Annotated in this window: 43 protein-coding genes (2 of these 43 running past the window's edge); 22 read left to right on the forward strand and 21 right to left on the reverse strand. The window is 52.5% G+C overall.

Annotated features, from left to right (window positions below):
* From FXZ76_RS06385 to FXZ76_RS04010, 5 genes are all read right to left on the reverse strand, one after another.
* Positions 1–728, reverse strand: partial view of a hypothetical protein gene (locus FXZ76_RS06385; protein ID WP_079535877.1) — the 5' portion only. It extends 16 nt beyond the left edge of the window; the window shows 728 of its 744 coding nt (coding positions 1–728); the start codon lies at positions 726–728; the stop codon falls past the left edge of the window.
* Positions 729–937: 209 nt separating this feature from the next.
* A complete protein-coding gene (locus tag FXZ76_RS03995) occupies positions 938–1,726 on the reverse strand; it encodes an ATP-binding protein (protein ID WP_079535878.1) in 789 nt (262 codons plus the stop codon).
* A gap of 15 nt (positions 1,727–1,741) precedes the next feature.
* A complete protein-coding gene (locus FXZ76_RS04000; RefSeq protein ID WP_079535879.1) occupies positions 1,742–2,197 on the reverse strand; it encodes a helix-turn-helix domain-containing protein in 456 nt (151 codons plus the stop codon).
* Positions 2,198–2,206: 9 nt separating this feature from the next.
* Entirely contained in the window at positions 2,207–2,446 is a 240-nt protein-coding gene (locus FXZ76_RS04005; RefSeq protein ID WP_079535880.1) for a MerR family transcriptional regulator, read from the reverse strand.
* 41 nt (positions 2,447–2,487) lie between these two features.
* Entirely contained in the window at positions 2,488–2,739 is a 252-nt protein-coding gene (locus FXZ76_RS04010) for a helix-turn-helix domain-containing protein (protein WP_197682101.1), read from the reverse strand.
* Positions 2,740–3,263: 524 nt separating this feature from the next.
* On the opposite strand from FXZ76_RS04010, the gene FXZ76_RS04015 reads away from it, so the two are divergent.
* From FXZ76_RS04015 to FXZ76_RS06315, 8 genes are all read left to right on the forward strand, one after another.
* A complete protein-coding gene (locus tag FXZ76_RS04015; RefSeq protein WP_157887290.1) occupies positions 3,264–4,220 on the forward strand; it encodes a DUF4238 domain-containing protein in 957 nt (318 codons plus the stop codon).
* Between the two features lie 206 nt (positions 4,221–4,426).
* The gene (locus FXZ76_RS04020; RefSeq protein ID WP_079535884.1) at positions 4,427–5,701 is read left to right on the forward strand and encodes a Y-family DNA polymerase; all 1,275 of its coding nucleotides are present in this window, start codon (positions 4,427–4,429) and stop codon (positions 5,699–5,701) included.
* A 9-nt stretch (positions 5,702–5,710) separates the two neighbouring features.
* Positions 5,711–5,986 carry a hypothetical protein gene (locus FXZ76_RS04025; RefSeq protein WP_079535885.1) on the forward strand — a complete coding sequence of 92 codons (276 nt, stop codon included), beginning with the start codon at positions 5,711–5,713 and terminating at the stop codon, positions 5,984–5,986.
* 379 nt (positions 5,987–6,365) lie between these two features.
* The gene (locus tag FXZ76_RS04030) at positions 6,366–7,022 is read left to right on the forward strand and encodes a hypothetical protein (RefSeq protein WP_079536903.1); all 657 of its coding nucleotides are present in this window, start codon (positions 6,366–6,368) and stop codon (positions 7,020–7,022) included.
* A gap of 66 nt (positions 7,023–7,088) precedes the next feature.
* Complete coding sequence (locus FXZ76_RS04035) at positions 7,089–7,370, forward strand: hypothetical protein (protein ID WP_079535886.1); 282 nt, start codon at positions 7,089–7,091, stop codon at positions 7,368–7,370.
* A gap of 111 nt (positions 7,371–7,481) precedes the next feature.
* Positions 7,482–8,081, forward strand: a complete 600-nt coding sequence (locus FXZ76_RS04040; protein WP_079535887.1) for a type IV toxin-antitoxin system AbiEi family antitoxin domain-containing protein — start codon at positions 7,482–7,484, stop codon at positions 8,079–8,081.
* Positions 8,078–8,935 carry a nucleotidyl transferase AbiEii/AbiGii toxin family protein gene (locus FXZ76_RS04045; RefSeq protein WP_079535888.1) on the forward strand — a complete coding sequence of 286 codons (858 nt, stop codon included), beginning with the start codon at positions 8,078–8,080 and terminating at the stop codon, positions 8,933–8,935. The genes FXZ76_RS04040 and FXZ76_RS04045 overlap by 4 nt, the downstream gene beginning before the upstream one ends.
* A gap of 132 nt (positions 8,936–9,067) precedes the next feature.
* On the forward strand, positions 9,068–10,036 hold the full coding sequence (locus tag FXZ76_RS06315) for a GNAT family N-acetyltransferase (protein ID WP_157887291.1): 969 nt from the start codon (positions 9,068–9,070) through the stop codon (positions 10,034–10,036).
* 977 nt (positions 10,037–11,013) lie between these two features.
* Here FXZ76_RS06315 and FXZ76_RS04055 read toward each other — a convergent pair.
* Positions 11,014–11,427, reverse strand: coding sequence for a helix-turn-helix domain-containing protein (locus FXZ76_RS04055; protein ID WP_079535889.1), 414 nt, complete (start codon positions 11,425–11,427; stop codon positions 11,014–11,016).
* Positions 11,428–11,567: 140 nt separating this feature from the next.
* Between FXZ76_RS04055 and FXZ76_RS04060 the strand changes: the two genes are divergently transcribed.
* The 3 genes from FXZ76_RS04060 to FXZ76_RS04070 are packed head-to-tail and all read left to right on the forward strand — an operon-like array spanning position 11,568 to position 13,274.
* Positions 11,568–11,771 carry a hypothetical protein gene (locus FXZ76_RS04060; RefSeq protein ID WP_006681531.1) on the forward strand — a complete coding sequence of 68 codons (204 nt, stop codon included), beginning with the start codon at positions 11,568–11,570 and terminating at the stop codon, positions 11,769–11,771.
* A gap of 1 nt (position 11,772) precedes the next feature.
* Positions 11,773–12,843, forward strand: a complete 1,071-nt coding sequence (locus FXZ76_RS04065; RefSeq protein ID WP_079535890.1) for a site-specific integrase — start codon at positions 11,773–11,775, stop codon at positions 12,841–12,843.
* A gap of 5 nt (positions 12,844–12,848) precedes the next feature.
* Positions 12,849–13,274, forward strand: a complete 426-nt coding sequence (locus tag FXZ76_RS04070) for a plasmid mobilization protein (RefSeq protein ID WP_079535891.1) — start codon at positions 12,849–12,851, stop codon at positions 13,272–13,274.
* A 3-nt stretch (positions 13,275–13,277) separates the two neighbouring features.
* On the opposite strand, the gene FXZ76_RS04075 is transcribed toward FXZ76_RS04070, so the two are convergent.
* The 8 genes from FXZ76_RS04075 to FXZ76_RS04110 form a co-directional block, all read right to left on the reverse strand.
* A complete protein-coding gene (locus FXZ76_RS04075) occupies positions 13,278–14,981 on the reverse strand; it encodes a DUF262 domain-containing protein (protein WP_079535892.1) in 1,704 nt (567 codons plus the stop codon).
* Between the two features lie 70 nt (positions 14,982–15,051).
* A complete protein-coding gene (locus FXZ76_RS04080; RefSeq protein WP_157887292.1) occupies positions 15,052–15,597 on the reverse strand; it encodes a helicase-related protein in 546 nt (181 codons plus the stop codon).
* 66 nt (positions 15,598–15,663) lie between these two features.
* The gene (locus tag FXZ76_RS04085) at positions 15,664–16,947 is read right to left on the reverse strand and encodes an SNF2-related protein (protein ID WP_147571534.1); all 1,284 of its coding nucleotides are present in this window, start codon (positions 16,945–16,947) and stop codon (positions 15,664–15,666) included.
* A 34-nt stretch (positions 16,948–16,981) separates the two neighbouring features.
* Positions 16,982–18,193 (reverse strand): hypothetical protein, encoded by a 1,212-nt coding sequence (locus tag FXZ76_RS04090; RefSeq protein WP_079535895.1) that lies wholly within the window; start codon positions 18,191–18,193, stop codon positions 16,982–16,984.
* Entirely contained in the window at positions 18,180–19,493 is a 1,314-nt protein-coding gene (locus tag FXZ76_RS04095) for a hypothetical protein (protein WP_079535896.1), read from the reverse strand. Before FXZ76_RS04095 ends, FXZ76_RS04090 begins: the two co-directional genes overlap by 14 nt.
* Positions 19,494–19,496: 3 nt before the next feature.
* The gene (locus FXZ76_RS04100) at positions 19,497–22,880 is read right to left on the reverse strand and encodes a DEAD/DEAH box helicase (protein WP_079535897.1); all 3,384 of its coding nucleotides are present in this window, start codon (positions 22,878–22,880) and stop codon (positions 19,497–19,499) included.
* Positions 22,881–22,882: 2 nt separating this feature from the next.
* Positions 22,883–24,982, reverse strand: coding sequence for an Eco57I restriction-modification methylase domain-containing protein (locus FXZ76_RS04105; protein WP_197682102.1), 2,100 nt, complete (start codon positions 24,980–24,982; stop codon positions 22,883–22,885).
* 3 nt (positions 24,983–24,985) lie between these two features.
* The gene (locus tag FXZ76_RS04110; protein WP_172618932.1) at positions 24,986–25,198 is read right to left on the reverse strand and encodes a YlcI/YnfO family protein; all 213 of its coding nucleotides are present in this window, start codon (positions 25,196–25,198) and stop codon (positions 24,986–24,988) included.
* Between the two features lie 730 nt (positions 25,199–25,928).
* On the opposite strand from FXZ76_RS04110, the gene FXZ76_RS04115 reads away from it, so the two are divergent.
* Complete coding sequence (locus FXZ76_RS04115) at positions 25,929–34,991, forward strand: InlB B-repeat-containing protein (protein WP_079535898.1); 9,063 nt, start codon at positions 25,929–25,931, stop codon at positions 34,989–34,991.
* Between the two features lie 746 nt (positions 34,992–35,737).
* The gene (locus FXZ76_RS04120; RefSeq protein ID WP_079535899.1) at positions 35,738–38,911 is read left to right on the forward strand and encodes an InlB B-repeat-containing protein; all 3,174 of its coding nucleotides are present in this window, start codon (positions 35,738–35,740) and stop codon (positions 38,909–38,911) included.
* A gap of 846 nt (positions 38,912–39,757) precedes the next feature.
* Here the strand turns inward: FXZ76_RS04120 and FXZ76_RS04130 are convergent.
* The gene (locus FXZ76_RS04130) at positions 39,758–40,807 is read right to left on the reverse strand and encodes a helix-turn-helix domain-containing protein (RefSeq protein ID WP_079535900.1); all 1,050 of its coding nucleotides are present in this window, start codon (positions 40,805–40,807) and stop codon (positions 39,758–39,760) included.
* Positions 40,808–40,902: 95 nt separating this feature from the next.
* Here FXZ76_RS04130 and FXZ76_RS04135 point away from each other — a divergent pair, with 95 nt between their 5' ends.
* Genes FXZ76_RS04135 through FXZ76_RS04155 form a run of 5 tightly spaced genes read left to right on the forward strand, consistent with a single transcriptional unit; the run spans position 40,903 to position 47,804 of the window.
* A complete protein-coding gene (locus tag FXZ76_RS04135) occupies positions 40,903–41,676 on the forward strand; it encodes an energy-coupling factor transporter transmembrane component T family protein (RefSeq protein ID WP_079535901.1) in 774 nt (257 codons plus the stop codon).
* Positions 41,676–43,484 carry an ABC transporter ATP-binding protein gene (locus tag FXZ76_RS04140; RefSeq protein ID WP_079535902.1) on the forward strand — a complete coding sequence of 603 codons (1,809 nt, stop codon included), beginning with the start codon at positions 41,676–41,678 and terminating at the stop codon, positions 43,482–43,484. The genes FXZ76_RS04135 and FXZ76_RS04140 overlap by 1 nt, the downstream gene beginning before the upstream one ends.
* Positions 43,485–43,510: 26 nt before the next feature.
* Complete coding sequence (locus tag FXZ76_RS04145; protein WP_231961745.1) at positions 43,511–44,131, forward strand: MptD family putative ECF transporter S component; 621 nt, start codon at positions 43,511–43,513, stop codon at positions 44,129–44,131.
* Positions 44,132–44,169: 38 nt separating this feature from the next.
* Positions 44,170–46,056: an ABC transporter ATP-binding protein gene (locus tag FXZ76_RS04150; RefSeq protein WP_147571536.1), complete on the forward strand. Its 1,887-nt coding sequence runs from the start codon at positions 44,170–44,172 to the stop codon at positions 46,054–46,056.
* A 2-nt stretch (positions 46,057–46,058) separates the two neighbouring features.
* Entirely contained in the window at positions 46,059–47,804 is a 1,746-nt protein-coding gene (locus tag FXZ76_RS04155; RefSeq protein ID WP_079535903.1) for an ABC transporter ATP-binding protein, read from the forward strand.
* Between the two features lie 171 nt (positions 47,805–47,975).
* On the opposite strand, the gene FXZ76_RS04160 is transcribed toward FXZ76_RS04155, so the two are convergent.
* Positions 47,976–48,287: a hypothetical protein gene (locus FXZ76_RS04160; RefSeq protein WP_079535904.1), complete on the reverse strand. Its 312-nt coding sequence runs from the start codon at positions 48,285–48,287 to the stop codon at positions 47,976–47,978.
* Between the two features lie 181 nt (positions 48,288–48,468).
* The gene (locus FXZ76_RS04165) at positions 48,469–48,936 is read right to left on the reverse strand and encodes a hypothetical protein (RefSeq protein ID WP_079535905.1); all 468 of its coding nucleotides are present in this window, start codon (positions 48,934–48,936) and stop codon (positions 48,469–48,471) included.
* Positions 48,937–49,385: 449 nt separating this feature from the next.
* Between FXZ76_RS04165 and FXZ76_RS04170 the strand changes: the two genes are divergently transcribed.
* Positions 49,386–51,839 (forward strand): hypothetical protein, encoded by a 2,454-nt coding sequence (locus tag FXZ76_RS04170; protein ID WP_079535906.1) that lies wholly within the window; start codon positions 49,386–49,388, stop codon positions 51,837–51,839.
* Positions 51,840–51,903: 64 nt separating this feature from the next.
* Here the strand turns inward: FXZ76_RS04170 and FXZ76_RS04175 are convergent, their stop codons facing one another.
* The 4 genes from FXZ76_RS04175 to FXZ76_RS06445 all read right to left on the reverse strand — a co-directional run bounded on the left by FXZ76_RS04175 (position 51,904) and on the right by FXZ76_RS06445 (position 55,283).
* On the reverse strand, positions 51,904–53,022 hold the full coding sequence (locus tag FXZ76_RS04175) for a 5-methyltetrahydropteroyltriglutamate--homocysteine S-methyltransferase (RefSeq protein ID WP_079535907.1): 1,119 nt from the start codon (positions 53,020–53,022) through the stop codon (positions 51,904–51,906).
* 225 nt (positions 53,023–53,247) lie between these two features.
* Positions 53,248–53,436, reverse strand: a complete 189-nt coding sequence (locus tag FXZ76_RS04180; RefSeq protein WP_079535908.1) for a hypothetical protein — start codon at positions 53,434–53,436, stop codon at positions 53,248–53,250.
* A gap of 460 nt (positions 53,437–53,896) precedes the next feature.
* Positions 53,897–54,433: a rubrerythrin gene (rbr, locus tag FXZ76_RS04185; protein WP_079535909.1), complete on the reverse strand. Its 537-nt coding sequence runs from the start codon at positions 54,431–54,433 to the stop codon at positions 53,897–53,899.
* 559 nt (positions 54,434–54,992) lie between these two features.
* Positions 54,993–55,283: a hypothetical protein gene (locus FXZ76_RS06445; protein ID WP_079535910.1), complete on the reverse strand. Its 291-nt coding sequence runs from the start codon at positions 55,281–55,283 to the stop codon at positions 54,993–54,995.
* A gap of 642 nt (positions 55,284–55,925) precedes the next feature.
* Here FXZ76_RS06445 and FXZ76_RS04190 point away from each other — a divergent pair.
* The 3 genes from FXZ76_RS04190 to FXZ76_RS04200 all read left to right on the forward strand — a co-directional run.
* Positions 55,926–56,216 (forward strand): hypothetical protein, encoded by a 291-nt coding sequence (locus FXZ76_RS04190; protein ID WP_079535911.1) that lies wholly within the window; start codon positions 55,926–55,928, stop codon positions 56,214–56,216.
* Positions 56,217–56,229: 13 nt separating this feature from the next.
* The gene (locus FXZ76_RS04195) at positions 56,230–56,580 is read left to right on the forward strand and encodes a hypothetical protein (protein ID WP_079535912.1); all 351 of its coding nucleotides are present in this window, start codon (positions 56,230–56,232) and stop codon (positions 56,578–56,580) included.
* A 97-nt stretch (positions 56,581–56,677) separates the two neighbouring features.
* Positions 56,678–57,671: the 5' portion of an APC family permease gene (locus FXZ76_RS04200; RefSeq protein ID WP_079535913.1), read on the forward strand. 593 nt of this gene lie beyond the right edge of the window; only the first 994 of its 1,587 coding nucleotides appear in the window; its start codon is at positions 56,678–56,680; the stop codon falls past the right edge of the window.

The raw sequence follows: 57,671 nt of genomic DNA on the forward strand, positions 1-57,671 counted from the left end.
CGCGCCTCGCTTGCGCGGTCGGCGCGTTGCTGGTTCTCGGATGCGCGCAGCGCCGCCTGCGTGCGGTCAGCTAAGCTCTCCGTCGTCCTCTCGGCCTTGTACTGCTCTGCCCTCTCCACCTGGGACTTGATCACGTCTAGAAGGGACATTCCCTCCTGCGTCTGGTCGACCATGTAGTCCTGGGTCGGGGCGTTGACGGTTAGGAGCTTGCCCATGTGGCTGAGCGCCACGTGGATCCGGAAGTCGTCGTTTCTCGCGGCCACCCAGCCGTCGTCGAGATAGGGGAAGGCGTTGCCTGTCCACTGCATGTCGGATTTGGGGGGAAGGTAGTGCAGGTGCTTGCACTCATCGACCGTGGCGAGGCGCATCCCCGCGACGTAGCGGGTGAGCTCCGAGATGTCTCCCGCGATCCTCTTGAAGCTGAGGGACTCGAAGGGAACCCAGGTCTTCCCGTCCTGCTTGAGCGTCCACCACTCGTCGCCCCCGTCCACCTGCTGGATGAACGCGAGGTCGCCGTAGACGACTCCCTGCCTGATGGCCCAGTTCCCGGCCTTGAAGAAGTCGGAGAGGTCCTCAAGCGAGAAGCAGCGGTCGAACTCGTAGGGGTACTCCTCCAGATAGGGGTCGTCCTGCCAAGCGTATCCGCCGCGCTTGACCCAGCCGTTCTTCTGGCAGATCGCCTCAAGGCTTTCCTGTTCCTCTGCCGTGACCGGCACCATGTTGTACATTTCCGTCTCCTCCTCGGGAGCCGACGCATGTCGGCTCCCCTCGGTTCGGTGGTTCGGCGGCGAGGCGCCGTAAGTCGTCCTCGCCCGGTTGCGTTTGTGAGAGTGTTTCGGCTGACCCGCTTCTCCTCGCCGCCCTGCAACGGTTATAGCGTGGTCGATTCCCTGATGGGACGGGGATTTTTCGCACAGTCCCGCATGGTCACGGATAGTCACTTATCCATCAAACCCACATTTTTCCTCGGCGGGAGCACGACCAGTCGGCATGTCTCCTTGAGCCTCTCGACTATCGCCTCGGCGCTCTCGCGCTCCCCGCTGCGCCCCATGCGCGACTTGAGGGCGTCGGGCGCGTACTGCGACGTGACCACGGTCGGCTTCATGTTCTCGTAGCGGTCGTTGATGATCTGGAAGAGCGTGCCCATGACCCAGGAGTTCGCGTTCTCCTTGCCGAAGTCGTCGATGATGAGCACGTCGTATCCCGCATAGCGCTCGACGCCCTGCTTGGATGGGGCGTCGTAGCTCGCCTTGATCTCGTCGAGCATGGAGAGGGACGACGTCATGAGCACGCTGTACCCGCTTGCGAAGAACGCCTTGGCGAGCGCAGTGGCGCAGTGCGACTTGCCCGCGCGGGAGGGGCCTGTTATGTAGAGTCCCACGCCCGATCTCATATCGAAGGCGTCCAGGTACTCGGCGATCTCTCGCCTGTCGACCTTGGCATGGGCGAATCGGGGCTTCACGCCGCACCGCCTTAGCGCCTCGGCCTCGGCTTTGGCCCTTCGCTTCCTCTCGGCCTCCTCTGCGAGCGCTCGCTCCTCGCAAGCGCCGTCGCACTCGCACTCCTTGGCCCCGATCCAGATGACCTTGCCGTTGAAGCCGAGGAGTCCGATGGGGTCGAGGAGGTTCCCGCACCATTCGCATCTGCGCTCTGCGGGCTCCTCGTATTCCAGGCCGCGCTCCTCGGCCGATGCCAGGGTGATGATGCGGCTCTCCTCATCTGCCATCGCGCAGCTCCTTTCCTATCCTTCTTCTTTGTATTCTTCTTTGTTTTTAAGGTGCCAATTTGGCACCCCCTCAGGCGACATCCCGTCATCCCCTCCATGCTTGGAAGCGGACGATCTGTCAGGGGGTGACAACTTGTCAGGTGCGCAGGACGTTCTCATCGCGCGATGGCCGAGCACGTAGCTCCTCGTGGTCATCCCGTCCCTTGCCCATTCGCCTCCGGTCTCGGCGATAAGCCCTCTCTGCTCCAGCTCTGACACCGCCCTGATGACGGAGCGCTCGGACATGCCGAGATAGGTTGCGGTCCTCCTGCGGCTCTCGTAGAACGTCCCGCCGTCCTTGCAGAATCCGTAGATGCGCGCGAACACGAGCAGCGCCGCGCCCTTGAGCCTGAGCTCCTTCCACATGAAGGGATGCAGGACCAGGAAGGCGTCGCCGTCGCGCGGGCGCGCGGGATCTCTCTTCGCATGCATGGCCGCCGCCTACCCGACGCCGATTTTCGAGAAGTTGCGCATGGCCCAGTCGAGCAGCTCGGCCCTGAACGCGATCGATCCCTTTTTCTGGCCCTCCATGCGCCTGAGCGGCAGGGGGTCGTTGCCCCTCTTCGAGAGCTCCCATACCTTGTTCTTGCTTATGCCTAAAAGCCGGGCCACCTCGTAGGCGTTGTAGATGTCCTGCACGGGCACCGGCTGCTTCGATGAATCGTCAAAGATCTCGGGCATATACTCTCCTGTTCTTCGTTCGAACAGACAGCCCGAGGCTCTCAAGACCCTTGCTGGCCTGAACCCGATAGGCGTTCGAGCATTCGCTCGATCGCCGATGGCGTCACCCTGTAGAGGCGGCCGAGATTCACTGCCTCAAGCTCGCCCTTGCGGATCAGCTGGTAGACTTTCGCTGTCGAGACGCCGAGGCTCTCGGCGACTTCCCCCACGCTAAGGAGCCGTGGCGACTTCATGTCGTTGGTCTGGTTCAGCACCGGCTCTTCGCGCTTCATTTCCCTGATATCTTTCGGCATTTGCATTCCGCCTTCTTCTTGCTCGTTTCTTCAACTTCTGTCGAATGCTCTCGACTATTTTTGATGGCGGCGATGATTGCAGGTTTTCCGGGCTGGTGCTTCGTGATTTTTGCGCACAGTCCCGCATAGTCACGGACAGTCACAAATTCGCTAAACCCACACAGCTGCCTTGTTCGAGGTGGCCCATCTGTCTGTTCTTTCGGACAAAAAAGCCCCGGCGTTTGTCGGGGCTTATCGTGGCACCTTGAATCAGCGCGAGGTTCTTGGTGACATATCTGGCTTCCTCGCGTCCGACGGCGAACTGGCCATAATCGTGTATCTCTCGGTTCTCATGCCAGTCCTCCTTCCCGGTCTTGTCGGCGCTGTTGCGTCGGACACCTGGAACCAGTTTCGGGCAAACGCCCGTTTGAAACATTTCTTGCGTCGATAATAAACCCGATATCGAGAGACAGTTGTTCCAAAAAGGGACACCCATCTTGATTGAGATGATTTAATATGCGATGTTGACATGCTGTAACAATTCGATGTCATCATTCGAGCGGCTGGTTGACGTTTGCGGAAGCGAGATGAGTAGGTTGGCAGAGGAAAACGCCCCGAAGAAGCAGCACTACGTGCCCCAGTACTACCTGAGGCGCTTCTCGGATGATGGCGACAGCCTCTGGGTTTTCAACCGCAAAGCGGGTAGGACCTACAAGAGCAGAGCGGAAGATGTGTGCGAGCGGAACTACCATTACGAGATGGAGGCGAGATGTCAGAGGAGTTGGCATGGGCGTCACCTCCTCCCCGGGAAGATCGAGAAGAAGCTCTCCGAGATAGAGGGCGAGCAAGCGCTCCTCCTTCGCGAGATAGACGCCCAGCTCGATGCCGGGCGCATCCACGAAAAGGAGCGAAGGGCGCTCTTGTGGCTGGTCGGGCACCTTATCGCGAGGCACCCTGCGATGCTTGAGGGTTACGAGCCGGACTACGATGCGATGTACGGCGATCCTGAAGTGAGATGGGGCTGCGAGGTTTTGGCCCAAGCAGGAATGGCCGACGAGATCGAGGTGCTGGCGCAAGGCGCGAACCAGATGGTGCTCGCGCTTTGGCGATGCAAGGGGAGTCCCACGTATTTCGCTAAGAACGACCTCGAAAGACTGCGCTGCCACTTCATCAGGCCGCAGGGGGAGGCTCGCTTCATCACCTCTTCCCTCCCTCCGCATTTCAACACGACACTTCGGAAGGATGGGAAGTACCACATCGACGACCTTACGCTTCCGCTGTCCTCCACCCTCGCGGTAGTCTATTCCGGCGCGGGACCGATGAAGAGCGACGTCCTAGAGGTTCCAGACAGCGCTGTTGTCAGGCTGAACTCCGGCTACCTCGTCTCGGAACCCGCGTGCGAGCAGGTGGTCTCCGGAAGAAGAGAGGATCTCGACCAAGCCCGTGTTTTCGCCCAACGCTTTCGCATCAGTGCGGCTATGGCCCGAAGGGAAAATCGTTGATGACTTGATTGCTTGCGAATATTCGCAGGTCAGCGCCACTGTGACAATTTGTCACAGTGGGTTTGGGCGAAACCTCTTTTCGGGCCCCCGTCCTTTCCGCTTCGGAAAATCCACAATCTGTTCGATTGACTGAATAAGCGATCGGGTGCATCATAGGGATTCACGAGAATCGAACACTTGTTCCCATTTGATAGCGAGGAGGTGCCATGGGCGACAGGGTCATCATGCATGTCGACATGAACGCCTTCTACGCGAGCGTCGCCCAGCACCTCGACCCGGGGCTGAGGGGCAAGGCCGTGGCGGTGGCGGGCGACCCCGAGCGCAGGAACGGAATCATCCTCGCGAAGTCCCGGGAGGCGAAGGCCTGCGGCGTGAAGACGGCCGAGGCTATCTGGCAGGCCAAGCAGAAGTGCCCGGACCTCGTCGTCGTGCCGCCCGACTACGCCGCCTACAAGCGCTACTCTCGTCTGGCGCGCATGATCTACTACGGCTACACAGACCTCGTCGAGCCCTTCGGCCTCGACGAGTCGTGGATCGACGTCACGGGATCCCTGCCGCTGTTCGGGGGCGACGCCATGCTCGTGGCGAGGGAGATATCGGAGCGCGTGAAGTCCGAGCTCGGGCTCACCGTTTCCGTCGGCGTCTCGTGGAACAAGGTCTTCGCCAAGCTCGGGAGCGACACCGACCCGGGCGACGGCATCGTCGCCATAACGCGCGACAACTTCCGCGACGTCGCGTGGCCCATGCTCGCATCCGAGATGGTCTACGTGGGCCCGGCCACCATGCGCAGGCTCCACTCGGCCGGATACGAGACAATAGGGGACCTCGCACATGCCGGGGACCACTTTCTGAAGAGGCGCTTCGGCAAGATCGGCATCATGCTGCGCGCGTTCGCGAGGGGCGAGGACGCGAGCCCCGTGAAGGCCATGGATCCCTCGAAGGCCGATGTGGACTATGTTGTGAAGGGAATCGGCAACGGCCTCACCGCCCCGCACGATCTCGAATGCGACTCCGACGTGAAGGCCCTCGTCTGGCTCCTCTCCGAATCCGTGGCGCAGAGGCTTCGCGAGTCACGGATGCGCTGCCGGACGGTGTCGGTGGGGGCGCGGTTCGCGCGCGACCTTTCCGGCTACTCAAGGCAGAGGACGCTGAGGACCCCGACCTGCCTCACGAGGGACGTCGCGAACGTCGCCATGGGGCTTCTGCGCTCGAACCAGCCGATCGACAAGGAGCATGCGCTCAGGGCCGTGCACGTGCGCGTGACCAATCTCGTTCCCATGGACGTGCCCGTGCAGTGCGAGCTCTTCGGGGACGCCGAGGAGGCGGAGCGCCTTGAGAGGCTGGACCTCGCCATCGACGCGCTGAGGGGGCGCTTCGGCAACACCTGCGTCAAGCGGGCGGCCGAACTTACCGACGAGGTCATGTCCGGCCTCGACATCAAGCGCGACAACACCGTCCACCCCGTAGGGTTCCTCAGGTAGGCGGGCATCATGGTCGAAGGCATCTCGGGAAGGGTCAAGCGGTACGTCAGCGTCACGGCGCGCATGGACGAGGACGGTCGCGTGCGGCCTCTTTCCATTCAGTGGTACGACGGCAAGACCTATCCCATCGACGAGGTCAGGGACGTGCGCCGCGCCTCGTCGCGCAAGGTAGGCGGAGACGGCATCTGCTACACCGTCCGAATCGGCAACAACGTCACCTACCTGTTCTACGAGGATCCGCGCTGGTTCGTTGAAGAGGTCGTCAAGGACGGCATGTCCGCATAAAAGCTCGCATTTCTTGAGCAAAACGCCAGTTCGGAGCCGCTGTGACAATTTGTCACAGCGAATGCGGGCACCGTTCCCATCCGTTGGGCTGATGCGCTCTTTCCCGTGGCCTCCGTCGCCTCAGGTGCGCCCTGCCCCGCCTCTCATCCAGGCACGCTCGCACGGAACCCGCCATGTGCGCCGCAAGGCGCGCCCTTCCTGCGCAAAACCCGCACATGCACATCTCGCTCCTTTGACTGTCGCATGTGCAGGTTGCGGACGTGCGTCCTTTGCGAAGAAGCCCGCTTTCCTCCTTGCAGCGCAGGCGGAACCCGCGCACGACCCCGGATCACGAGGCGGTGGCACAGGGCGACCGCCGAAAGACAAGGAGGTCTTCAAAATGGGAAATCGAGCAGTCATCACCACGCCGGACAAGAACCTGGCACTCTACCTCCACTGGAACGGCGGCCGCGACACGGTCGAGCCGCTGCTCAAGTACTGCGAGCTTCAGGGCTACCGTCCTCCGAGCCAGGACTGCTACGGATGGGCGCGGATGGCCCAGGTGGTCGGGAACTTCTTCGGCGGGTCGCTCTCGGTGGGCATAGAGCGATACCGAAACCTTGGCGACCAGGGCGACAACGGCGTATACGTCATCGATGGTTGGAAGATAGTCGATCGCTACGCCACGGATTACGACGAGGACTGGAACGCGGTCGGCCTGAGGCACATCGACCCTTCCGCCGAGCAGAGCGGATACGACTTCGACGAGATGCTTCACGCCTTCGATGAGGCGATGCCCGAGAACCTGAGGCTCGGCGCCTTCCTGGACGCCGAAGAGGTGCCGGTGTCCGATGTCCGCCTGGGCGACAAGGTTTGGATGAGCGCGTACGAATCCAATCCCGAGCTCTTCGAGGTCGTGGGCTTCGGCGCGGACGATGCCCCCAGGGGCTTCAAGGGAATCCCCTTCGTCAACCGCTACGATCACGACGGCGACTACTCCTGGAACGGCAACAACTACATCGACGCCGACACCTGCCGCATCGCCCCGCGCGAGTAGAAGCCTCCAGCTCCGCAACGACCAGGGGCGCGGCTAAGCCGCGCCCCCTACAGAAAGGACAGGCACATGAATGGAAACGACATCTTCGCGACGCGCAGGGAGGATATAGTCGATCCCTCCAAGCTCACGCGCAGGGAGCTGCTCAGCGCCATCTACTGGCTCAACCAGGAGCTCACGGGCCGTGTGATATTCGGCGGGGCTGCGGCTTGCGATTACGTCGAGCGCGAGCTGAAGAGGACTTCCGCCAATTCGAAACCGGTGCTCATCGAGAGGTTCAACGATATGGTGGACGAGCTGATCGGGACCGACCCGTATTCCCGCGTGCTTCGGATCTACGGGGAGAAGTAGCGGCAATCGACGAGCAGGCTTCGGATCGCTGGCGGTCCAAGTCTGCTCGTTCTTTCGGCATGATACAAACACTTGCACTGAATCTATGCTAATATATCAGTGTGATTGTTTATGGCAAATAGAAGCGAACAGAGGATCGAGCGACTGCTCGACGAGAACAACGGCGTCCTCATCGTCTCTGAGGCGATAGGTTCGGGGATCCCGAGGAACGCGGTCTACGACTTCGCGAGGGAGCGGGGGCTGGAGAAGGCGTCCCCGGGCATCTTCGTGGATGCCGACATGTTCCCCGACGAGCTTTATCTGCTCCAGGCGCGCTACCCCAAGGTCGTGTTCTCGCACGAGACGGCCCTCTACCTCCACGACATGGCGGAGCGCGAGCCAGTCCCCATCGTCCTCACGGTGGAGTCGGGCTACCACTCGGGGTCCCTCAAGGACCAGGGCGTGAGGATCTTCTACGTGAAGCCGGAGTGGTACGGCCTCGGGATCTCCGAGGCCGAGTCTCCGGGCGGCCATGTCGTGAGGGCATACGACAGGGAGCGCACCGTCTGCGACGTCGTGCGCAGGAAGGCGGCCATGGATCCCGCCGCCTACGGCTACGCCCTCCGCAGGTACGCAGCGAGCAGGGAGAAGGACCTCGCCAGACTCGGGCGCTATGCCAGGGAGATGGGGGTCGAGAGGCAGGTGCAGCAGGCGATGGAGGTGCTTCTGTGATAAAGGGCGCGCGCAGGGTGAAGGACCTGATCCGCAACAAAGCGAAGGGAGACAGCAGCAGGTCCCAGGCGCTCTTGCGCCACTACGCCATGGAGCGGTTCCTGGAAAGGCTCGCGAACTCCCCATACCGAGACAACTTCGTGCTCAAGGGCGGCATGCTGATGTCCTCGCTCGTGGGCGTGGACCAGCGCAGCACGATGGACATCGACGCGACCGTCAAGGGATTGACGCTCGATACGGGCAACGCCCTCAAGGTCGTGGAGGAGATCGCCTCCGTCGAGCTCGACGACGGCATGGAGTTCCAGGTCGGCGGCGCGGGAGAGATCATGGAGGACTCCGAGTACGGCGGCGTGAGGATTGCGCTCACGGCCCGCATGGAGAAGACCCGCATTCCCCTGAAGATCGACATATCGACGGGGGACGCGATCACCCCGGCCGAGGTCATGCACAGATACCGCCTCATGTTCGAGGACCGCGACATCGGCATATGGGCGTACCCGGTGGAGACCGTGCTCGCGGAGAAGGTGGAGACCGCACTCGCAAGAGGAATCCTCAACACGAGGATGAGGGACTTCTACGACGTCTACATGCTCCGCGAGCTGGACGAGGGCCTGGAGCCGCCGAGCCTGAGGGCGGCGCTTGAGGCCACTATCGATAAGAGGGGCAGCAGCGTCAGTGCATCCAGCTACGCTCAAACACTGTCCGAGATAGAGGACAGCACGGCCATGGCGGAGAGATGGCGGTCCTACGGCCTGTCGAACCCATACGCTGCCTCAATCGCGTGGCCAGATGCCGTAGGGTCGCTTCGACTCCTGTGCGACGCGTGCTGGCAGGGTTCGCGAGAGTCCGATTAGCCGATCGCGGATTCGGGGCCTATATGGCAAATTTCGCTCGGAAACGGCGAGCATAACCGCCATGCGCCCAGGAAGAACCGCACCCGGATTACTCCAAAGAAGAACCCGTTTAAGACTTAGGACGGTACAAAGATGGTTATCCTCATAGGCGGAGCGAGCCATACGGGCAAGACCCTCCTGGCACAGAGGCTCATGGAGCGGTACCGCTATCCCGTGCTCTCGATCGACCTTCTGAAGATGGGACTCATCCGCAGCGGCCAGACCGAGCTTACGCCCGAGGACGACGACCTGCTCACCCCGTACCTGTGGGGAATCGTCCAAGAGATCGTGAAGACGGCCATCGAGAACGGGCAGAACCTCATCGTCGAGGGATGCTACATTCCGTTCGACTGGGAAGACGGCTTCGATCCCGGTTACCTCGAACAGATAGAGTACGTCTGCCTCATCATGTCGAAACAGTACCTGGAGAATCACGGTGACAATGTCGCGCGCTTCGAGAACGCGATCGAGCGGCGGGTCTCCGGCGAAGTAGACGTTAACGAGCTCATCGAAGAGAACGAGCGAAACCTCGCGTCGTGCCGACAGCGTGGGTTGCGGTACCATCTCATCGACGATAGCTACGACGTTGGAGAACCGGAGGTCTGCTTCTTGCCCGGCAAAGACCTCGATGCAGCAGCCAAGCTGTTCAGCGACACAGTCCATGCGGTCAACTCCAGGGACTACACCCCCGAGCAACTCGATGCCTGGGCACCCCGAGATGAACGGTGCTTGGCGCAAATTGCCGAAAAGCTTTCGGAACAGCAGACGGTCGGTCTCAAGGAGTGCGGCATCCTCCTTGGCTTCGGCAGTCTGGACGACGAGGGCGACATCGACATGCTCTTCGTGCGCAAGGATCGACAGGGGCAGGGCGTCGCGAAGGTCATCCTCCGCGAGCTTGAGCGCTTGGCTCTGAAGAGCGGCAAGCAGGCCGTCTCCACCTTCGCCTCGGTGACCGCGCGGCCCTTCTTCGAGCGCATGGGCTACGGGGTGAAGCGCGAGAACGTCGTCGATAGAGACGGCGTGTCGCTCGTCAACTACCTTATGAGCAAGCAGCTTCCATAGGGTAGAGAGTTGAACTCATCGCGAACTCACTTTGAACTCATGGTTTCACGTTTGCGCAGGTAGAGGATTTACACCCATACCCTAATTTTACTCCAGCGTTATTCCTGGGTGTAAAAATGCGTCCTATGCAATAGGCGGTTGAACTCAACTATAATATGTGCGGAGAGTTTTGGCTGGTCAGGCAGCGGGTTTTCTGGTTTTCCGATTTACTCCCTCACGCTAAGACCAGAGATCGCGAAACGACTGAGTTCAAAATGGTACTGGAAATGTTCGGCACTGGCTGGACATCCTGTAACGAGGTGATACGACATGATGCTGTTCGAACAACTATCCCCCACTCCCACCATCGAGTGGGAGTAAGCCGATAGGGCTTTGACCTGCACTTTTGAGTGCCGCACTGTGCCGCTGAGTTTCGTTTCGTACGAGAGTCACGGCAAAGCCGCCAGCGACATTGGTGAGTAAATACGGTAATCGAGCCTCCGTTCCCTCGTTGGAACGGAGGCTTTTTCTTTGCCTTTTTACTCCCTTTTACCTGCGATTTCGCCATTTACTCCCCATATTTCAAGATTGCAAAGTACGGGGCGGTATTCGGGGGAATGGGAGTAAGGATTTATCCCAAGTGAGTAGGCGCTCGGTTTTTGTCCCCGAGGGCGAAACGGGGTTGTTTCGGGGCCCGTGAAACTCAAATCGAACTCAACGGGCATTTTTACGGTCTCCGTACGGCGTTTCCCCAGGTGGTTAATGGGGAGTAAAGAATCTCGCCGTCTCAAGGAAAGCGGGAGTAATCAGGGGAAATGCCGCGGTGTACTGCCGTGTGCTGCCGTGTAAGCCACCGCGTCGTTTACTCCCCGGACATGCCGGAAATGACTTGGCACGCAATGGGGAGTAAAAACTCAGCATACTCAGGTGCGAGCGGAGCTCACCGCCTTGCCTGGCGCCCTGATTCGGTTGCGCTGGTTGCGAAATGCGGGGAGCAGCTACAGCGAGGCTTTCCAGTCCTCGTACTCGGCGGCGTCGATCTCGCCGTTCTCGAGCTGCACGCGCTTCTCAGCCCACAGTTCAATCGCCATCGCGGCTTTGGGGGCGCGTGGAGCCTTGGGGTTCAGGGAGAGGCCCGAGCCGTCGGCTGCGGGAACGATGCCGAAGGAGTTCTCGAGCCGCACGAGCAGCGACATGAGGTCGCCCGCGGTCTCGACGCCGTAATCCTTGAGGGCGTTGACGGAAACGCTTAGTGCTGCGGCTATGGATTTGAGCAGCTCGGGCTTCACGGCGCGGATGCCGCTCTCGTAGTGGCGCACGGCCCCCTCGGTCAGACCGACCGCCTCGGCGAGCTGAGCCTGCGTCATGCCGCGCGACTTGCGGTACCGCCTTATGTTTTCGCCTACGGACATGCGCCCTCCTCCTGGAATTATGTACTCGCACATCTTATCAGCGTACGCAAATGTACGCAATTCTATTGACAGTACGGATTCGTACGTTTACTCTCAATCTGTAAACCGTACGTATCCGTACGCTATTGATGGGAGGAGCCATGGACGAGAAGGTGGCGAAGACGCCGAGGCCGCACATGCTGGACGCCGACGAGGTCGCGGAGCTGCTGAGGATCAAGAAAGGCAGCGCCTACGAGGTGATCAGGAAGATAAATGCCGAGCAGGAGGCGCGCGGGCGCGTGGTTATCCGCGGACGCGTTCGGAGCGACGTCTTCGACGCCCTGTACTTCCCGGAGGTGGACTGACATGCCCGTGTACAAGGATGGCAACAACGGCACGTTCTACGTGCAGTGCTACTACCGCGACGCCCGCGGCTCGAAGCGCCACAAGACGAAGCGCGGCTTCTCCTCCGAGGTGGAGGCCGCAGTGTGGGAGAGCCAGTTCAAGAGCCTTAACGGCGGGGCCATGGACATGACGTTCTCCGAGTTCGTCGAGGTGTACGCCTCAGAGGTGAAGCCGCGCATACGCGAGCACACGTGGATCACCAAGGAGTACATCATCAACGACAAGCTCGTGCCGTTCTTCGGGGACATGCGCATGTGCGACGTGAGGCCGATCGACGTCATCAGGTGGCAAAACGAGCTCACCGAGCACCGGGACGCCGACGGGAAGCCCTGGGCGCCGACGTACCTGCGCACGGTGAACAACCAGCTCAACGCCATCTTCAACCACGCCGAGCGCTACTACGGCCTTGTCGACAACCCGGTGCGCAGGGTCGACAAGATAGGCTCGAAGAAGGGCGGCGAGATGCAGTTCTGGACCAAGGACGAGTACCTGAGGTTCAGCGAGGCAGTCATGGACAAGCCGCTGTCGTTCCACGCCTTCGAGCTGCTGTACTGGACGGGCATACGCTGCGGCGAGCTCCTGGCGCTCACGCCGTCCGACTTCATGCTGGATAGCTCGCGGCTGCGCATCAACAAGTCGTACCAGAGCCTCCACGGCGTGGACACCGTGACCGACCCCAAGACGCCCAAGTCCGTGCGCACGATCGTCATGCCCGCCTTCCTTCGCGACGAGATGGCGGACTTCATCGAGATGCGCGACGACGTCGCCCCCGACGAGCGCCTGTTCGCCGTGACCAAGCACTTCCTGGCCCACGAGATGGAGCGCGGGTGCAAGGCGTCGGGCGTGAAGCGCATCCGCATACACGACATACGCCACAGCCACGTGAGCCTGCTGATCGAGATGGGCTTCTCCGCGCTTGCCATCGCCGAGCGCATGGGCCACGAGGCGGTTGACATCACCTACCGATACGCGCACCTGTTCCCCACGAAGCAGGACGAGATGGCCGCCGCGCTCGACGGAGCGAAGGGGTAAGAAGGATGCCGTGCGAGAACAGCGCCCGCAAGCGCAGCAAGACGATGGCGTTCCGCTGCACGCCCGAGGAGCACAAGCTCATATGCGAGATGGCCGCCTGGAGCGGCATGAACAGGCAGGACTACATCGTCGCCAAGCTCACCGATACCCAGGTCGAGGTGAGGCCCTCTGTAAGCGTGCAGAAGGCGCTGAAGGACTCAATGGCGGAATTGGCCAAGGAGGTCCGGCTGGCGACCTCCTACGGCGAGCTGAGCGAGTCCCTGCAGCAGAGGATCGAACTCGTGATGAGGTTCTTCCTGGCGCTCGGAGAGGGGGTTGAGGCACCAGTGACGGAAGCGCCACCGCAAACCTCGCATTTGGAAGAGCCGACAACATCCGTCATGGATGCGGGCTCCGACAACGCAAGCATCTTCGAGATGGGGCGCATGTAAGGTTTAACGCCAGACCTCCAACGCCTTGTCCGCAAGCCATTCGGCGCGATCGGCGATATCGCCCTCGTCCCAAGACTCCTTCTCCAGGGCGCCGGCCATGGTCGCAAGGCCGGCGGCGCAGAGGGCAAGACCGTCCTTGTATCCCTTTCCCTGCTTCTTGGTGGGCCAATCGGCATCGCGGATGGAGGCGTTGAGCGAATGCGTGATTATGGCGAGGTTGCCGAGCGTGAGGAGCTTCCTGTCCCTTCGCGTGGCAGCCTCATCGTCGAGGGCTCCCCATTTGTTGCGCCACTTCTTGGGCATCATGTGCTCGAGGGTGTACTGGTTGAACCCGAGCAGGGCCGTGCTGCTCATGCCCGGACGAATGGCGCTTTCCAGCAGATAGAGGACGCCCTTGGACTGGAGGTTGTACAGACACGATTCCTCGAATGCCGTCCGAACCTCGGCGTCGCCGGGCATGTACGTCGTCGCCTCTTCGTTGGCTTCGAGAGCCTTCCTCAGGGCCTCCGCGTCCTTCACCTCGTTCAGGATCAGCGAGGTGAACAGCCTGTTGTAGTTCTTCGTGGTCGCCTGAACCAGCGTTCGGCGGACGATGTAGCTCTCAAGCAGGGCGAAGACCTCGGATTCCTCGCCCGAAGACTCCGCGTTCTTGCGAACGTAGAGCACGTACGGGATAAGCGTCGAGTTCTTGAGGCCGAATATCAGCACGTTCAGGCGCTCGACGCCGGGAGCGGAGGGGATGTCCGCGTCGCAGTAGCCTGGGTCAAACGTGGACTCGAACACCTCGGCATACGCCTTCATGCTGCCGAGGATCTCGTCCTTGTCTCCGTTGCAGTACCTGCCGATGAAGTCCTTGTAGGACTGGAAGAGGTTGGACGTGCGCGAATAGAAGAGCTTGTCCTCGGTCGTGACGCCGCGCTTCTTGTCCTGAACCAGGATCTGGAGGAACGCGTCGAAGAACAGGTCGACGAGCGTGCGCTTGATGCGCCCGGTAACGACCTCCTGCTCCCAATACTCCCTCTTCTCCGCCGTGGGTTCGAAGACGTCCTCCCAGCACTCCTTGAACGCCTGCTCGTTCTCGCGGTTGAAGAAGTAGTTCTTGAGGAGCTCCGCCGTCGTCAGGCGCACCCCGAGCGAGTTGATGGTGTCGAATATCTGCTGCTCGTCCTCGCCCTCGGTGAGGTCGATGCAGACGAACTGGACGTTCGACTTGATCGTGTTCCTGTCGACCTTCTCTGGGTCGATGTTCTTGAGGAAGTAGTTGTAGGCAAGGGCGATGGACGAGGAGCCCTCGACAGGCTCGCAGCCCGTGGCGCTGACGACCTTCTCGAAATCCTGCCGGTCGTACTTGCCATGTCTCAAGGCGACTTCGCCGGTCTCCAGGACGAAATCTCGCTCGAACAGCCTATCGGCGTCGATTCTCGCGCAGAGTGCCTTGAAGAAGATGACCATGGTCGTGAGGCGCTGCTGGCCGTCGATGACTGTGCGAACCTCGGACACCTCGGACCAAGTGTTGCCGGAGGAGGCTTGCTTCAGGATGATCGAGCCCAGGAAATAGGGCCGCTTCGAGGCCGTGACGAACTCCATGTCGCCGAGGAAGCGCTCCCATTGCTCTTCTCCCCAGACGTACGCCCTTTGGTAGAAAGGTATTTCGAGCAGGCGCGATCCGTTGAACACGCCGCTTATCGTAGATTTTCCTGCATCCATCCTTAAAGCCCTATCTTTCCTTCGCAGTTGTTACTTATGAGCCAATATCGTCAGTGCGCCGTTCGGCCTCTTAGTATTCCAGGCTCTTGGCATCTTCTCCCAGCAGGCGCTCGAAGACGATACGCAGGTCCTCGTCATCGAGGTAGCCGCCCTCAAGGCAGCCGCGGTCGATGGCGTCGAGCATCGTCTGCTCCTTCTCCTTCAAGCGGTCGTAGATCACGGCGTCGAGGGATAGCTCCCTGCCGTCGCGCATGAACTTCTCGCGCATGAAGTAGTAGCGCGTCTTCTGGTCGTCGGGCAGGCCCAGACGGTGTATGCGGTCCTTTGACTGCAGCAGGTGCACCAAGTTGTAGCTGTACTCGAAATACACCGCGTCGTGGCAGACGCTGTGCAGAGAGACCGACTCGGCAAGCGTCTGCGGGTTGGTCACGAGCACCCTGAAGCGCCCCGCGCGGAAGTCGTCCAGAATCTCGCGTCTCTCTTCCTGTGGCGTGGCGCCGTAGATCGCCTCTGCCGGAATCCCCATGGCGGCGAGGTCGCGGCGGAGGTTGCTGATGCTGCGTACGAAGATGCACCATACTATGACGGGGCGGCCTTCGGCGACGATGCGCTCCACGAGCCGCTCGCACGCCACGAGCTTCGAGCTCGGGCGGCTTCGCTCGATGGCCTCGTAGAACGTCTGCTAGAAGTCGACGTAGTCGATATCCGAGTAGTCATCGCCGACCTGGTCGAGCACGTACTCGAGGTCGCCTGGGTCCACTGCAGAGCAGAGCATCTCGGGGTCGCTCTCGAGCTGCAGGGTGCGTATGATCCTCGCGAGCGCGTTGGGGCAAGACGCGTACAGGACTCGCAGCAATGTGTCCTCATCGGGCGTCGCCTCGACCTCCACGATCTCGTCGGGCTCTGGGCGCGGCACGCCGAGCTCGTCCTTGTTCGTTCGGCAGAAGAAGGGCGCCAGGCTGTCGTTGAGGCTTGCCTGGAGGTCCGCATCGGGCGCGCGGAGCTCGCCCGGCTCGTAGCCGAAGAACGTGTCGTAGTCCTCGGGGTACAGGATGTGCAGCAGGTTGTAGATGTCCTGGTAGGTGTTCGGGATGGGCGTTCCCGTAAGGGCGATCACGAACTTCGCGCCGTCGGCCGCCTCGAGCGCGGCTTCCGCGCGCCTGCCGCCGATGGCCTTCACCCGGTGCACCTCGTCGAAGACGAGCAGGGTCTGGTCGGGGATGATGGCATGCAGCTCCCGCACGTAGCCCGAGAGCGACTCGTAGTTGAACGTGAACAGGTTGCACGCGCCGCTGTCGAGCGACAGCGCGTTGCGCCTGCGCTCGGTCGACATCGCCGCTATGGCGGGGTCTCCCAGCGAGAAGCAGCTCAAAGGCAGCTTATCCCCGAAGGTGGCGACCCACTCCTTCTCCCACGACTCGAAGCCGTTCTTGGGGCAAACCACCACGATGCGGCGCGCGAGCCCCAAATGGCGAAGGTAGGCGAACACGCCGAGCACCGTCGCGGTCTTGCCGGCGCCGGGCACCGAGAAGTCGGCCGCGCGCCCAACCGTCGCCATGAAGAAGGCGTCGAGCATCTGCCGGTCGCGCAGGGGACGCACCATCGACGCGTTCACCACGTCGCGGAACTCCCGGAAGCGCGGCCCCAGCTGGGTGTCGTCGGCGATGCCCTCGGCGGTCTGCGCCTTGATGGCCAACCCCACCTCGGAGCGCTCGCGGATGTAGGTCTCGCCGGCGTTCACGAAGGCGCCGAAGCTCGGGTCAACCGCGATCTCGACGCCGTGGCCGTCGGCCTCCATGATCGCCTCGAGCATGTCTTGGCACTCGCGAAGGCCCATGCCGCCGTCGAGTAGGATGCGGTCGCGATCGGTGCCGTCGACGGCGCTCGCCGGGTAGTACAGCCAGGCGCGCCATGCGGCCGAGGCCATGAACGAGGCGATGTCTTGCCCCTCGATGCGCAGGTACATGCCGGGGCGCGCCTCGTCGTAGCAGACGACGGCCCTAGGCGCGCTCATCGATCTCACCGATCAGCTCTTCCACCTTGTCGGCGACGGCAACGAGGTTGCGGCGCACCTTCTCGAGCTCGTCGGGTCCCAGCACGTCGAGCATCTCGGGAAGGATCTTCTCGAGCTCGGAGAGGCAGTCGGCGGATTTCTTGGCGGGCGTGTCCATGAGCTTGACGCGGCGCACGGTCTCCCTTGCGCGGTCGCCTGCGCGCTTGAAGCCGTCGACGAGGTTGCCGTCCGAGCGCAGCTCGCTCACCTTCTCGCGCGTGAGGGCGTCGGGACCCATCTTCTCGAGGAGCTCGGACATGGCCTGCAGCTCGGCGGCCTTGAAGTCGGCCTCCGCATCCGTGCCTGCCACGCTGCCGAAGTCTCTCACGTATCGGGTGATGTCGCCCTCGGGCTGCACCACCATGTTGGCGAACATGAGCCGTTTGACAAGCTGTTTGTCGCGCCTGTTGTCGTACTTCTTCAGCACGCGGCTGAACTCGCCCAAGGGGCCATCAACCTTGAGGGCGCGGGCGAGGTGGTACTGCTCGGGGGCCTGGCAGAATTCGAGGAACTCCTCCATGTACTGGGCGCGGTCGACGAGTTTTTTCACCTCCGCCTCGGTCATGCCCGTCGCGTTGCCGTACTCCGCAGGGGTTATGAGGTGGTTCTTAACCACGTCGCGGTATACGCCGACGAGGCGGTCGACGGGATCGTACGCCACCTTCTCCTCTTCGCCGATTTGGATGGCGAGCTCGAGCAGTTTGATGCGCTTGGGGTCGCTGCCTGTGGCGTCGTCGAGGATGGCGGCCTCGAACCAGCCCGCCTCGTTGTTCGCCCGCGCGAGGCGGCGGACGCAGGTCAGGCGTCGGTTGCCGTCGATGACGCGTCCGTCGTTGAGCACGATGCCCGGCCTAAGCTGGCCGCGAAGGGCGATGCTCTTCTCGGTCTTCCTGAGCGCGCCGGGGTTGCTCTCGACGATGAAGTCCTCGATGACGCCGTTGTACTCGTCGCGGCCAAGGGCGAGCAGATCCGCGCCCTGCGCGGAGTTGTACTCGCTTACCCAAGTGGCGATGCGGTCGTTCTGGTCGTTGTAGAACAGAAGGTCGCACTTGATGCGGTAGATGTCGAAGTCGCGCGTCACGTTGTCGATGGAGTGCTTCTCCTTGCGACCCGTCGGCAGGACGTTGCCAGTCGCGATCCCTTCCTCAAGCAAGCTCATTTCGTGCCTCCTTCTTCCATGCCTCCATGGATGAGTAATATGCGTCCCCGATGTCGTCGTAGTAGACGTCGGAGTTGTAAATGGTCGTCGTCAGAAGCGGTGCCGGGCACGTGATGCCCAGATCGTTTGCGAGCAGTCTCGGCAGGTCATCGCGCTCGATTCCCTCATGGTGGGCGACGATCCACTCGATGAGGTCGGCTGCGGAAAGCCGCCCCTCGCCTCCGGCGACGAACACCTTGGTTCCGGCGAGCGTGCAGCTGCGCAGGAGCCCTCCCGCGTCGAGCAGTCCCTCGTAGAAGTCGTCGGGCATGTCCAGCCCGTACAGCGGATGCGGAGTGGCGCCGCCCGCGCGCAGGCTCGCCACGGTGAAGGGCTCGCCTTCGGGCGCATCCACGCTCACCGCGGGCGCGTACGACTCGATGTCCGCCATGCGCGCGCCTAGCACGTCGTGCAGCCGCGAGAACGAGATGTAGCTGTCGCCCTCGTAGAGAAGTAAGCGGTGGTCCGAAAGCGCTTGGCGCAGCACCTGGCGGAAGGCGGGGTGCTGCCACACGGCGTTCTCGAAGCCGGCGTCGCCCTTCGCGAAAGACGGATGCTCGGCCAGCAGCCGCGTGAAGTGGTCGTTCGGGGTGCTCCCTTCTCGGAAGAGCAAGCCGCGGTCCTCGTAGTAGCCCGCATCCTCGATGCCGCGGTCGAGCGCTTCGGGCGGATCGTCGGGAAACTCGAAGGCGAAGCGCCGACGCACGAGGCCTTCGTCGCAGATGCGGCCGGCAAGCTCCCGGGCAAGGAAGCCCTCGAGGGTGGGTGCCTCGCGCTCGGTGTCGTGCGCTACGGGCACATCCGCACGGGAGGCCGGGGCGCCCGTCGGGCATTCAGCGACCTCGACGCCAAGCCACTCCGAGAAGCTCACGTCCGCGGGCTCGGCGAACAGGTCGAGCCATATCGCGGCGATGCCTGCGCTGAAGCCGTATTCGCGCTCGTAGGCTTTCGCGGCGACGTTTCTGGGCTCGTCCGCATGGCGCTCGGCGAAGGCGCGCACCTGACGGCGGCGGTCGACCTTGCCGAACCCGACAGAGAGGTGGTCGCCCAGGGTGACGCCCTCGTCTGCGTTCCAGAAGACCTGCTTCAGCTCATCGTAGAGAGCGATGGGCGTGGTGATCCCCGCGCGCCTCAGTTCGTTGCGCGAGGCGCGGAAGACCAGGCGGGCGCACAGCTCGGCGCCGTCCCGCCGCACGGCATCAGCTGCCGCGCGCGCCGCCTCCGCACGTCCGCCCTGCCGGCTGTCGACTACTTCCGCCACGCGCTACGCCTCGCCCAGCTTGGGCCCGAAAACGCGCTCCACAAACGTAGCGAGCTCACCTTCCTTGGCAAGTTCGGCGGAATCCGCCAGCTCGAAGTTCGAGTCGCACCCCTGGCCGACCTCGTTATGGAAGCCCAGGATGAAGTGCGTGGCAATCTCGTAAATGATCTTGGTGGGCGCGATGCCGAACACCTGGCGCTCCAGGATGTGGTCCAGCCGCTCGCGGTCGTTCGGGAAGGCGGCCTTCATGCCCTCGCTTCGGTATAGGCGCTTGATGATTTCGGTGATGTAGAGACCTGACTTCATGTACAGGTCGGCAAAAGTGTGGCTGGGATCGTCGAAACAGCCCGGGTTATCCTTCTCGAACAAGTCGACCATCTCTATCACGACGTTGCGTGGCGTGAAAATCTGGTTCGTCTTCTGGGGCGGCACGTAGTCGAAGATGTCCTCCGTCTGGGACTCGTCGAAGTAGTTGGCCAGGCGCTCGCGCAGTTTGATGAACTCGCTCACGGAGTCGTTGAACACGACCTCGTCGAAGAGGTGCCCGACGAAGCGCTTTACCTCGCCGGTTTCGCCATCGGTGTAATCGCCGCCGTCGCGCAAAAAGCGGAACTCGTCAACGGTGATGCTCGTGACGTCCCGGAAGACGTCGGCGGGGATCACCGTGTCGAAGTTCGCGAGCGTCGTGCCCTGCTCGCCGTAGGCCATGAGGAACGACGGGATGGTACGCGAGAAGCCGCGCAGATGAGCGCGCACCTTGTCCTCGATGCCCTGCTTCTCGTCCTCTTTCTTCGCCGTCTCCACCTCGCGCACTACGGTCTCGCCGGCGCTTTGTACGAGCTCCTCGCGGGAGTCCTCGAGCTTCTGGGCGAGCGTCTGGAACGCCTCTGCTTTCTGCTCGTCATGGCGCTGGTTCACCTCGGCGCGCTCGGCTGCGCTGGTTGCCGCCTTGAGCTCGTCTTTGCGCGACTGCTCGATGCGGCGCGCCTGGATCTGGTAGTCGCCGACCTGGCGGTTGAGCTGGGTGTCGGCGTCTGTCTGGACCTTGCGCTCGATCTGCTGTTGCTGGCGCGGTTTGAGCTCGCTGCCATAGCTCTCCTTGGCGGCCTGAACCAGAGGCGCGGTCACGCTCTGTTTGAAGGCCTCCTTGAGGTTGTCGAGCATCGCCCTGTCGTCGTCATCGGCTGCGTGTGCCTTCGCGATATCTTGGACCTGGCCCGAGAACTCAACGACGACATCGCCGTAGACCTTCGGCCCGAAGATGTCCGCCGCCTTGCCTACGACCTGCTCGTCGGGAATCTCCACCTCGCCCTCGTCGTTGATGGAGAGATCGCGTGCCGTGCCCTTGTCGATCTCGACCTTGTTCTTCTCGGCGTTCTGTGCCTTGCCCTGCTCATAGGGGTCGAAACGCTGGATGATCTCCACGACCTCTGCCGGCGCGCGGAAGACGCTCGCGATGTTCTGGAACAGGAAGTTGCTCATGAAGCCGCGCTTGACCACTTCGCGGGCGTGAATGCGCCTCGGCACGCTGAGCACCTGCTCGGCATCGAGCTCGACCATCTGGCCATCGTCGTCCTCGCCATAGACGGGGAAGAAGTTCAGCAGCTGGCGGATATGGCGCTCGCGCGTCTCCACGTCGCCGCCGCCGCGCGCGGTCTCGCCGTACAGGTCGTTGGCGAACTGCTCGAAGATGGTGAGCGTGCGCGCCGGGTCGAAGTCGAAGACGTAGGCATTCTCCTTGCGCGCGTAGTTACCGCCGCCCAGGTCGAATAGGCACGGGTTCTGGCTGCGGAAGGCCGCCTGCATGTACAGTGCGGGGCTCGCCATGTTCGAGAGCATGAGCACGGCGGTCCACTCCGGCACGGTCACGCCCGTGGTGAGCTGGCCGACCGAAAGGGTGATGGTTCTGTCGTGGTCCTTGATCGCGCGGCGCACCTTGTCGAGCGACTTCTCGTTCTCGTCGTCGGCGTCGATCTTGCCGTCGCCTGCGGCGAGAACAACCTCGTAGTCCCCGAAGACGGGGTGCGCCCGAAGCTTGTTGGCGAGGGCGCGGGCGGAGTCGACGCGGTTGAGCATCCAGAACGTGTGGCGCAGCTCGTCGCGCAGCTCGGGCGTCGAGAACGGGAACTTCTCCTGCGTGGTTAGCGCGTCGAGGAACTTGTCCACGTCGGCGTCGTGCACGAAGCCGCCGTTCTGCTTAGTCGAGAAGAACTCGTTGAGGTCGAAGGCGAACTCGGTCTGCTCGCCGTCGATCTCCATGCCGCCGCGGGCCTCCTGCTCGACGATGTCGCTCATCTGGTAGGTGAGCAGGTTGAGCTTGGGAAGGTTGGCGTAGGGGTTCGGCTGCTCGGAGTCGGCCGGCCAGTCGCGCTTGGCCTGCTGCTCGTCGGCATAGGTCCAGTTGTAGATAGCGTCGTCGGCGAACTTCTCGTTGGCGATTGCCTTGAAGGGCGTGCCGGAGAGGTGCAGCGTGAAGCGCCGCTTGATGTGGTCGAACGCCACGTCGGTCTTGAAGGTATCCACGCCCTCGTGCGCCTCGTCGATGATGAGCACGTCCCAGGTGAGGTCGGCAACCTCGTCGAGCTTCTGGTACACGCCGCCGAAGCGGATGGAGCCCTTGAGGTCCTGAAGGCTCACGAACTCGATGAACCCCTTGGGGCCCTCCGGGTCGTTGCGGATGGCGCGCAGGTACTCCTCGCGACTGAGGCAGTAGGGCTTGCCGGCCAGGGCGTCCGCGCCGCTGATGAAGCGGTAGCCGCCCTCCACTCCGACGAACTTCACGTAGTCGTCGTACCAGGAGTTGGCGATGGCGGGGCGGTTGGTGACGATGAGAACCTTCTGCGCGCCGATGCTGCGGCACAGGTCGTATGCGGTGAGCGTCTTGCCGAAGCGAGGCTTTGCGTTCCACAGGAACTCGCCGCCGTGCGCGCCGCCCTCGTCCCAATGGGCGCGGGCGAAGGCGGCCGTCTGTTCCACTGCGCGCTGCTGCTCCTCGCGCAGGGTGTAGGAGGCGGCACCGGGTGCGTCCAGCACGCCGTCGGTATCGCGGAACCGGTAGAACTGCTGGTGCGATTCCTCTCCGCTGATCCTGAACCATTCCTTCTTGGATTCGCGCTCGACGCCCTGCTTCTCGAGGTATACGTGGAAGTCGGTGTCGCGGAACGTGCCCGCGCGGTGCTCCCACGTGGCGTTGCCGCTCCACTCCAGATGCCACTGCACGTCGGCGGTGTGCGTCTGCTGCTTGATGCGCTCGCGCACGTCCTGCTCGGTGTAGCCGATCTTGGTCCAACCGTTATGGCGGGCGATCTCGGGCGTAGTGTAGGCATAGATCTGCGGAACCGCGAGAGCGGTGGTCTCGATGATCTGGGAGATGTCGATGCTCGCCATGGCTAGTTCATCTCCTTCACATGGGATTCGATGAACTGAATCTCCTCGTCGTCGAGACCGTACTTCGCATAGAGCTGACGGTCGATGTCGGCCACAGACTGAGACCAATCGATGTCGGAGTCAGAAGTAAAGTCCTGAAGAGGGACGTATTTCCAAACCCCCCTATCGTTATCCTGGGTTATTTTTAGAATCCCCAACAATGTTCGCGCAAACTTGCTTTTAATATACTTCAAGCAGGCTTCGGCTTCTAATTCAGTATCGAAAGACCCAATTGCAATGAACGACTGAGTATAGCCTATTAGAGGCGAGCCTATTAGAGGCGTCGACAAGACCTCGCCCAAAGCACCCGATCCATTTGCGCGCGGTACCAACACTTTCCAACGCGAAAGGCATTGATGATCAAAATCAACGTAACGAGAATCAATATACTTATAGGTTCTCTTGTTCTTCTGAATTCCTAGTACTTTGATTGAGTCGCTAGATTGGTGATTTTGGAACAATGACACTTTGTCGAAAATATTATTCCTGAACCGTCGATCTTTTCCGCCGCTTCCTATTATGTTTTTCATGTCAGGATGGTCTGCATAAAGCGCCGATAGGTCAAATCGAATCTGGGTGTAAATAATACTTGCAAGACTATTCGCCTCTGCCTTGCAGCCGGCTTTCTTGTTCAAAGATGTTAGTTCGGGAAACGCCGTAAATATCCCAATTGCCCCATAGCTACTTTCAGTATCGCGATAAGTAATAGCAACCCCCCCCTTAATATCAGTATTAGGAAAGACCTTGGAAGCATCCGCCTCGTAACTCATCACCTTGACATGGGGGTCATTGAGCATCTTTCTATTCCATGACTTAGGGGTTGAGCCAGCATCAAATAGGAATCTAGCGGGAGTAATAAGCTCAACTTTATTGGAAACCTTGAACGCCGAGTCCATGAACTCATGGTAGATAGGCGGTGCATAGGTCTTGTTACCGGAATCTGACTCCGTCACCGAAAGCTGGTAGGGAGGATTACCGATTACTGCATAGAACTTCATTCCCATAGCTGCTGCCTTACCTTTCAATGTGGCGAACTCGAAGGGCTCGCCGTTCTGCCAGTCGTATATCACGCAGAGGGGAACTGTTTCCTTCGGTTCCTCTTCCTTAGTCTCTTCGGTTGCCTCGCCGCTGAACATATCGTCGAACAGGTCGAACAGCGACGGCTGCATCGGCTCGGGCTCAGGTTCCTCGAACGTCCCCAGGGTCGACTCCACCTCTGCGCCCATCTTGTTGGTGGGCACGGCGTCGGTGAAGCCGTTCATCTGCCAGAAGTTCCAGGAGACGATCCTCGCCGCCTGCTCTAGCTCGTCCTGCTCAGGGGCCGACTCCCAGCGGTCGCGAAGATGCTCGGCGAACGTCTCGAGCACGTTGATGCGCGCGATGAGCAGGTTGTCGCCCTGGAACTCGAAGCCGTATGTCGCGCGCAGGGCGTCGAGCGCGCGGCGCACCCATTCCTTGCGAGTCTTGGTTTTCTCGGTGACAACGCGCAACTTGCGGTCTAGGAAGCCCACGCGCTCGCGCACGGGCAGCTCATCGCCAGTCACGGTGTCATAGCGCGAGCACACGAACGGCGCTTCGCCGCACGTGATCTCGAGCCGCGGCGCCTCCACGTAGGCATGCCAACCATGACCTTTTCTTTTGGGGAATTCTACCGCTTCCGTCGTGGCCGACCAGGCATTGCGGCCGTCTTCCGAGACGATCTCGGTGTTAAAGGCGTCTCTCCGCCCGAACCAGGCCTCATCGATGTCGTTGTTCATCTGGTTGCAGAGCCACGACGGGGTGAATACTTCCGCGCGGCTTTTCGTGCGTTGGGACCGCTTCTCCTGCTCCTTGGCAATGCGTGGCTTGATTACGCCAGAGTTCATGCCCGTGATCTTCTCAACGGTAATTTCTTCGTCACCCATATAGCCTTCGCCCAGGGCCTCGTATTCGTTATCGGCCCATATGATGTTGTGTCCCGTTGTGCGGTCGCACAGCAATGTCTTGAGAATGGAAGTTGGGTATCGACGGTCAAAAGACTCTATGAAGCCTTCAAGCGAAATTTCATGCATCGGTTCGACCACAGACTAGTGCCCCTTCTTCGCGAGCTCTTCGATCATGCACGTGCGCACGAAGGCAGAGAAGCTCATGCCCCGCAGGGCCGCCTCCTCCTTCGCGGCGTCGCGCAGCGTATCGGGGATGCGCAGGGTCACGGATACCTGATTGCCGTTTACCAGGAAGCTCCTGGTCTCTGTCTCGTCGGGGTTGCCCTTGATGAACTTTTTGTAACTGTCTGGCATCTGCGCTCCAATCGCTCGAAATACAATGCAAATGCGATTAAACAATTATTCTATCGCAGCGGTTTTAACGGCATTTGGAACAAGAGTATAGTTATTATCAAATAACTGCTCGAGCCTCTGAATTAACGGTACTCAACACTGTCAAATCTTTTTTTCTTTTGCGGCATTGTGACGTCGCTTGCACTCCTTAACCATCTTCACTAACACCTGTACCATGGCGGCATTTGCATTTTCTCCAGACATTGTAATGTACACCGAATTGTTCACTAACCACTGCATCATCGCAAACTCTGCATGGCTAGAGAGTTTTTAGGTTTTGGTGGCGTGCTCAGCAATCCACTTAATAGCTACTACTGAAAGTTAAAAGTTGCGCATTGAGATTTTTATCCATGAGGACATAAGGTTCCATCTATAGACTGTTCATCAAGCCGCACTGTGAGTTTTACCAAGAGCATCAACATGTCCTCTGGTGTTTAATGCTTTACTCAAGCGGAAAAGATTGACGACAACGAGGCGATTGTGAAGCATCTTTGCTTTGTCTATGACGTTTTCAAACTGATGATGCAATGAGCCGATTATTTTGTCATGATGAAGGCTTGGAATTCCGTTTTACTGGCTCGAGTGAATCATGCGTTCCTTCAATAAAGAATAAAGGTTGTTCCTGTATACTTAACCTTGCTGTTTTTGTGCTATTTAAAGCAGCATTTTCCTGCGCTTGGAGGTTGTCCCCATGAAGAAAAGAACTCGCATTTTTGATGTTGCTTTACGAATTCTCTTAAGTTTTGCGCTTGTAGTTTCATTTGCTCCAATTGTTCCCTCATCGTCGTTTGCTGATGAGGCAGGTGACGCTGTTAATGAGACTTCCGATGCGGACACGCTCCCTTCCACTTCTAGTTTTGATAATGCTGCAGGGGAAAACAACCCCAAATGCATCGCTATCTTTTCCACATCAGGCAAAACGGCAGAAGGTAGTGCTTCGAGCGAAGGGAGCGATGGCACAGAAGGTGAGTCGGGAACAGCTCTTGAGCCTGCGAGTTGCGAAAGCCTTGATGCAGGTGATTCTTCTGCAAGCGATTCAGCTGCAGCGTCCAGCGACCAAGCTAACAAATCGCCAGACAATTCGCCTTCGAATGATTACGTGCGTCAATACGGCAAGCTTATGGCAGACGGCAACATCTACGAATGCGACGAGTCGGGTGTGCTCAAGCGGTCAACGGAAGAAGCTGAAGCTATCGAGCCATATAATGTTGCTAATCTCATTGTAGATTCTAAAGTTACTACTATTCGTTATCACCAATTTGCCAGTTGTCATAGCCTGAAATCGGTGCGATTCGAGGGCAAAACGCTTGACTCGATTGACGATACCGCCTTCTATGACTGCCGTAATCTTGCTTCGGTTGACCTTTCGGGAATGAGCATCAGGTGTCTTGGAGAACTGGCGTTCGGTACCTGTGTTAGCCTAACCGGCCTTACCCTTAACGAACCCGTTACTATTCAGGCAATGGGGTACGGTTGTTTTTCGTACACCGGTCTTACCACCACCAGCTTAGACAAAATAAAGGGTCTCACCTCACTTCCCGATGACGTTTTTAAGCAGTGCTATGACCTTGTTGAAACGGGTCTGGACAAAAACACGACTATTCAGTCGATAGGGTCTGAGGCCTTTGCTTATTGCTATGACCTCACCGACACAGGGTTAGGCGCCAATACGTCGGTAACCACCATTAATGAATACGCTTTTGTTGGGTGCGATCATTTGACCGATACGGGCCTAGGGACGAATGAACGAATCTCCGCTATCGGAAATTATGCGTTCAAGGACTGCAAAAGCCTGCGCCTTACGGGTCTTGAAACGAACACGACCGTTTCAAGCATAGGTAAAAGCTGCTTTGAAAATACCGATATGAGCGGTGGTCTTGTTCTGCCGAAAGGGTCGTTAATAACCCAGATCCCACAGAGAGCGTTCTACAAAACAAAGCTCGATTTCGTGTACTTCCAATGCGACCATGCGGTGCTTGTCGATTCTCAGACGTTTCCTAATGGTTTTATAAAAGTTCTCGTTCCCGCACGTTCGCTTGATTTGTATCAAAATAGCGAAGTCAAACGTGATTGGGAAGCATGCAATTACGACTTGCCCTACGATGCTTCGAACTATCTGTCTATCAGCGTCGTAAGTGATCCAAACAGGCTTGTGTACCAAAAAGGGGACGCTGTTTCCCTTAGCGGCATGCAAGTGAACTTCAACTATGATGGTACGCAGCACACTTTCGACTACGCCGACCTCGCGAGCAATTATGCGTTCAGCCAATTCTTCTCTTTCAGCCCCGATAACGGGTCGACCTTCCGGGCTTCCGACAACGGCACTCCTGTGCGCGTAACCTACAACGACGGCGACCATCTTCTTAGTGCCTATTCATCAGGTCTTTTGAAAGAAGAGGGGAGCACGGCGTTTTCCGTGTATGTGGAGAGTCCGACCGCCCAGCTGGGCGAAACGACGACGGGCGGCGGCCAGTTTGCTTTGGGCGACACGTGCACGGTGAGCGCCGAAACAACGCTCGACGGCAGGCTCTTCGCTTATTGGGCTGATGAGAAGGGCAACGTTCTTTCCGAGAAGAAAACGTACGAGTTTTCCGTTAAGCGCTCCATCGTGCTCACTGCCGTGTTCGCCGACGAGATCGTGGTTTCCCCGAAGGCGCGGCTCAATCTCGCGAATGGGAGCGAAGTCGAAAACGTGACGTTCTCTATCGTTGCCGACAACTGCAATTACGGAGAGACGTTCGTCACATATCCCGACAAGATGGTGACGATCACGTGCAACTACGATTCCTCGAAATGGTCAATCGATCATTGGGTCTATTCGGATGGCGCTTACTGGATTGCTGGGAGCGAGAACTCTTCGACCGTTTCGTATACCGTGGAGGGAAAGGGCGATCCCGTTGCCATCCTCAGGGAAAAGGAGCAGCCTGACCCCGACCCCGGCAAACCTATCGATCCGGTAGTTGCGGTGCATGTCGATTACTCGCAGACAATCGACTTAGGCGGGAGAGCGCTTATGGAGGGCGTTGAGGTTCCGAACGTTTCGGGCTCGAGGTTCCTCTTCGCTGGTCAATTCGTCGCGCTCGACGCCGAACGACTCGGCATGCTCGATGACGACATCGAGTTCGTGGGCTGGTATGACAAGGAAACAGGCGCGTGCTTGAGCGAGCGGCGCGTGTGCCTTTTCAAGCCGGAGACAAATATGAGCGTCGAGGCGCGCTTCGCCTTGAAGGATGTGGCCGTGCACATAAACTCAGCGAAATCGACCGATTCTTCGGAAGACTACGCTCATGTAACGCCTACCACCGGCAATTGCTATCGAAATGCAGGGGAGGTAGTTACACTTTCTGCAACCGCTGAAAACGCGCAGTTCCGAGGATGGTATGAAGGGGAAAGCGGCAATGAGAGCCTAATCAGCGATAACCTATCTTGTGATTATGCGGTTTGTGACAACAATCAGGCACAGGTTGAGATAACCCCTTGGTACTGTGCGCAGCAGGCAAGCGTTGTGCTTGACGTTGACGGAACCACCGAGGATGGAAGCCCACAGGGTTCTTTCATCACCACGGGCCTCTACGGCATCGGGTCGAGCGTCACCGTCGTCGCGATTCCCGCACCCTATTATGTGCTCGACTACGTTACCGATGCAGCGGGTAACCGAGTGAATGTTTCAGAAAACGGCTCCTACACCTTCACGCTTGAAGGGGACACCCAGCTCACAGCGCATTTCCGTGAAACGTCTGATGGCGATGAGGCGTTTATCGCTTTGCAAGCCGCCCTCATTGCGGCACTTGGTGTGGCAATCGTTGCCTCAACGGCTGGCGGCTTTGGCGAGTTCGTCGACCCAATCGCGATTCCTGCCATCATCGAAGTCGGCGAAGCGGAAACTATCGAAGACCTCGTAGAGGTAGGGGGTAAGGCCCTCAAGGAGATAGAGGAGATTTTCGAGAAGCACAAGCATGACCGCGACCCTGATAAGCCCAAGGGCGACCACACCGCCGAAATCATAGCTACTGCGCAGCCAGAGGCTGGCGGCATTGTGAAAGGTGGCGGTGTTCATTTTGAAGGCACTATTGCTGAGTTTGATGCTATTGCCAACCCTGGATATCACTTTGTTTGTTGGAAAGAAGATGGCATCGAGCGCTCCACGCTGCCGCATATGCAGATGGCAATCACCGATGCTACGCCCGATGTGGTGAAGCTGACAGCCGAGTTCGAGAAGGACGTGACCATCACAACCTCTGTCGATGTTGAGGGCACGGCAGCCGATGACGTTACAGGCTGCAGTACTGCGCCCGACAGGCAGATTGTACGGCACGGTGAGCAGGCTACCGTTGTCGCCACCCCTGGGGAAGGGTATGAATTCGTTGGGTGGTTTGAAGGTGCGCTCGAGATTTCAAAAACTCCTACATATTCCTTCGTTGCCGAAACGGATAGACATTTGGTGGCCAAGTTCAATCGCACCTGTACGGTTAGCGTGAAGGTTGAACCCGCGAGCGCCTTGGCGGGCAAGTGCACTATTGTTGGCGAGGGGAAATGCGTTGTGGGCAAACCTGTGGTGCTTTCCGCAAGCTTGGATGAAAGCATGCGCGATGCCTACACCTTCAAGGGTTGGTATCGCGGCGAATCGGACGTGCTAATGGGCACCGATGAAGCGCATCTTGAGTTTGTTCCCGACGGCGACACCTTTGTTCGTGCGGTGTACGTAGCAAAGAAATATGAGGTCGGTGTTAAAATTGATGGCCTGCTCCCTGGCATCAACCCTCACGGTGAAGTTGAAATCGTGGGCTATCCCGGCATGGGGTCGGTCGAACTGCCCTACGGCCGCCACGTCACAATAAAGGCAACGCCCAACGACAAGTACTGGTTTGCCTATTGGGAAGATACTTCTGGGAAGCGCTATCCCGACTCTGAGCTGCGCGTGAGTGTGACGAAAGATGAAACGTACACGGCTGTGTTCAAAAAGGGCCCCGACGTTATTATCACAGCTGATGCATACTGGGGCGGCAAGGTGATCTGTAACGGCGACGAAGTGAAGCCTGATACTGATAAGTATGCTTTGGATGAGACGCTTCATCTTGCCGCCGAGCCAAATCCTGGTTTCCTTTTCTGGGGCTGGTACAGAAACGGACTGCTCGTGAGCACGGAAAGTGAATGCACGCTTTCTGCTGAGGAATCACCCATTTCAGGAAAGTGTACGATTGTTGCCGCCTTTAAGCCTCTTGATGTGGTGTGTTTGCCTGTGGCAAGCCCGGCAGAGGGCGGCACGGTTACGGCAAGCCGACTCTTTGCCGATCGTGGTTCTGATGTGCGACTAAAGGCAACCGCTGCGCCTGGCTATGTGTTTGAGGGCTGGTATGTGGGTGATGAATTGGTGTCAGGAGACGCCGAGTTCACCTGCAAGGAAGGACGCAGCCATGTTCATGTTGCACGCTTCAAGCAGCAGGATTTTACCGTTGAAGCGAGTGCTGTTGTTGCCGATGAAACGGGCACCTTGGTTGAAGACGCGGCCGCTGGAAGGGTTGAAGGAGCTGGGGCTATTGGTGCGGGACGATCTGCTCGTCTTGTTGCCCACGCCAACGAAGGCTATGTGTTCAAGCGATGGGTAGACGAAACAGGCGCAACGGTAAGCACCGATGTGGAATATCGGTTCGTTCCCTGGGCGTACACAAAAATTCGTGCAGTTTTCGAGGCGAAGCAGTTTACGGTTGCTGTTAACGCGGCAGAGGGTTTTGGTACGGTTGAAGGTGCAGGCACCTATGCTGCAGGTCAACAAGCAACGGTTACAGCAACTCCGAGTGAAGGCGCTTCCTTTGTTGGATGGTATTCCGAAGGCTTATGTGTAAGCACGGATACTGTTTATACCTTTACGGTTCGCGACGACGCTGCTCTGACTGCTGTATTTGGCTCAGCCCCGTACGTGGTGAGCGCCATTGCGTCCCCTGCAGATGCGGGCTACACGAGCGGTTTTGGTACCTTCAATAATGGCGACCGTACTACGCTTTCGGCAGTTGCCAAGCCTGGTTATACGTTCGATTGCTGGAAGGATTCGCAGGGCAATACGGTGAGCGAACTGCCTGAATGTACTGTTGATGTTTCGGAAAGTGCTGCTTACGTTGCCTTTTTTACGCCCGATTCCTATTTGGTGAGTTTGCACGCAAACCCTGATGCTTCAGGCGCGCTGCAGGGTGCGGGTACCTACAAATTCGGCGATACAGTTGAGCTGAACGCTCAGCCCACAATCGGCAAGCGCTTCGTGGGTTGGTATTTGGTGGAGCCCGAAGACGACGAAGCTGCAGCTGGCGGCGATTCGGGTGCTGGCAGCAATGGTGTTGGCATCGATTCGGGCACTGGTAGCTATGGCGCTGGTGGCAATGGTTTCAGTGGTAATGCGCCCGCTACGCTTTTCAGTAAGGACGCGCATTGCTGGTTTACCATCGATGAGGATCTGATTCGCGATATTACCAACGGCGAACTCAGGCTTGAGGCGCGCTTTGCCGACCCTTATGAGGTGTCAGTTTCTGCTAAGGCTGTTGTTTCTGGCAAGGTGGGATCGCGTGGTTGCCGGGTGATTGGCACGGGCACATATTCTTCGGGTGATAGAGTTACGCTGCAAGCCGTTGCTGGCGATGGCTACCGTTTTATGGGGTGGAGCCTCGATGAAGCAGGCGACGTAATTGAAAGCAACGACGCCATCTTTGAATTCGAAGCTGGTGCCGACGTGTCATACTATGCTCAGTTCGTTCCAGAAGATCCGGTTGAAATTGCCGTAACGCAAAGCTCAATGTTCAGGGGCCTTGCCTTTATGGTTGGCACGTTTGGGGCAGCTACTTCGGTTGAAGTTGACAAAGGAGACCCTTTTGTGGCCATGGCTGTTCCGTACCCTGGCATGCACTTTTCGCATTGGGTGAACGATGCGGGAGCCATTGTGAGCTACAGCGCCATACATGTTGGCGTTGCGCGTGAGAACATGCGTCTTACCGCCGTTTTCTATGAGACTGGCTTCGATGCTCAGGTTGCCACATATCCTGCAGGCGCGGGATTCAGCATGGTGGTTCCTGGAACAGGCACCTCCTATAAGTCGGCATCGGTGCTGGTCACTATTCCTTACCCTGGCTGGAAGTTCAAGTATTGGGCAGATGAAGCCGGTGTTCCAGTGGGATTTAGTCCTGTTATGGCGCGACCTGCCTATGCCAACAGGACATTCACGGCTTACTACGTAAAGGAACAAGTTGAGGTTGTTGCCGTTGATCCGCGCGAGGGCGGTTATGTTGAAGGTTCGGATGCCTATAGCGAAGGAGGTTATGCCCTGGTTCGCTCGGTTGATTCTGGCAACACCGTCACACTTTCCGCTGTTCCCTATGATGGATACGAATTCGTCGGATGGTATGACTATGCCGACAGGGATGCCGAAAACGCACAGCCTTTGAGCACCGATGTTCACTGGACGTTCTATCCCGAAGCCGACATGAAGGTGGTTCCTCGCTTTAAGGAAGTTCAGAAATACGCGGTTTCAGCCACTGCCGAAAACGGCACGGTTAACCCCGAATCAGCAAGCGTTATGCCTGGCGGGAGTCTTACCTTTACTGCATCGCCCAATGAAAACTGCTATCTTGACCACGTGAGCACCACACTCGTCACGATGAGTGAAGGTGCTGGCGCGGGTGCTTCGCAGGGAAACTTTGATATTTCTGACTACGAAGGTGGTGCCCATCAGTTTGAATTGAGAAACGTCACTTCTTCGCAGGCGTTGACGTTTGCTTTCGCAGAAGCTGGAGCACCTGTGATTGATGCGCAGCCACAAGACATCTCCGTGCGCGAAGGGGAAAGTGCGACCTTGTCGATTGCGGCCGATGCGGCACAAAGTGTGTGTGATCACGAGGCGATATCGAGCGGTGCGGCAGCTAGCCACGGACTTACCTATCAGTGGTACCGCGTTGGCGAAGACGGGCAGAGCACACCCGTTGAAGGTGCGCATCTAGCAACGCTTGAAGTGCAAGCTAGCGATGCGGGGGAGTATTACTGTCGGGTTACTCAGTCATATCTTGGCACCGAAACAACAACCGATTCAAATCACGCAACTGTTTCACGTGTTGAGCCTGAAGCGCTTGTGTTCAACACTACCTCACTGTCCAAAGCAACTGCGCATGTTGAATACGATGCTTCTATCAACCCTGCAACGGGTGGGACGAGCCCCTACACCTATTCGCTTGCTCAAGGTTCCACACTTCCTGCAGGAGTCACTTTTACAGCGAATGAAAATGGGTTGAGCCTTTCAGGAACGCCAGATTCCACGGGAGTTTTTGCCTTTGATATTGATTGTGTCGACCATTCGGGGCAATCTGCAACGGCTCACTTTACGCTGGTGGTAATGCCGAAGATACTCGATCTGGCATTTTTGGGCAGTCTATTCATCTATAACGGCCAACCGCAAGGCCCATCGCTTTCGGGCGTTCCCGAGAATCTTTATGATGCCATTGTCTATACGTATATAGGAATAGGGGAAACCCATTACTCAAGCAGCCAGCCGCCTACTGATGCGGGCAGCTACCGCGTTGTGACGACGTTGAACAGCGGTGGATACAGAGGTGCTGCAACCATCAAGTACACCATTGCGAAGAAGCCTGTGCACCTTGAGCTTACCGCCGAAGATGCAACCTACGACGGCAGTTCTCATGGGGCAACCGTTAACGCTCAGGATGTTGCGCCTGGAGATTACGAGATAACCTATCGCGGTGCGAATGGCACTGAATATGGCCCGACCAGCAAAGCTCCAACTGATGCTGGAAGCTATGTAGCAGAAGCAAACCTAGTGAACCCGAATATGGTGGGTTCTCAGACGGCTACCTACACCATTTCTCCTGCTGAGCAGGTGATCGAAGGAAAGACCGACTATGAGGCTGTTTATGGCAATGCGGGCATTGTGTTTGAGAACACGGCCAAGACGCCTGTCAGCTATGAGGTTATTCCAAATGAGGATGGCTCACCGAGCCCCATTTCGATTCAGGGTAGCTATGCAAGCATCGTTTCTGCAGGTAAGGTGCGTGTGGTGGCGCATGCGGCAGCGAACAGGAATTACGCAGCGGCAAAAGATGTCGAGCTGACTGTTGACGTTTCTCCTGCTCCATTGCTCGTTATTGTTGACGATGCCGAACGTTTCGAAGGGGAGGAAAACCCGGCGTTTACGTCGAACCTGATTAGCCCCGCTTCGACGACGGGTGTTGCTGTGAGTTATTCGTGTTTGGCAGACGCTACATCACCTGCGGGAGAATATGAGATTGGCGCTAGCACATCCAATTCGAATTTTGCGGTAACGGTTGAGCCAGGAACTCTCACAGTGAAGGCCAAGGACCCTGTGGACCCTGTTGACCCTGATAACCCTGATGGACCGAATAATCCTGGAAAACCAGATAATCCTGATGACTCCACAAATCCAAGCGACTCCAACTTTTCTGGCGAGTCTGGTGGCCCGGGGGCTTCAAACGGTGGCCAGAATGTAAGTTCCGATTTGTTGAAGAATGAAAAATCTTGCAGCACATTAGGCAAATCATCTGGGCAGGAAGGCTTGGGTGAGTTGAGTGAGAATGGCGATTTGTCTTTGTTTGATTCGAGCGAAAAGGACGAAACTAAAAATGCACAAGAACGAAGTTCACTGCCTGATGACAAGAAGAGTCAGTTCCTGATTGCTGTTTTGCTGGCCCTTGGTTGTGGTGCTCTGATTGCTTTTTTGGTTGTAATTCGTCGCCGTCGAAGCTAGGAGTGAATTTGAGGTGCGCAAGGGGAGGGTTGGATTGTTGGACGAACCTCCCCTTGCGGGTGGCGGTCTGCTGGCACTTAAACAAGGAAAGAAGGTTGTCGGGCTTTGTCGATTTCTTCAAATTAACCATGGTAACTTGTTTAAAAGGTCGTGCGGGTGATTGTTGACTTGTAAGGTAATCTCATGTCGCTTCTTGGTATCGAAATGGACGCGCTTGTCACTCGTTCGCTTGTTGCGTTGCACGGCGAAGACGAATTGTATTTGATTTAAAGATTTAAACCTAAACCATCGATTTATCTGCTATTATGGAGTCGATTTATTTCGTTTGAGTGTTGGTGAACCGGTGGTGATAGTGTGGCTGAATTGAAAAAGGGAGAGTCTGATGTTTTGAAGTACAGTGAAGCTATCTATATCGCCAGTAGCGTATTACGCCTTGATTTGGACCATGTTAACAGTAGGGTACCGTCAAAACAGTGAGGGTACCCTTTTTTCTTTTAGGATGTGAATCGGGTAAGTGAATCGGGTTGCGTTGAGCGAAGAAGCTGTGTGCCATTTGTGAAATGAGCGATATGGCTTGGCTTCTGCTGTCGATGTATTTCGATATTGGTGTTTCTTCAACGCGGTGCGGCTGCTTGTAAATATTTTTTGTTTAGTAAACCATTTCTCGACAATAGCTATAACGACGGGAATGAACGTACAAAGCAATTATTGGAAACAAAGAAAACAGAAAGAAAGATGCGGAAGAAATGAAGATAAGTACTAAAAACAAATTCATTTCGGTCCTGATGGGTGTTGCGATGTGTCCTATGATGTTTCCAACCGTAGCATTCGCGGCTGATGACGATGCAGCACCGGGGGTTTTGTCATCCCCGACTGAATTGATTCAGCCTTCTGAGTCGGAAGGCGCCGATAGGGGTGCAAGCTCAGGCGATACGCTTGCCACGCAGTCTGAATCGACGGGTGAAGCGGTCAATGCGACGACCGGCAAAGCAGCTAATGAAGTAGCAGCCCTTGCAGCCGAAACTGGCGGGGAAGGCACTACGGCATCAGTTGCGGAAGTGAATGGTAAGAGCTATTCCAGCCTGCAGGAGGCCATCAATGCAGCCCAGGACGGCGAGACGGTCACGCTGCTGACGGATGCGACCGAAGATGCAACCATTGCTGCTGGTAAGAACATCACGCTTGACCTTGGCAACAAAAAGCTGACGAACACGAACACCGGCAAGGCGACGCTGACCATCGCGAAGGGTGCCACGGCTACCTTGAAGAACGGCAGCATCGTGGGCGGCACGAGCTTCTACACCATTCAGAACAATGGCACGGCAACGTTTGAAGATGTGACCGCTACGGCGGGCAACACCGACTCCTCCATGATCGACAACTGGGGCACGCTGACCATTGAAAGCGGTTCGTATTCGGGTGGTCTGAACGTTGTGAAGAGCGAGGAAGACTCAACTCTTAACATTAGCGGCGGCAGGTTTGAGCTGAGCTATGCAACGAATGGTTATACGGGCGTTGTTTTCGCCTACGGCAACACGACGATCACTGGCGGCGAGTTTATCCAGAGTCTGACCACCACAGGACGGTGGAACCACCCGCAGGTTGTCGCGACTGGTGTTGTGGATGGCCATACCGCTATCACGCGGGTTACCGGCGGCCACTTCGTCAACAAGCTGTCTAGGGAGAACATTTTCCGCGGCATCGGCAAGGGCACTTCTGACAACTTCGAGGTTTCTGGCGGTACGTTTAATAAGAGCATTTCCGAAGGCTACTGCGCCGATGGCTTTATTCCTACCAAGAAAGCGGATGGCACCTATGGCGTCAAGGAAGTCCACTATGTTGCCCAAGTCGGCAGCAAGAAGTATGAGACGCTGGCCGATGCGATCCGTCTGGCTGCAAAGGGCAAGACCATCCAGCTGCTGACTGACGCCACAGAAAATATTACCATTGCTTCGACGAAGCAAATCACGCTCGACCTGAACGGCCACACTCTCAATGGTGGCACGGGCAGCGCGAAAGCGGCCATCCTGAACAAGGGCAACGTGACCATCACTGACACGAGTGCCGGCAAGACCGGCACCATCAAGCGCGATGACCAGGGCATCGAGGGCGAGACCAGCTATTACGTCATTGACAACAATGGCACGATGGTCATCGACCAGGCGAATGTCGTGAACAACTCCGGCATCAAGGGCTCTTCTCTGATCCGCAATGGCGGTGTGGATAATGTATCGTCGCTCACCATCAACGGCGGCACGTTCGAGCAGCAGAACTTCATTGCGGTCAAGAACGACGGCAATGGTGAGCTCACCATCAACGGCGGCACGCTGACCAGCAATCAGGCTGTTGTTCAGAACTGGAACAAGGCTCAGATTCTGGGCGGCAACCTGACGGGCGGTTATCTCTGGACGGATTCTTATACCGAAGCGGGAACCGTTGGCGAGACCGTCATTGGCGGCGACGCCCAATTCACCGGCACGATTTACATGGACGTCACGAGTTCCAATCCCTCGACCTTGAAGATCGAAGGTGGCAAGCTAAATGTCACTTCGTGGAAGGTTACTCCTGCTGCCGCTCAGGTGAACTCCTCCATCGCGGTTTCCGGTGGCACCTTTACAGCCGCCGTTCCCGAGAACTACTGCGCTGCAGGCTATGCTCCTACTGCTAACGCTGACGGCACGTACGGCGTGGTTGTCGGCGTGGCGCAGATCGGCACGAAGGCATACGCCACTCTCGCCGACGCTGTCGCGGCGGCCAAAGATGGCGACACCATCACGTTGTTGTCTGATTGCAACGGCGACGGCATTGTTGTCAAGGGCGACACCTTCCCCAACGGCTTGACCATCGACTTCGCGGGTCATTCCTACACGGTGGGTGGCAAGCTTGTTGGTAGCTCGGGAACCGCGTCGAACGGCTTCCAGCTGCTCAAGGGCAACACGATTGTGATGCGCAACGGCTCCATCTATGGTGACGCAAGCGTTGCGGGCGATGACACGACTCAGTGGTCGGGCGCGCCGGCAATCATGATTCAGAACTACAGCAACCTGACGCTTGACGGCATGACCGTAAAGGGCGGCAAGGAAACGTGCTACACGTTGTCGAACAACAATGGCGATACGGTCATCAAGGATTCGACCATCATTGCTGGTCAGAATACGAAAGTTGGCGGTCCGTTTGCGTTTGATGTGTGTCGCTACGCCTCGTATCCTTCCGTGAGCGTTACGGTTGAAGGCAATAGCGTCATCGACGGTTGTGTTGACGTGAGCGGCACTATTGGCGAAGGCCAGAACCGTCAGCTCACCATCACGGGCGGCACCTTTAGAAAGCCCATCTCGGTAAGCACACAACCCGCGAACATTTCCATTAGCGGCGGCTCTTTCGCCAATGAGGTCCCTGCAGATCACTGCGCTGCCGGCTATGCGCCTGTTGCCAACGTTGACGGTACGTACGGTGTCAAGCAGGCGGTTACCGTTACTTTCGATTCCAACGAGGGTACAGCAGTTGACTCTCAGCTTGTTACCGTCGGTGACAAAGTGGTAAAGCCAACAGATCCTACCAAGGAAGGCTATACCTTCTCCGGATGGTTCACTGACAAGGACTGCACCAATGCCTATGACTTCGATGCTGATGTAGACGGCACGCAGCCTGAGTTTACTCTGTATGCCGGCTGGAAGGCGGCCCCCGCTACCGTTGAGCCTGGTGCTGGCGACAACGGCAACAACGGCGATAGCTCCTCCGCCAATGAGAACGTAAACGTCAACACCGTTAACAACAACGGCGACAAGGCGTCAAGCGAAGCGAAGATGGCTACCGTGAAGACGGGCGACAACCTCGCTCTTGTCGGTGGTGCAATTGCTGTAATTGCCGTTGCGGCTGCTGGTGTTGCGGTATTTGCGCTGTATCGCAAGAAGATGAACTAGCGTATCACGCTTGTTGCGCTCCGTTTGCTGTAGGGTAATACAGTAATAAGGTTGCTTGATGATAATGGCCGAGTCTGGAAACAGTCCAGGCTCGGCCTTTCGTTTTCGAATTTATTTCCAAGTGATTTCAGCTTCAAAACGCGTGCAAAATGCTGCTTGCTAGCAGCGCGAAGCATTCAATCACCTTGGCATGATAATACGAATCGGCGACCGATGGGCGGGGTAGGTGATGTCTAGTCCTCGAAGCGCCGAGGGCAAGCCAGGCACGCCGTCCGACGTGGTGAGCTGTCCGATTACACGGCGTAGTTTCTTGTCATCACAGTGGAAGGCATCCACATAGCGGCGTATTACTTCAGGGGCTATGGTGATCGACGCCGATGACAGTCGTTTGCCGGGCTCGAACGAGCTTATGTAGGGACCGCCATTCCAGTCGTCCCCGGGAATGGGTTCCTCTCGAGCTTCATTGTTGGACCTCACAAACTCACAATTGCTTACGCTGATGGTGAATGTAGTGCAGGCAACGACAACGTTAAAACTAATTCAAATTCAAGCAACAATGGAAACGTTGATTTGGTCATTCCATCAACTGGCGATGGAAGCGCTATTTTCTTAACGTTATTCTCTATGCTGGCACTTGCAACACTTCTCGCATCGATCGTTGCTGCTAAAAAATGCAACATTACCAAGAAATAACATAAACAAGTTGAAATACGTCATTCACTGACACCTTCAATCGAAAGGATAAACATGAGACGAGCAGCAATTACTTTATTTAAACAAATAAAGAAAGTCTAAAGAAATGAACCTATCCTTTCTTTTTTCTGCAAGGATTAAGCAGTACTAATTTTACATTCCACCCTTCTTGCGATAAACACTTGGCGTCGTGCCATAGGTTCTTTTAAAGGCATCGGAAAATGCGCCTTGGTTTTTATACCCCGATTTTTTTGCGACTTCACTAATTTGGTGTCTTCTTTCTAGTAAGAGAGTTTTTGCATGTACAAGCCTTTCTGCTCTCACAAAATCTTGTGGAGTTGTGCCTTTCACATTGCGAAATGCCTTAATGAGTTTTCCCTCGCTCACGTGTGCGATTTCGCTTAAGTTTTTGGTGGTGAGATTTTCTGCAATGTTATTTTTAATGTAGTCGCATAGACAATTAACACAATGATGGTCGTTAGTCTGAGTTGTATCTCTTGTGTTGTTCTCCTGTCTTTCGCTGCTCATTAAAAGCGCTAGGCATTCCAAAACCTTTGCTCTATAGTAGACTTCTGCAACCGAGGCGATTGGGTGGGTAATGTTTAATCCTCGAAGTGCCGTGGGAAGCCCGGGCACCCCATCGGATTTAGTTAGATTTTCAATCTTCTTTTTTATGATTTCTTTGTCACAACCCAAAAGTTTGCCCCAGCGTGTAGTTGCGTCAGGTGTAATTGTGATGGATGATGATGAAAGCCTTTTATTCGCACCGAGCGATGTGTGATAAAGACCTCCGCTCCAATCAAATCCCATGAGTTTGCAGTTTGATTTAGCGCATTCCGCTGAACAGAATTGTGGCATTTCTTTCTCAAAAAGACCAAATGTAAGATAGGCCACGGTGTCAATTTGTTCTTCCATGTCTTGAAAAAACTCCATATCCATAGAAACAACTATCGTATCGTCATCTAAAAGATAAAACCAATAAAATCCTTTGCCATATTTCGGATTAAGAAACCATGTTTCGCCAACGTCTCTGACATATTCTTTACGGCCAATTCCTTGTTCTAGCGCAAAATCTGAGCGAATTGCACGCATCTTTGTTAGCTGGGTTACAAACATTTCATAAAGAGGGGAGTTGTGTTTTTTGTTACACGTGCGTTTCTCTTTTTTGGAGGTATTTGCAATCTTTTCGGTAGGATTAGTCATTTCTTGAATCTGCACTTCTTTTTTTGTTATTACATTTATTCTAGTTTAATGCAGTTAGCCAATGCTAACAAAAATTAGAGAAAGATTAACACTAAATGAATGTTTTTGCAGGTACACAACAACAACCAAGAGTTATTGCAAGCACACAATCTGTTCCTTGCGAAAGTACATTACAACGACGTCTTGACACACGTGTTTCTCTTGCTATCTTGATAGGCATCAACATTCTCATGGTCATTTCACAAAGCATTTTTACTGAAATTAGCGTGCTAGGTTTAACAGTTGCGATAATGATTTGTAGTGGTATATTTCGCGCAACTATTTATTGGTTAGTTTTCTATTTAATCTTTGCGGTTCTGACACAACTCCTTTTAATGACTAACAACACGCTACTTTCGTCCTTTGCTGCTTCGTTTTTAATGTATCGTCATGTGTTGCCTGCTTTCATGTTTGCCTTTAACATGCTTTCTACAACTCGTTTGGGCGAACTGGCATGTGCGCTTCAATCACTCAAAGTTCCTCCAAATTATGCTGTTGCGATTTGTGTCGCGTTTCGTTTTTTACCCACTTTAGGTCGAGAGTTTTCTGCAGTAAACGATGCTATGAAAACTCGTGGTTTGGCTTTTAGCCTAAAGTCAGTCGTTTGCCATCCTGCAAAAACTGCAGAGCATTTTCTTGTTCCCGTGATTGCTCGGCTTGGCACAATTGCCGATGAACTCGGAAACGCTGTCGTTGCTCGTGGATTAGGTTCAGGTGTCAAAAGGACTTCCTACTATCAGTTAAAACTTCGAGCTTTCGACGTTGCTTGTTTACTCTTCATGGCGTCTCTTCTCGTTATTTCATTTTTTATGAAGGTAGGGTTGTTGTAATGAGTCTTGTTCATAAAAAAGAGAGCACCAAACCCATTGCAATTGAGCTTAGTGAGTGTTCATTTTGCTATAAGAATGCTGGTTGTGCATCGATCAAAAATGTTTCCTTAAAGGTTCCGCAAGGTCAATGCATTGTCATAACAGGACAATCTGGCTGCGGTAAGACGACGCTTACACGAATGGTAAATGGTTTGATTCCTTTGATGTATGAAGGCATCACGGAAGGATCGACTTGCATTTTAGGAAAACCAATTTTGCAATGGTCAATTGACGAGTTGTCTTCTCATGTTGGTTCTGTGTTTCAAAATCCTCGAAGCCAACTTGTAAATCTGGATGTCACATCGGAAATCGCATTTGGCTGTGAAAATATTGGTCTTAAACAAGAAATAATTCTTGAAAGAGTGACTAAGTCGGCATCTGCACTCAACATTTCTAATTTGCTTGAAAAGGGGACCGAGTCCCTTTCAGGCGGAGAGAAACAATCTGTTATCCTTGCCTCGGTTTATGCGGTCTGTCCAGAAATATTTGTGCTTGATGAGCCAACAGCTTCATTAGATGTTAGTTCGATGAGGAAGCTTGCAAAAACTGTTTCTCAGCTAAAAAGCATGGGCAAAACAATTTTAATTTCAGAACATCGCCTGTGGTGGCTCGAAGGCATAGCTGATCGCTATGTTGTTTTGGAAAATGGGGAAGTTAAAGTTGATTACTCTGCAGAAGATTTTTTGTCACTTCCAATAAATAATCGCGTTGAATGGGGTTTGCGTGCGGCCACTCTTGAAGAAATTGAATCTTTCAAAACTCGAAGTTTACAGGATGCTTCACCAGGAAACGATTTTTCTGAATGTAGAGAAGGATTGTTTGAATGTAAGTTTGATGTTATAGACCCAGGCGAGAGAGAATCAAAAAAAAGCAATCTAGACAATAACTCTCTGGACAAAAACGTAAAATCCAAAAGCATTTTTAACTATGGTTGTCATGCTCAGAATCGTCAAAATGAATGTAAACAAGGCGAGAGCTCGTTAGAAAACAGCTCAGTCAAGCCCAAGCTTGATGAAACATTTTCAAATAGAGAGCAAGGCGAGTATTATCCAAAAGAAGACACACCAATCGTTCAGGCAAAAGGTTTAGTAGCTGGATATCGCAAGCAACCACGCGTTTTGAATAACCTCGATTTCTTTTTGTCTAACGGACGTGTAGTGGGAATCATTGGGCGCAACGGTGCAGGAAAAACCACTCTCATGCGTTGTCTGGCTGGGCTTCATAAAGAAAAAGAAGGAAATGTTAAATTAAACAATGTTCCTGTTCGCGTATCAAAGCGTGCTGGTCGCGTCTTTTTGGTAATGCAAGAACCGGGCTATCAACTTTTTAGTAATTCAGTCGATGGTGAACTGGCCGATGCCTGCAGTGCAAACCACAAGCAAAAACCGAAAAACAACGACTCTGCTATAGAAGAAATCAAGAGAGCCTTGGATTTAGATAGGTTTTCCGAAAAACATCCGTTGTCTTTATCAGGCGGTGAAAGACAGCGTTTGTCAATCGCTGCAGGTTTGTTGAGTCAGGCTGATGCAATGATTCTTGATGAGCCAACTAGTGGTCTTGATTATCGGAACATGCAACGAATTATGACTTGCATTGAGCGCCTGAAAAAACAGGGTGTTGGTGTTTGCATAGTTTCTCACGACTATGAATTCCTATGCTCAACATGCGACCTAATTGCACTGCTTGAGGATGGTCGCATCGCTGATTCTTTTCCGCTTAATGAAGACACTCTTCCAAAACTTAAGCGCAACTTTGGATTTTTAAATTAGCCAATTTAACTAAAGAAAGGATTGTAATGAAAAAAATGACTATTAGTGAGGCCTCGCAAGACAGAAGCCGTCTTAATCCAAAAGATTTTGTTTTTATAGCCGTGTTTGGCGTTCTTTTGTTTTTAGTTTTTATGATATTTTCCGTAGTTTTAAGCTTGAATGCTAGCACTAGCTGGTTTACTCATTCAGTTGGCGCGTTGTTTGCAGGAACAGTATTTATGTATCTTGCCTATCGTGTTCCCAAACGTGGTGCGCTTTCAATCATGGGAATAATTGTTGGCGCAGCAGGTCTATTGATGGGCATGTTCTGGTCAGGTCCTGCGGGAATCGTCGTCGGAGGTGTTGTTGCTGACCTCATCGCAGGCGCTCCTGAAAATCGCACAAAAACCAGGCTCATACTTGCATTTGCAGCATTTACTTTTTGTTTTTGGTTTGGGCACATCTCGCTCATTCTAATCATGGGGAATGCCTATGCCGACATGTGTGTTGCATCTGGAACCACGCATGAATATGGCATGACTCTCGTTAATTCCATTTTGGGACCAATGGGAATCGTCACAGGTGTTGTCACCATAGCCTGCGCATTGCTTGGAGGTTTTATTGGCACTAAAGTCTTTTCGAAACATTTCGCAAAGCTTGGTGTGTAGATATAAGACAGTTCAATTAATTTGTTCAAGGAAGAAAAATGAAAGAAATAATTTCTAACGAAACTCACTCTATTAGTGAGGATGCGCGGGAAACTCAAAAAACGAACAAAAAGGTTGCAAAGATTAATTCGACAAAGAAAAAGAATGCAATTGTTGAACTTTTAGGATATGCAGGAAAGCGCAAAGCGTTTGCATACATTGGATGTGTTCTGTCTGCATTTAATGCAGTTCTCACCATGATGCCTTTTGTTTGCATTTGGTTTGTTGTGCGAGACTTGATTTCTGTGTATCCCAATTGGGAGCAAGCTCAATCGGCCACTGACTGGGCAGTATTGGCTGTAGTCTTTTCGCTACTTGGCATTTTGGTCTACTTCTTTGCACTAATGAGCACGCACCTTGCCGCGTTTCGAATAGCAACCAACATGCGAAAGAAAATGGTTCACCACGTTTCAAAAATCCCAATGGGCTATTTTTGTTCTCACTCATCAGGTGAAATGCGTCGTACGATTGATGGATGTGCTGGTGAAACAGAAGATATGATTGCACACAAACTGCCTGATTTTGTTGGCTCACTTGCAACTCCATTCATTTTTATTAACGTTGCTTTTTTGTTTGATTGGGTAATGGGGCTTCTATGTCTAATTCCTCTTTTTGTTTCGTTTGCAGCAATGTGGTGGATGATGGGTCGTGAGAATGATTCGGGTGGCCGTCATTTTATGGAGCTTTATCAAGCAGCTCTTCTTCGCATGAGCAATGCAGCTACTGAATATGTGCGAGGAATCCCTGTTGTGAAAGTTTTTCAGCAGACTATTCATTCGTTTAGAGCATTTCACGAAGCGATTATTGATTATCGAGACATGGCAACACGCTACACTGAATTTTGCAAAAAACCGCAAGTTATTCAGCTTGTTGCAATTAACTCAACGTTTGCTGTTTTAGTGCCAGCAGGAATTGTTCTAGCTAATGTAACAACTGATTTCGCAACTTTTTTCGTGAACTTTTTGTTCTATGTATTATTTTCTGGAATCACTACAACAATGATGTCTAAAGTTATGTATTCAGCAGAAGCAATTATGATTGCTGAAGATGCTCTCAGCAGAATGAATTCGATTATGGAAGTTGAGCAGTTTGCTGAAGTTGATGCATCAGAGGCACTTTATCCTAAAGATTCAAGCATCGAATTTAAAAACGTTGTTTTTTCATATCCTGGAGCCAATCAACCTGCACTAAATAATGTGTCATTTGGTGTTCCTGCTGGCACTACAGCTGCGCTTGTTGGTCCTTCTGGTGGAGGAAAAACAACAATTGCATCACTGATTCCTCGTTTTTGGGACGTTGGCAGTGGAAATGTTCTTGTTGGAGGGGTGGATGTTCGCCACATTTCTAGTGCTGATCTCATGAACACCGTTGCTTTCGTTTTTCAAAATGATCATCTCTTCAAGCAAAGCATAGCTGAAAACGTCCGAGCTGGAAGACCTGATGCTTCTGATGAGGAAGTTATAGAGGCGCTGCGCGCAGCGCAATGTGAAGATATAGTCGCAAAATTGCCAGATGGCATTAACACGGTCGTCGGCACAAAGGGAGTTTATTTGTCAGGTGGTGAGTGTCAGCGAATCGCTCTTGCACGTGCAATTTTGAAGGATTCTCCAATTGTTGTGCTTGATGAAGCAACTGCTTTTGCTGATCCCGAGAATGAAGCACTGATCCAAAAGGCTTTGAGTACTTTGTGCAAAAACAAGACGGTTCTCATGATTGCACATCGACTTTCTTCAGTTGAAAAGGTTGAAACCACTTTCGTGATTGATGGGGGTCAAATCGCAGAAAAAGGTTCTCATCATGAATTAATAAATATGGGTGGTCTCTATGCTCGCATGTGGAACGACTATCAAAAAAGCGCTTCATGGAAGATTGAGGGGAGGGAATAGTCATGTTGAAAAAGATTCAAAACACATTTGCATTAACAGACCAAGGTGTAAAGGATTTCTTTAGAGGAGCAGGCTTTTGTGCACTCGCGAACATCATGCTGATGTTGCCAATAGTAGTACTTTATTTAATTACGCAAGACTTTGTTGCTCATTTAAGTAACACAGAAATAAGTTTGCCAAAGCTGTTTCCCTATGCAATTGGCATTATTGTAGCTTTGATTGTGATTTTCGTCACGCAAATGTGGCAATATAATGCGACCTACACCGTTGTCTATCAAGAGAGTGCGCGCAAACGCATCAGCATTGCAGAGCGCTTGCGAAAACTACCGCTTTCATTTTTCGGGAATCGCGATTTGGCTGATTTAACGAGTGTGATTATGAAGGATTGTTCAGATCATGAACGGGTTTTTTCGCACATTATGCCTCAGATGTTTGGCATGGGAGCATCAACAATTGTGTTTGCAATAATGATGCTTTCATATGATTGGCGTCTTGGCGTCGCTGCACTTTGGCCAATCCCTGTTGCTTTAATTGCTCTTCTCATGACATCTCGAATTCAGAAAAAACGTTCAGTGAGAAAGAACGCTGCAAGTTTAGCAATTAACGAGGGCATTCAGGAGTTCATTGAGTGCCATCGCGAAATCAGGTCGCTAAACAAAATTTCAGCATTTGAAAACAATTTGAATAACTGCATTGATAAATTTGAGAAGGAGAAAATTGGCGCTGAGTTGGCGCTCGGTATTACTGTTAGTTCTGCGCAAGGTTTTATGCGTTTAGGAATTGCCTCAGTTATTGTCACAGGCACGCTTCTTTTGGTTGCAGGACAAACAGACTTTCTCACTTTTTTCGTCTTTCTTCTTGCGGTAACAAGAGTTTATGATCCAATTAATGTGATACTAGTAGCAATTGCACTTCTCATAGACTTAACACACAGTCTAGATCGTATGCGCGCGATTGAAAACGCTCCCGCTCAGAAAGGCGCGACTGAATTTAATCCAAGTGGTCATGACCTAGTATTTGAAAACGTTAGTTTTTCCTACAATGACAATGAAAGCGTTTTGAATAATGTTTCGTTTATTGCAAAAGAAGGGCAAGTCACAGCTTTAGTTGGGGCATCTGGTTCTGGTAAAAGCACCGCAGCCAAACTTGCTTCGCGCTTCTGGGATGTCACTTCTGGATCTGTTTCGGTCGGTGGCATCAATGTTTCTTCTGTTGATCCAGAAACTCTTCTTCAAGCATTTTCTGAGGTTTTTCAAGACGTTGTTCTGTTTGACAACACTGTTTTGGAGAACATTCGTTTGGGCAAAAAGGATGCAACTGATTCTGAAGTGTTTGAAGCTGCAAAAGCTGCTAACTGCGATGAGTTTGTCAAACGTTTGCCTGAAGGTTACAACACGATAATTGGCGAAAATGGAAGCAGACTTTCTGGAGGTGAACGACAGCGAATCTCAATCGCTCGCGCACTTTTGAAAAACGCACCAATAGTTCTTTTAGATGAAGCAACTGCATCACTTGACGTCGAGAATGAAACACAGGTTCAGGGCGCATTATCAGTTCTTTTAAAAGACAAAACGGTTCTTGTTATAGCGCATCGTTTGCGCACGGTTGACAATGCTGACAAGATTGTTGTATTGGATAAAGGACGCGTTGTTGAGATTGGAAGCCCAGCAGAGCTTCGCGAAAAACCTAACGGAAAATATCGTCATATGCTTGAGTTGCAAGGTGCATGTGCAAACTGGAATTTATAGAAGACTTATGTTGCAATTTGTCAATGCTAACTTGAGTATACAGAAGGCTTGACTTGCGTCGTGTTTTTGAAACATTAAGTTATTAAAATGCTTTGAATCATTTGTCTTTCGTTTGCTTTGAGGCTTGTAGAAAAAAGACAACAATCAAACTGAAGTTTGCCGTTATTGTGATTACATGTGTTGTCCTGTTTTGTCCCAACTGATAAATGCCCAGCGAACAATACGAGGCGTTTTTAAAATGTATGGCTTTTCGGCTGGCAAATCTCCCATTTTTGGGTTGTCAATCAGCTGGCTGGAAAGCCAATTCTTAAGATCATTTTTAGCTTGAAGCATGCGCTTGTGTGAAATCATGTTTCCAAACTTCTCAAGCATGTCATCATATTTTAGATAGGCTTCTTCAAAATCTTTAAAACTGTCACGTCTAACACTTGATATGTAGTTTAGTTCTGGTCGAATGCCTTCGCTAATTTGAAGCAGTTTCAAACCTTTAAGCCCAATTAATGGTTGAAAGCAGGGGAGTGAAATCGCTGTTGTTGTTTGACATTTGGCGCTTTTTATTGTGTCTTAATTAGTTTGTCATGACACATTTAATATAACCTACTTGCATTAATTCTGAGGTTTAGTGAAAAAGAGAGCTGTTTTTATTTGCTCTTTTTCAGAGCTTTTACAGATCAGAATTTTGCTGATTGTCAGGTTCTGTGTCTACTCCGAGTTCAGCTTTTGTTCTCTCGTTTTTATCGATAATTTCTACAGAATCAATGCTTGAAACATCTCCGCCACTCACTCTAAACTCTGTAAGTCGAATGTCCATTGTTTCTGCGATGCTGCTTGGCTTTTTTAATTTCACAACGAGAGTGCTTCCTTCTTGCCAGATTTTTTCTATTTCTTTGCCAGGCACTGAGCCGCCAGATAGTTGCACTTGAATCCATCCATCTTGTGGCTTCCATCCGTTTCCGTGAATAGCGACAATTGCTCCGCCAGCAACTTGCATGGATAGCACATCCAGTTCGTCGTCTTGCGCCCACATCCATTCTGAATCAGATTTTTCGGAAGCTTTGCATCCAAACGCTAAAGAAGCAATCGAAGCACTTGTGAGCATTAAAAAAGTTCTTCTGGAAAGGAGTTGTGTCATAATGAGCTCCTTTGACGTTAGTGACGAGCATAAGTTCGATATCATTATTTTCCCACAGAAATGCCCAGAAGTTCACTTCTTAAGTCTTTCTAGTCCCTTACATTTTTTAGCCTAGCTTGGCAAGGTGCTTCTATCCAAATAATTAAATATTAAAGAAACGATTTTTAAAGTTCCTTTGTTGGATAGTGTGTCTTTTGGCTATAGGAATGTGTCTCACGATAAGCATCTTGTGAGAGATTTCTCTGTTTTCTCGTGCGCCCAATGTCATCTTTAATTGATGCTTATGCCTCTATTTATCATCTGTGAGTACTTCACGGCAATTTTACGAGCGTGTTGTTTAGGTTGAAGTTTTTTCACAGTCAAAGAATTAAATGAACAAATTAAGTTAGAATATGCTAAAAGTAATTAGACTAAGCTAACTGAATATTCATTCGAAAGGAGTTATTTTTATGTCAATTTCGCCGAAAAGAGTCAAACGAAAACTCGCAAGAGTAGCTCTTGTGGTGGCGCTAATAGGTCTTGGAAACATAGTTTACACAGCCTTTCCATGCTTGGGACCAGTCACTGCATATGCTGACACAAATTCCTCTAGCGAACTTGTTGTTGACGATAATTATCCATCACTCGATGGTTGGATTGCTAATAAACTTGGTACTGCCTCAATAATAAAAATCACCACTTCGTCATGTGGGGTTTCTGATTCAGGAACAAAGGCAACCACAATTCCAGCTCAAGTAAAAAAGTTGACTGGATGGCAACAGTATTTTTGGGAAAGTGAGGGCAAACCATATAACCGACAGCTTGGATATGCTGGTGGTAATGAGATGCTAACTTTTGAGGTTGGGTCATCAACTGAAGTCAATAGCCTCTCGTTGAAACTTCAAAACGATAAGTTGGTAGTTCCGGCTGGTGCAAACATCACTTTTAAAAACTGCACTTTTACAAGTCGCATTAAAATTGATAAAGGTGGAAGAGCAACTTTTGAGAATTGCGTATTCGCGACTGGCACGATTCTGAACAACGGTCAAGCTAATTATTCTGGTTCAACTCAAGAGCCTAAAAATGAAGGAAAGGCAGAATCTGCTTTTGAAGACTTAAAGCTAACGTCTAGCGAAACAAGTTTTGATAATGCAATGAAAGGCTATGCCTACAAACAAGATGTGCCATTAGTGATTTCTGGCACTAATTCTGATACAGCAGAAATTACTGCTCAGTTAGACCAAGTTGAGAGCGGACTTTTCGCTTCAATTAATGAGAACACTCTAACCATTTCAGGCACGCCTAAAAAAGCTGGTTTGGTTAAAGTGACTGTGACTGCAACAGCATCTGACGAGGCAGGCACTGGCACTCAAACTTCTTCTGTTGATGTGATTTTGAATGTTAGCCAGCGTTACACCTTCTCGCTCGAAGGCACGCTTGATGCTGTCCGCAGTGGACAGGGCGATTATGCCGACTCCACAAACAGCAAATTAAAGGTTGTAGTCACTTCAGAAGATGGAACACAGCAGGGCTTTTATGATTTTTCAACGTCAGATTCTGGAAAAGACGTTGATCTAAAGCCATTTATTTCACCAGACGGCTCTGGTCTTTCAGCATATGTATTTAATAGTGCTGCTGGTTCTGAATTATCTCTGAGTGGAACAGCAGGTGAAGCTGGAACCTATGATGTTGGAGCAATTGTTAATTTTAAAGGTCAAACTTTAAAAACAAACACAGTTCAACTTCGAATCTACAGCGGCAATGAAACGTTGAAATCGCAGCTTTCGACGCTTAATGGAAACATTAGTGAGTGGGATATGGAGCCATATGAGATTGATCGCAGCGACAATGCGGTAATCCCAAAAACACTTCGCCACATTTTTGGCTCACATCAAAGTGGGCTTTATGGACAAATTGGAAATGCAACTGATGAGTTTGCGTCAGACACTCTCACAGTTCCAGCAGGCACCGATGTTACTCTTGAAAATATAAAGGTGAACAGTTCTGTCAAAATTACCGTTGAAAAAGGGGGTAAGCTAACGCTCACTGATTCTGCGGTTTATGGTCCAGTAGAAGTTAATGGTGGCACTCTGACCATGAATAATAGCGCATCAAACATGAGTACAATTACGCTAAACAATGGCTCTACTCTAAAAGATTCTGAAATCGTTTCACATGCGCAATTTTTAACAGATGGGAGAAAGCCCACTCAACCAGCGCCTGCACATGTTGTTTCGGTAAATGGGAAAGTCAACTTTGAGGGAAATAACAGCATCAAGGCAGATCAAAGCCAAATTGGTCTTGAGGTTAAAGGAATCGCTCACATTCTCGAAGGTTCAAAACTCTCCATCACTGGAGGCAATGAAGGAACAGCCCCTGGTAATGCGGAAAGTGCAATCAATCTCATAAATGGAACTATTGATGGGAAAGGAACTTTGCAAGCTATTGGCGGAACATATGAAGTGGGCGGTAGCGGTACACCTGCAAAAGCAGTTAAAGGCAAGGGCAAACTGTCAACCGCAAAACTCATTCTTGCTGGCGGAGACGCTAACTCAATTTTTAACACTAAAATCAATGGAGCAAATGCAGGAACAAAAGATGTTACTGTGACCACACCTGCCAACGGTCGCACTATCAAGGGAGGTAAGGGCGTAAATGGTGGTGCCGATGGGCTGGGAGAGGAATCTCTGACGATCGCTGACAATGATTTAGAACAAAAACCATCTGTCGAGTCTGACGCTACTCAAGGAAATACAACATCATCGATGGCTAGCACTAAAGAATCAACAGCTACAAAAGCAACACCAATAATTCCTCAAACAGGAGATGGCACTGTGCAACTTGTTGCTGCAGCAGCCATTATTGGTTTTGTTTCTCTTCTTGCTGCGGTAGCTTTTGCTTTGAGAAGACATTTAAAGATTTAGTTTTTAAAATATGTGAGTGCTATTAAAGCTCTTGTAAAGTGTGCTTTAAAAAAGAGGTTTGGGATTAACCCCAAACCTCTTCTGCTATCTCTTTAACAAGTGCAAGTTTTGCCCACTGTTCATCTTCGGTCAGCTTGTTTCCAATTTCGCATGATGCAAAGCCACATTGAGGACTCAGGCAAAGTCGGTCTAGTGGAATATATTTTTCTGCTTCATGAATTCTTGAGATGACAGTTTCTTTGTCTTCAAGTTCAGGACTTTTCGTTGTAATAAGACCAAGCACAACTTGCTTGTTATCGCTAACCTTAGCAAGTGGTGCAAACCCGCCAGAGCGCTCGTCGTCGAATTCAAGGTAGTAGGCATTAACGTTTTCTTCACGAAAAAGAATATCGGCGACGGAATCATATGCTCCACTGTTTGCATATGTAGAATGGAAGTTTCCACGACAAACGTGTGTGTTTACAACCATGTCATCGGGCACTCCAGCTATTACTTTGTTGTTTATGTTTTTATGTGCTTTTTGAACGTCAATTAGACCAACTTGTGTAGTTCCATAGAGTTCATGACCTTTTTGGTCAGCCATCATACCCCATGTGCAATCGTCAAACTGTACATTGCGACAACCCGCGTCATACAATTGATGCAATACCTTGATGTATGCATCAGCAATGTCGTTTTCGAGATCTTCTTCCGTTGAGTAAAATTCTTGTGTTGCAGGTCTTGAGAATGGCATCCAAAACTGAGCTAAAGTTTGCGCTGGCGAAGGAATTGTCTGTTTTGCAACAGTGTTTTCATCTTCAAATTTCTTTACAAATCGAAAGTGGTCGATGAAAGGGTGCTCGCCGTTAAGCTCAATTTTGCCAGTTAGGAACGTGTCGTCTATCATCGCAGCTTCGCCATGGAATGGTAGGCCAGTTTTCGTCTTTATGTGATCGACTCCATCAAATCCCCACATAAAGTCAAGATGCCATGTGGCACGACGGAATTCTCCATCGGTAATAATGTGATAGCCGCAGGATTTTATTTTTGAAATTAGTTCAGTGATGCATTTATCTTCTGTGTTCTTTAATTCATTGGCATCAATTTTTCCCTCTTCGAAATTAGCTCGTGCTTCTTTTAATTCAGCTGGACGCAGAAAGCTGCCAACAAAGTCATATTTAAATGGTGCATGCAGGTTATTCATTATTGCTCCTGTTATTTTGAATTGTTTAACTAGCGCACTTCACTCTAGCACAATGTGACAACAAGGAATTTAATGACCCCTCATTTTGCATTGTCATTTTTGCGATGAGGCTAAATCTATTAGCCTGGTTATCATGACTTTTGTTGAGTTGGTTAGTTAGTGCAATTAAAAGCTAATCTTTTTTAATTGATTCGTTGAATGGTGGGGTAATTTAGTCAGCCTTTCCTATTTCTCTTTAGTTTCTCTTGGTGCAATTAACAAGTCTAGGAGACAAAATCCGAGCAATATACCAGGCATTGCTCCACCCATAAAATCCGCTAAATCTCCATCAACAAAAAAACCTATATAGCAAATAACTGCAAAAATCACTCCGATAACACCTTTGATAAATAGTGCTTTAATTAAGTTGCCCATGCCAATCCTTTCATCTGGTTTAACTGAAAAAGACTATTCACTGGGGTTATTCCCTAATTATGAAAGAGATTAGCTTTTGGTTGTTACGGACGCGTGGATGAGGGTGCAAAAAAGACGCAAAGAAATGCCCTTTTACTTTTAATGTTTAGTTAAACAAATCACTAACTATTTTATCAACAGGTTTTCATTAACGAATGTCTGGAATTAAAAACCACCTTGATTCGATATAAAAACACTCGGCGATTTAATGATTCAGGTAGCAAAGGTTTGAAATTAAAAAAGCCACTCTCGTTTCGCTTTTTAACAATTTACAAGAGTGGCTAGTTGAATTTTTTTTAAAAATTTCCTATTTTCTACAAGTGCCATGGCCTCAACAGCCACAACGTTGACCAAAGACTTGTGTCATTGCCAATAAATGACTTCTTATTTGGCGCGATGGGCACGAGCCAGAGTCTGAAAACTAGAAGTTTTCAGCAGAAATCTCGAAGTAGGATTGTGGGTGATTGCAAACAGGGCACACATCTGGAGCTTTTGTTCCAATGATAATGTGACCGCAGTTGCGGCATTCCCAAATTTTAACTTCTGATTTCTCAAAAACCTCTTTAGCTTCAACGTTGTGAAGGAGTTTGCGATAGCGTTCCTCGTGATGTTTTTCAATTTGTCCAACTTGACGGAATTTTTCTGCTAATTCTGAAAAACCTTCATCTTCAGCAGTCTTTGCAAATTCTTCATACATGTCGGTCCACTCATAGTTTTCGCCATCGGCGGCAGCTGTTAGATTTTCGGTTGTTGAGCCAATTCCTTCTAATTCGCGAAACCACATTTTTGCATGGTATTGTTCGTTAGCTGAGGTTTTGCGGAAAATTTCAGCGATCTGCTCAAAACCTTCCTTTTTCGCAACGCTTGCAAAATAGTTGTATTTGTTTGTTGCTTGTGATTCACCTGCAAAAGCTGCTTGCAGGTTTTTTTCTGTTTGTGTTCCCGCATACTTAGACATAACATACTCCTTTAACTCTTTCAGTGAGACCCAACTTCTCACACCTTTTATTCTATCCAGCTCACTTTCTTTTGTTAACAACTTGGATGAAAAATTAACATTTCTCTTTTCGTATACGGTTTTTTTAATTTAAAAAATACCTGCATATCCCTCTTTTTTAAATTTCAGAGTCTCATGCTGTCTGGAGCTGTCACTCAGTGTCACAAGTCGTCACGCGACCCTTGTTTGGACCGCACTTTTTTTAATTCGCAAGAATAAGAAAACCGACGCTAAGCAACAATCAAAAAGCCAACTATAAAAATAAGTCAAAAAGTTGACGTAAATAACAATCTAAATATTGGCTTTAAATAACAGTCAACCAACTGACGTTAAACAATAAGCAAAGAGCTGGCTTTTAATAACAATCAATAATTTTGTTATCATTCACCCCCCCCAAATGTGCTGAATCGCTTTTGGAATGTTAGTGACTGCAGCGTTCCGCATGTGGAGAAGCGCTTTTTTCCTATTCTGACGGCCGAGAGCCATTTGCCAAAGCGTCTCCCACATGTGCTGAAACGCTTTAGAAGTGCTGGTGACTGCAGCGATTCGCATATGCTGCTGCGTTTTTATCTTTTTTGTCGGCCGAGAGCCATTTGCCATAGTATATCTCCCGCATGTGCTGAATCTCTTTTGGAATGTTAGTGACTGCAGCGTTCCGCTTGTGGAGTAGTGCTTTTTTCCTATTCTGACGGCCGAGAGCCATTTGCCAAAGCGTCTCCCGCATGTGTTGAATCGCTTTTGGAATGTTAGTGACTGCAGCGTTCCGCTTGTGGAGTAGTGTTTTTTGCCTATTCTGACGGCCGATAGCCATTTGCCAAAGCGTCTCCCGTGCGCGGTGAGGTGCTCTTTTGGACTCTTAATCCCTTGCTTTGTTTGGAATAGATTCCTCATTGTTTATTTAAGTCCTTAAACGCTAATCTAAAAAGGTGCAAATACGCGAATGTCTATTACCAATTAATTTAAAAGTGGGTGGCAAATCTTCTAAAGATAAAAAAACTATTCTGTTTTTTAGTCATCAAGACAATAAAAGAGCATTCTGCTTTTAATTGGTTTTTGATTAGTCTGTTTATTTAAGCGTCAAAATGCCAGCAACATTTTTGTGTACAAAATATCGTTCTGTACTTTTTTAAGCTATTTGATGATCGAATATATTAGTGAACGTTCGTTTTGTCATTATTTATAACTGAACGAACATTCTTTTATTAAACATGTTTTTAGGTATATTGTTAATCAATCTAAACTTGATAACATTCAAATGCTATTTTTTGCTACAAATTTTATGTTGACTGAATAATTAAATAAGTGCTCAAAAATTCAAATTTTGCCCAGTGTATCGATAGTGTTAAAAAATATTTTTTCGAATAATTATTTTGAATTTGGTGTATAACAGTTACGGTTAAAGTTACCAAAGTAACATTTATTAAATTTTAGGGATTGAAGGGGATGAACTTAAATGGAGAATAAAGTAACAAAAAAAGAGATTTCAAAAACCTATCACAGAGATTGCACATTGCTTGCTCTTTTTGCAGCTTTCATGTGGGCAATTGTAACCATGGTTATGTTTCAGGCAGAAAGCCTAACAAGCGCGCCTGGTGCTGAAACAATTATTTTCGCAATTTCGCTTACTACTGGCATTGGCCTAACGCTTGGCCTTTTTGCTGTTTATCGTCATCTTCACAACAACGAAGACCCAATTTATCGCGAAGACATTGCAAATCTTAAACTCATCAAAGAAGCTGAATAGTTGGGTTTTAGTGATGTCAGAAAAATCGAACAGCACTAAAAACTCTGCAGGCACTGCCGCAGGCACAAAGGAATCATCTATGCGTGAGCGTGTGCTTCTCGTTGTTGACATATTTTTTGTGTTGATTTTGTGCTTCGTTGTTCTTCTCATAACAATGTTTTGCCAAAATCTTTTGACAAGCGACACCGAAGTGCTTGCCTATGTACTTGATCCTAAAACACTCATTCCTGTGATTCTTGCAATTGCTGCGTTTGTTGCGTTTCTAGTGAAAATGAGCACAAAAGATTTGAAAGAAATTGTTGAGATTGAGTATGCTGATGCAGCTGATGAAGGGGATAGTGATGAGCGTGTGGTCAATAATTAATATTGTTGCCTGGGTTCTGTGTGGACTCTTCCTTTTCTTAATTCTTGGTGACATGATTAAAACTGAATTCGGGGACAGAAAGAAAAAATAGACGGAAATGGAAGAGTTGAAGAAGAAAGATGGCGCCGCTGGAGTAGCGGTAGGCACCAACGCGCGAGTTGCCACTGATAATCTTGGTGCTAAATTGGACGCTGCTAACGCTGATTCTAAAAACGCAGTAAATAGTCAAGGCACAGATAATGGCAGCGACGAGAAGAAAAAACCTGCAACAACTAAGATTCTTGGTCCTATTCACATATGGGCGCTTGGTGTTGGAATCGTTCTCGTTGGCGAATTCATGGGCTGGAATTTTACCGTTGCTAAAGGCGGTTCACTGGGTTCGGTAATCGCACTTTGGACAGTTGCCATGATGTATGTGACGATTGTTATGATGAACACTGAAATGGGTTCAGTGATGCCAGAGGCTGGCGGTCAATATACAATGGCGAAATATCTTTTAGGTCCGCTAGCTGCTTTTATAGTGGGACTCATGCTCGTTCTTGAATATTCGATGCTTGAGGCTGCTGATGTTTTGGTTGTAGGTCAGATAATTGAGTCGGTTAACCCTGCTTTGCATTCTTTGCCATTTATTATCCTTGCCTTGCTTGCCCTAACCTATCTCAACTATCGTGGCGCCTATGCAACGCTTACGCTGAATTTTATAATCACAGCAGTTGCTTTTTGTACGATTATGATATTGCTCATTTCGACAAATTTTTGGGATCCTCAAGCAACACTTCTCGATTTAAAACATCTGACTGACGGTCTTCCATATGGCTACATTGGAATCATTGCAGCAATGCAGTTCGCCGTTTGGTTCTTCCTTGGAATTGAGGGAGGCGCTCTTGCTGCTAACGAATGCCGTTCGGCTAGTCGTTCGCTTCCTTTAGGAACGATGATTGGCCTGGCTGTGCTTTTGATTGGAGCTTCGCTCACATGGTTCTTGTGTTCTGGCCTTGTCCCAGTCGATGAACTTGGAGTTTCGGCATTTCCTCTTTATGATGCTGCCCTTGCTACTGGAAAACTCTATGTAATTGTTGCTCTGTTTGTCG

The sequence above is a fragment of the Phoenicibacter congonensis genome, assembly GCF_902386915.1.
Taxonomy (GTDB): Bacteria; Actinomycetota; Coriobacteriia; order Coriobacteriales; family Eggerthellaceae; genus Phoenicibacter; species Phoenicibacter congonensis.

What these genes read in the sequence shown, in the direction of transcription:
- FXZ76_RS04040 (WP_079535887.1), top strand. Translation starts at nt 7,482, where the DNA reads ATGGCAAATAGAAGCGAACAGAGGATCGAGCGACTGCTCGACGAGAAC.
- rbr (WP_079535909.1), bottom strand. Translation starts at nt 54,433, where the DNA reads ATGTCTAAGTATGCGGGAACACAAACAGAAAAAAACCTGCAAGCAGCT.
- FXZ76_RS04165 (WP_079535905.1), bottom strand. Translation starts at nt 48,936, where the DNA reads ATGACACAACTCCTTTCCAGAAGAACTTTTTTAATGCTCACAAGTGCT.
- FXZ76_RS04085 (WP_147571534.1), bottom strand. Translation starts at nt 16,947, where the DNA reads ATGTACCTGCGCATCGAGGGGCAAGACATCGCCTCGTTCATGGCCTCG.
- FXZ76_RS04195 (WP_079535912.1), top strand. Translation starts at nt 56,230, where the DNA reads ATGTCAGAAAAATCGAACAGCACTAAAAACTCTGCAGGCACTGCCGCA.
- FXZ76_RS04025 (WP_079535885.1), top strand. Translation starts at nt 5,711, where the DNA reads ATGGTCGAAGGCATCTCGGGAAGGGTCAAGCGGTACGTCAGCGTCACG.
- FXZ76_RS04155 (WP_079535903.1), top strand. Translation starts at nt 46,059, where the DNA reads ATGTTGAAAAAGATTCAAAACACATTTGCATTAACAGACCAAGGTGTA.
- FXZ76_RS04075 (WP_079535892.1), bottom strand. Translation starts at nt 14,981, where the DNA reads ATGGATGCAGGAAAATCTACGATAAGCGGCGTGTTCAACGGATCGCGC.
- FXZ76_RS06315 (WP_157887291.1), top strand. Translation starts at nt 9,068, where the DNA reads ATGGTTATCCTCATAGGCGGAGCGAGCCATACGGGCAAGACCCTCCTG.
- FXZ76_RS04060 (WP_006681531.1), top strand. Translation starts at nt 11,568, where the DNA reads ATGGACGAGAAGGTGGCGAAGACGCCGAGGCCGCACATGCTGGACGCC.
- FXZ76_RS04070 (WP_079535891.1), top strand. Translation starts at nt 12,849, where the DNA reads ATGCCGTGCGAGAACAGCGCCCGCAAGCGCAGCAAGACGATGGCGTTC.
- FXZ76_RS04020 (WP_079535884.1), top strand. Translation starts at nt 4,427, where the DNA reads ATGGGCGACAGGGTCATCATGCATGTCGACATGAACGCCTTCTACGCG.
- FXZ76_RS04015 (WP_157887290.1), top strand. Translation starts at nt 3,264, where the DNA reads ATGTCATCATTCGAGCGGCTGGTTGACGTTTGCGGAAGCGAGATGAGT.
- FXZ76_RS04135 (WP_079535901.1), top strand. Translation starts at nt 40,903, where the DNA reads ATGAATGTTTTTGCAGGTACACAACAACAACCAAGAGTTATTGCAAGC.
- FXZ76_RS04175 (WP_079535907.1), bottom strand. Translation starts at nt 53,022, where the DNA reads ATGAATAACCTGCATGCACCATTTAAATATGACTTTGTTGGCAGCTTT.
- FXZ76_RS04065 (WP_079535890.1), top strand. Translation starts at nt 11,773, where the DNA reads ATGCCCGTGTACAAGGATGGCAACAACGGCACGTTCTACGTGCAGTGC.
- FXZ76_RS04180 (WP_079535908.1), bottom strand. Translation starts at nt 53,436, where the DNA reads ATGGGCAACTTAATTAAAGCACTATTTATCAAAGGTGTTATCGGAGTG.
- FXZ76_RS04100 (WP_079535897.1), bottom strand. Translation starts at nt 22,880, where the DNA reads ATGGCGAGCATCGACATCTCCCAGATCATCGAGACCACCGCTCTCGCG.
- FXZ76_RS04000 (WP_079535879.1), bottom strand. Translation starts at nt 2,197, where the DNA reads ATGCATGCGAAGAGAGATCCCGCGCGCCCGCGCGACGGCGACGCCTTC.
- FXZ76_RS04030 (WP_079536903.1), top strand. Translation starts at nt 6,366, where the DNA reads ATGGGAAATCGAGCAGTCATCACCACGCCGGACAAGAACCTGGCACTC.
- FXZ76_RS04055 (WP_079535889.1), bottom strand. Translation starts at nt 11,427, where the DNA reads ATGTCCGTAGGCGAAAACATAAGGCGGTACCGCAAGTCGCGCGGCATG.
- FXZ76_RS04120 (WP_079535899.1), top strand. Translation starts at nt 35,738, where the DNA reads ATGAAGATAAGTACTAAAAACAAATTCATTTCGGTCCTGATGGGTGTT.
- FXZ76_RS04140 (WP_079535902.1), top strand. Translation starts at nt 41,676, where the DNA reads ATGAGTCTTGTTCATAAAAAAGAGAGCACCAAACCCATTGCAATTGAG.
- FXZ76_RS04170 (WP_079535906.1), top strand. Translation starts at nt 49,386, where the DNA reads ATGTCAATTTCGCCGAAAAGAGTCAAACGAAAACTCGCAAGAGTAGCT.
- FXZ76_RS04010 (WP_197682101.1), bottom strand. Translation starts at nt 2,739, where the DNA reads ATGCCGAAAGATATCAGGGAAATGAAGCGCGAAGAGCCGGTGCTGAAC.
- FXZ76_RS04150 (WP_147571536.1), top strand. Translation starts at nt 44,170, where the DNA reads ATGAAAGAAATAATTTCTAACGAAACTCACTCTATTAGTGAGGATGCG.
- FXZ76_RS06445 (WP_079535910.1), bottom strand. Translation starts at nt 55,283, where the DNA reads ATGGCTATCGGCCGTCAGAATAGGCAAAAAACACTACTCCACAAGCGG.
- FXZ76_RS04115 (WP_079535898.1), top strand. Translation starts at nt 25,929, where the DNA reads ATGAAGAAAAGAACTCGCATTTTTGATGTTGCTTTACGAATTCTCTTA.
- FXZ76_RS03995 (WP_079535878.1), bottom strand. Translation starts at nt 1,726, where the DNA reads ATGGCAGATGAGGAGAGCCGCATCATCACCCTGGCATCGGCCGAGGAG.
- FXZ76_RS04005 (WP_079535880.1), bottom strand. Translation starts at nt 2,446, where the DNA reads ATGCCCGAGATCTTTGACGATTCATCGAAGCAGCCGGTGCCCGTGCAG.
- FXZ76_RS04035 (WP_079535886.1), top strand. Translation starts at nt 7,089, where the DNA reads ATGAATGGAAACGACATCTTCGCGACGCGCAGGGAGGATATAGTCGAT.
- FXZ76_RS04145 (WP_231961745.1), top strand. Translation starts at nt 43,511, where the DNA reads ATGAAAAAAATGACTATTAGTGAGGCCTCGCAAGACAGAAGCCGTCTT.
- FXZ76_RS04110 (WP_172618932.1), bottom strand. Translation starts at nt 25,198, where the DNA reads ATGCCAGACAGTTACAAAAAGTTCATCAAGGGCAACCCCGACGAGACA.
- FXZ76_RS04190 (WP_079535911.1), top strand. Translation starts at nt 55,926, where the DNA reads ATGGAGAATAAAGTAACAAAAAAAGAGATTTCAAAAACCTATCACAGA.
- FXZ76_RS04090 (WP_079535895.1), bottom strand. Translation starts at nt 18,193, where the DNA reads ATGAGCTTGCTTGAGGAAGGGATCGCGACTGGCAACGTCCTGCCGACG.
- FXZ76_RS04130 (WP_079535900.1), bottom strand. Translation starts at nt 40,807, where the DNA reads ATGACTAATCCTACCGAAAAGATTGCAAATACCTCCAAAAAAGAGAAA.